This is a genomic window from Tsukamurella sp. DT100 (assembly GCF_049844855.1).
In the GTDB taxonomy this organism is placed as follows: domain Bacteria; phylum Actinomycetota; class Actinomycetes; order Mycobacteriales; family Mycobacteriaceae; genus Tsukamurella.
Genome location: NZ_JBNCLV010000008.1, coordinates 156,727 through 211,639 on the forward strand (window position 1 = coordinate 156,727; position 54,913 = coordinate 211,639).

Consider the following 54,913-nt stretch of genomic DNA (forward strand, 5'->3'; position numbering starts at 1 on the left):
CTGCCGGCGGCTGCAGCACTGGAACCCGACGCCGCGGAGGCCCTGTCGTTCGACGGGCTGCTGGTCGGCGCGGGCGGTGCGCTCGTGGAGAATCCGGACGCGCGCGGCGTGGCCGGCCAGCCGCTCCTCGCCACGAGCGACCTGCAGCCGCTCGTCCTGCACGCGGATCCCGCCGCGCGGGCGGACGGCTACGAGATCGGCGAGGAACACCCCGACATCCGCAAGTCCGACGCCGTCTTCGAGGCCCGCAAGGCGCTGGAACTCGGCGCGCTGGAGCTCGTGCTGGGGCGGCTCGGCTCGCCGCAGCTCGCGGGCTACCGGCTGCTCGCGGAGGCCACGGTGCCCTACCTCGACGGCGACCGGCTCACCGACGCCGCCGGGTACACCGAGGCCAACGCCGCCTTCCACGACTACCTGTTCACGCTCACCGGGAACGAGCACCTGCTCGCCGCCTACCAGCGGCTCGGCGTCCGCAGCCACATGGACACAACCCTGCGCAGCGCCACCTGGATCCACCCGCGCTGCGCGCAGGACCATCTCGACATCGTCGAGGCGATCGCCGCCGGGGACCGGGAGGCGGCGCGCACCCTGGTCGCCGACCACGCCGAGCGGTCCATGGAGACCACGCGGCGCGCGATGCACGAGCAGGAGCTGGCGCGCACACCCGCCTTCGTCCATCCCGGGCGGTTCGCCGGCCGGGTCGTCGTGGTCACCGGCGCCGCGCAGGGCATCGGCGAGCGCGTGGCCCGCCGGATGCACGCGGAGGGCGGGCAGGTCGTGCTCGTCGACCGGTCCGACCTGGTCCGCGAGCTCGCCGACGAGCTCACCTCCCACGGGGCGCAGGCGGTGGCCGCCGTGGCCGACCTCGAATCGCTCACCGGCGCACAGGACGTCGCAGCGCAGGCGCTGGAGCGCTTCGGCCGGATCGACGTGCTCGTCAACAACGTGGGCGGCGCGATGTGGTTCAAGCCCTTCACCGAGTTCACGGAGGCGCAGATCGGCGCCGAGGTCACCCGGTCCCTGCTCACCACGCTGTTCTCCTGCCGGGCCGTGCTGCCGTCGATGCAGCGACGGGGTCACGGGGTCATCGTCAACGTCTCGTCGGTCGCCACCCGCGGCGTCCACCGCGTGCCCTACTCGGCGGCGAAGGGCGGCGTGAACGCGCTCACCGCGTCGCTCGCGATGGAGTACGCCGACAGCGGGATCCGCGTCGTCGCGGCGGCCCCCGGCGGCACCGAGGCGCCCGCCCGCCGCATCCCCCGGGGCGGGGACGTCCCCGAGACCGAGGTCGAGCGGGCGTGGTTCCAGGCGCACATCGACCAGACGCTGGAGTCGAGCCTGATGCACCGGTACGGGACGCTCGACGAGCAGGCCGCCGTGATCTGCTTCCTGGCGAGCGACGAGGCCGGCTACCTCACCGGCTCGGTCCTGCCCGTCGGCGGCGGGGATCTCGGCTGAACCGGCGTCCCGCGGACGCGCCGCCCGCCTATCGTGGGGCGATGGACCCCTGGTCGGTGCGGCGCATCCGCGGAGCCCGGGCGGCCGTGATCGGCGACCCGACGGGCCGCGGTGCGCGGGCGCTGGCGACGTACTCCCGCCCCGACGCTCCCGTCGTCCAGGCCCTCGGCGCCCTCGCGCCGGACGACGGTGCGCGCCTGCGCGAGGCCCTCGTCGCCGGCGCCGGTGTGATCGTCGCCGACGCGCAGCGGCTCGATGACCGTGAGCTCGGTGAGCTCGCGGCCGCCGCGCAGCGGGGCACCCCGGTCGTACTGGCGCGGGCGACGGCCGAGCCGCCGGTATCCGGCCTGTGGAACCACGACGCGCGCGCCCTCGGCGCCGACGTCCACCTCGCGCTGGACGCCTTCTCCGCCGACGAGATCGCCGCCCTGGCTCGCGGCCTCGGGCTCGAGCTGTCGGGCGCGGCAGCGGTGCGACTGCACCGCCGGACCGGGGGCGCGATCGAGGCGACGCTCGCCGCGCTCGACGAGGCCGCGCGCTCCGGCGGGCAGCCCTCGGACGCGGTGCCCGCGGGCGAGCGGCACCGGATCGCCGCGGCGCTTGCGGAGGTCGGGGAGCCGGCGGCCGGCGTCGCCCTCGCGGCGGCGGTCCTCGGCGGCGCGACCCCGACGGACCTCGCCGCCGTGGCCGGCACGGAGGTGACCGCGGAACTGCTCGACGCGCTCGCGGCCCAGGGGCTGGTGATCGCCCGCCGGGACCGGGACGGCCCATGGATCGCGCCGCCCGCGCCGATCGTCGCCCGCGCGGTGGAGGAGGCCTCCGCGTGGACGGACAGGGCGCGGCTGCACGCCGCAGCCGCCGAGGTGGTCGATCCGCACCGCGCGCTGCGCCACCGCGCGGCCGCGGTCCTGCGGAGCGACGCGGCGCTGGCGAGGGCGCTCGCCGACGACGGCGGTGCGCTGGCCGCCCGCGGCGAATGGTCCTCGGCCGCTGCTGCGTTCGCCGCGGCCACCGGCGTCGCCGCCGACGCCGAGGCCGCGCGCGAGCTGCGGATCGCGGCCGTCGACGCCTACGTCAGCGCCGGCGACCTCGGCGCCGCCCGCGAGCTCGTGCCCGCCATCGAGGCACTTCCGGCCAGTCCCGAGCGGGACTCGGTGCTGGGCTACGTCGCGATCCAATCGGGGCGGCCCGCCGAGGCGCTGGACCGGCTGGAGCGCGCCTGGAACGCGGTGAACCCCCGCCTGAACCCGCTCCCCGCCGCGCGGATCGCGCACCGTCGGGGCCTGGACGCCCTCGTGCGCTGGGACGGCCCGGCGCTCATAACCTGGGCCGACCGTGCCATCGCCCTCGGCGGCGACGCTCCGCCCGCCATCGAGTCCCGGGCCTTCCGTGGGCTCGGCGCCGCTGCGGCCGGCGACGTGGTCGGTGCGGCCCGCGCGGTGGAGGTGGGGCTCGCCGAGACCGGCCTTCCCGTCGCGGTGTCCCAGCGGCTCATGCTGGGCGTGGGCTGGATCCAGTACGGGCTCGGAGACCTGGACCGGGCGCGGACCGCGCTCACCGCCGCCCGGGAGGCCGTGGGCGGCGCGCACAGGGTCTCGCTGTGGGCCCTCGGTTGGCTGGCGCGGGTGCAGTTCGAGATCGGCGACTGGGACGCCGCGCTGGACAGCGCGCGCGAGGCGGTGGAGCTCGGCGACAGCACGGGGATCGTGCTCTGCTCGCCGCTCGCGCACTGGACCGCGGCCGAGATCCTCGCGCTTCGCGGTGACGCCGACGGCGCGGACCGGCACGCGGCGGCCGCGCGGGTCGCCCCGACCGGCTATCTGACGCAGCGGATCCCGGCGGCGCTGGCGCAGGCCGCGGCGGCCCGCGGCGGTCCGCGCGCCGTGCTGGCGGCCGTCCAGCCCCTCCTCGCGGACCCGGCCGCCCGGACGGTGGGGCCCGATTTCTGGCCCTGGCACCACGTCGCCGCCCGCGCGCTCGCGGACGCGGGGCGCGGCGACGAGGCCGTCGCCCTGCTCGACGGCGCGCCGGCACCGCAGAGCACGCCCGCGCGGATCCGGATGGGTGCGGCCCGCGCGGCGGCGGATCCCGATGCCGACGCGGCGGCGGACGCGCTGCGGGATTGTCTGGCGGAGGCCGAGTCCTTTCCCGTCGCGGCGGGCGGCCTGCACCTCGACCTGGGAATGCTGCTGCGGCGCACCGGGCATCGGAGGGACGCGGCCCACCACCTCGGCGAGGCCGCGGCGGCCTTCGAGTCACTCGGGGCGCACGCCCGGTTGCGGACGACCGACCGCGAGCTGGGCCGGACGAGCGGCCCGTCAGCCGCGGACGTCGCGACGTTGACCCCGCACGAGCTGAACGTCGCGCGCCTGGTGGTGGCGGGGGATACCAACCGGCGCGTCGCGGAGCAGCTGTACCTCTCGCCGAAGACGGTGCAGTTCCACCTGACCCGGATCTTCGCCAAGCTGGGCGTTCGGACCAGGGGGGAGCTCACCGCCCGGTACGGCGGCGAGCTCACGGACCGCGGCCCGGCGGGCCTCGGCAGCTAGCGGCGCACCCAGCTGATGATTGCCTCTGCGAATCATCGCGGGGTCGAGTGCTACGCTATTGCAAAGAGGAGTGAGGTTCAGTTGTGGGAAGGCGGTGAAGATGACATTCACGAAAGTCAGGGTCGCCCTGGTCGCTGCGCTGTGCGCGGCGGTGGTGCTGTGCGGCGTGGGGTTGTGGATGGTCGAATCCCGCCTGGTGTCACACCATCCGGAGTGTGTGGGCACCGGCTCGCCGCGCGTGTCCGTGACCGAGCCCGTGGGCGAGCAGCCCGTCCTGCATCGTGCGCTCGACCGGGTGTTGGGCGGGCTGGGGTGCTCCATGGGGCCCGCCGGCGACCTCTCCGCGAAGAGTATTCACTGACGGCGGACGAGAACGGCGGCCGGTGCAGGCACCGGCCGCCGTTCTCGTCGCGTCCGGGTCAGTTCTTGTGCAGCGCGGCGTTGAGCTCGACGCCCTCGCTCTTCCACGGCACGACCTCGACCGCGCCGGTCACCGAGTTGCGGCGGAACAGCAGGTTGCTCTGCCCGGCCAGCTCGCGCGCCTTGACCTGCGTCCCGTCCGGGCCGGTCACCTTGGTGCCGGCCGTGAGGTAGAGGCCGGCCTCGAGCACGCAGTCGTCGCCGAGCGGGATGCCCAGGCCGGAGTTGGCGCCCAGCAGGCACCGCTCGCCGAGCTTGATGATCTCCTTGCCGCCGCCCGACAGCGTGCCCATCGTCGAGGCGCCGCCGCCCACGTCGGAGTGATCGCCGATGACGACGCCCGCCGAGATGCGGCCCTCGACCATCGCGGTGCCGAGCGTGCCGGCGTTGAAGTTCACGAAGCCCTCGTGCATGACGGTCGTGCCCTCGGCCAGGTGCGCGCCGAGGCGGACGCGGTCGGCGTCGCCGATGCGCACGCCGCTGGGCAGCACGTAGTCGACCATGCGCGGGAACTTGTCGACCGAGTACACCGTGACGTGGCCGCGCGGGAACAGCGCCGCTCGCACCGACTCGAAGTCCACGGGGGAGCAGGGGCCGAAGTTGGTCCACACGACGTTCGCGAGCAGGCCGAACTGGCCGTCGAGGCTGAGGCCGTGCGGCTGCACGAGGCGGTGGCTCAGCAGGTGCAGGCGCAGGTAGACGTCGTGCGCGTCGGCCGGGGCGGCGTCCAGGTCGGCGATCGTGGTCTGCACGACCACGACGCGTACCTTGCGGGCCGCGTCCGCGCCGGCGGAGGCCGTGAGGACCTCCGGCGCACCGTCGGGATCCTGCACGGTGCCGGCGGTGCCGCCGCCGTCGGTCAGCTCCGGCGCGGGGTACCAGGTGTCGAGCACCGTCCCGTCGTCCGTGAGGGTGGCCAGTCCGTACGCCTTCGCTCCACGATTCGTCACGCGATCAGGGTACCGGCAGGGTTCCGGCGGGCGCGGCCCCAGCCGAGGAGGGCCGCCGACGGCAGGGCGTCCTCGACCACGTGAACCAGCCGCCGACGGCGTCCACACCGAGCGCGCTGCGCACCTCGGCGTCGCTCATCCCACGGTGATCTCGCGGGTGAACACCGGTTTGGAGTGGCGGCCCACGATCCGCTCGGGTAACTCCTCCCAGTCGAAGACGTCGCTGACCACGGCCCGCGGGTCGACGGTGCCGGACGCGGCGAGGTCGAGCGCACCGGGGATGGTCGGCCGAACGTTGTCCCGGGCGATGCGCAGGTTCACGCTGTTGAGGTACATCGCGAAGAGTGGCAGTTCGCCCGGCTTGAAGTGATTGCCTGCGCTTTCGACGATGCCCTCCGGCTTCAGGGACAGTGCCGCGATCGACAACTGGTCGACCCGGGCGGTGGCCTCCACCGCGATGTCGAAGCCCTGGTGGACGGGGTCGATCGCCTCCGCCGTCCGCGCGCCATAGGTCTCCGCGAGCGAGCGGTGTGCGGGATCCGGGTCGACGTACAGGACATCGCCCGCGCCGAGCGCCCGTGCGATGTCGCAGACGTAGAGCCCGATGCTTCCCCGAGCGAGCACCAGTACCGAGCCGCCGGGCCGCGTCCGCAGGTGCGGCGCGACCAGCCGGTACGCCAGGGAGAAGTTGTCGCTCGCAGAGGCCATCGCCACCGGGTCGAGCCCGGCGGGCAACGGCACCAGCATGGCGTCGGCGTGGGGCACGCGCACGAGATCGGAGAACAGGCCACCCCAGTTGCCGCCGATCGGGGCGCCGTACATCGCCATGTAGGGCACCGTCGAACAGTGCGCGGTGAGCCCGGCGCGGCACCGGTCGCAGTCGCCGCAACTGATGGACCAGGGCACGACGACGAGATCGCCGGGCGCGACGGTGCGGACCCCGTCTCCCACCTCGAGCACCCGGGCGACGCACTCGTGGCCGAGCGCGAACGGCCCGGGGACGGGGGAGTGCCCCGCGAGGATCTGGGTGTCGACGTCGCACGTGGTGGCCGCGACCGGCGCGACGATCGCCTGCTCGTCGCCGCTGATCCGCGGGTCCGGCGCTTCGCGCCACTCCGCGGTCCACCGCTCCACGTAGGTCAGCTCACGCATCGGCTGCCTCCGCGCGCTGGGCGGCGGCGATCTGCTTGAGCTCTGCGAACCGGACGATCCCACCGCCCGCGCCCCAGGTGCCCTCCGGCTGCTCATGGACGAGCACCCACACCTGGAGCGCGCTCTCCGGCGAGAGTCCGGCGGTGTGCAGCACCACCCGGGTCGCCTCGTCGACCAGGCCGACGAGGCGCCGCTCCGAGAGCGCGCCCTGCGGCACGGTCACGTCGACCCGGAACCGCGGCAGCGCATCCTCGGAGCTGCCGAAGTCGGCCTCGGCGACGCTGCTCCACGCCTGCGCGCGGAAGAACGGCGTGTCGGGCGCGCCCTCCCAGCGCAGCAGCGTCGACTCGAGGGTCGCGCGCAGCGCGGCGCGGTCGACCCCGGTGAGGGCGCCGGCGGACGCGGTCAGCTGGATCATCGGCATAGCAACTCCTATGACAGTCGTTATAGAACGAATCGGACGGTACGCTATGACAGTCGTTAGAACAAGAGGAGGTCGGGCGATGGCACGTGAATCGTCGGAGGTGCGCGCCCGGGTCGTGGCGGGGGCCGCGGACCTGTTGCGGCGGCGTGGATTCACCGCCGCCTCGGTCCGCGAGATCGCGAAGCACTCGGGGGCGCCCCTCGGTTCGACCTACCACTACTTCCCGGGCGGCAAGTCCGAGCTGGCCACCGAGGCGGTGCGATTCGCCGACGGCCTCACCCGGAGCGCCCTGGCCTCCCGCATCGAGGACGACCCGCGCGCCGGACTCGCCGCCTTCATCGAGACGTGGCGGACGATCCTCGAGGACAGCGATTTCGGCGCAGGCTGCCCGGTGCTCGCCGTCGCCGTCGACGAGCACCCCGACGCCGGCGCGCCGCGCGCGGCGGCCGCGGAGGCCTTCGCCGCGTGGCGGGAGCTGCTTGCAGAGTCCCTCCGCGGACACCGTGTGCCGGAAGCCCGCTCGCGGTCGCTCGCTGCGCTCGCGGTGGCGGCGGTGGAGGGTGCTGTCGCGATGTGCCGAGCGGAGCGCTCCACCGCCCCGCTCGACGAGGTGGCGACCGCGCTCGATGTCGCGCTCGCGGGTGCGCTCGAGGTGGACGGCGGGTAGCCACCGAGATCGACGCCGCGCCACCGCGCTCGCGCTGCGGAGCCGACGGATTCGGATACCGTGCATTCAGTGACCACGACACTCGACACGGCCAAGCTCGCCAACCGGATCGACGACGCGGTCGACGACGGGGACCTGAGCACCGTCGCATCGCTCATCGCGCCCCTGACCTCGCACGAGGTCGCCGACGTCCTCGAACGCCTCAGCCGGAAGGACCGCGCCGTGGTCTTCCGCCTGCTGGCGAAGGATGAGGCGCTCACCGTCTTCGAATCCCTCGACGCTCCCCTGCAGGGCGAGCTCATCCACGATCTCCAGGACGACCAGGTCACCGGCCTCTTCGCCGAGCTGGACCCCGACGACCGGGTCACCCTGCTCGACGAGCTGCCCGCGACCGTCGCCGGACGCCTGCTCCAGGGCCTCCCGGAGGGCGAGCGCGCCGCGACGGCGGCCCTGCTCGGCTACCCCCAGGGATCCGTCGGCCGCGAGATGACCCCCGAGTTCGTCTCCGTCCACCCCGGCGACACCGCCGAGCAGGCCCTGGAAGCGGTGCGGGCCCGGATCGACGACGTCGAGACCATCTACGGCATCCCGGTCGTCGGGCCCGGGCGCGTGCTCGTCGGCATCGTCGGGCTGCGCGGCCTGCTGCGCAGCGCCCCGGAGACCCCGGTGCGCGAGATCATGAACATCGCGGGCACGGCCCGGGCGCGGGAATCGGCCGAGGAGGCCGCCCGCCGCTGCGCCGAGCAGCGCCTGCTGGTGATGCCCATCGTCGACGACGAGCACCGCCTCGTGGGCATCCTCACCGTCGACGACGCGCTCCGCATCCTCGAGGAGGCGGAGAGCGAGGACGCGGCGCGACAGGGCGGCGTGGAACCCCTGAACCGGCCCTACCTGTCGACGCCCGTGCGGACGCTGGTGCGCTCGCGCGTGGTGTGGCTCCTGGTCCTGGCGATCGGCGCGACGCTGACCGTCAAGGTGCTCTCGGTCTTCGAGGACAGCCTGCAGGAGATGGTGGTGCTCTCGCTCTTCGTGCCGCTGATCATCGGCACCGGCGGCAACACGGGCAACCAGGCCGCCACCACCGTGACCCGCGCGCTCGCCCTCGGCGACATCACCACCGCGGACGTCTTCCGGGTGCTGGGCCGCGAGGTCCGCGTCGGCGCGACCCTGGGCCTGGTCCTGGGCACCCTCGGCGCGGTCATCGCCGGCGCCCTCTTCGGGGTCGACGTGGGACTGGTCATCGGCGCCACGCTGTTCGGCGTCTGCACCATGTCGGCCACCGTCGGCGGGCTCATGCCGATCGTCGCGAAATCCATCGGCGTCGACCCGGCCGTCTTCTCCAACCCGTTCATCAGCACGTTCGTCGACGCGACCGGCCTCATCCTCTACTTCCTGATCGCCAAGGCGATCCTCCCGATCTGAGCACCACCCTGGAGGGGTGACTCTGCTGTCGCGGCCTTGGTGGTGGTCGCGTCCCCGTAGCGCCACTACGCTGGGGCTGTGCCCCTCGACATCGCCTCGGACCCGATCGACCTCACCGCCGCGCTGGTGGACATCCCCAGCGTCAGCCACGACGAGGAACGGATCGCGAACGAGGTGGAGGTCGCGCTCCGTGCGCTGGAGGGCTTCGAGGTGCTCCGCGTGGGCAACAACGTGCTCGCGCGGACGAATCGCGGCCTGCCGCAGCGGGTGATGCTCGCCGGCCACCTCGACACCGTGCCGATCGCCGACAACGTGCCCAGCCGCCGCGAGGGCGGCATTCTGCACGGCTGCGGCACCGTCGACATGAAGAGCGGCGACGCCGTCTTCCTGCACCTCGCCGCCACGATGGCCGAACCGGCGTACGACCTGACGCTGATCTTCTACGAGTGCGAGGAGATCGCCTCGCAGTTCAACGGTCTCGGCCGCATCGAGCGCGAGCTCCCCGAGTGGCTGGCCGCCGACGTCGCGATCCTCGGCGAGCCCTCGGGCGGGCTCATCGAGGCCGGCTGCCAGGGCACGATCCGGGTGCGCATCACCGCGGGCGGCGTCCGCGCGCACAGCGCCCGGTCCTGGTTGGGCGACAACGCGATCCACAAGCTCGGCCCCGTGCTCACGGCCCTCCAGGCGTACACCGCGCGCACCGTCGACATCGACGGCTGCGAGTACCGCGAGGGCCTGTCCGCCGTGAAGATCGAAGGCGGCGTCGCCGGGAACGTGGTGCCCGACGAGGCTTTCGTCGACGTCAACTTCCGCTTCGCGCCGGACCGCACCGTCGACGAGGCCGTGGCGCACGTCCGCGAGGTCCTCGCCGGACCGCTCGCCGACGGTGCCCTCGCCTTCGAGGTGACCGACGCCGCGCCCGGCGCGCTGCCGGGCCTCGGCGCCCCCGCCGCGGCGAAGCTCGTGGCGGCCGCCGGCGGGCGGTTCCGCGCCAAGTACGGCTGGACCGACGTCTCGCGCTTCGCCGCGCTGGGCATCCCGGCGGTGAACTTCGGCCCGGGCGACCCCAACTACGCGCACAAGCGCGACGAGCACGTCGAGACCGCGCAGATCACCGAGGTGGCCGCTGTGCTGCGCGCCTTCCTCGCTGGGTAGGTTGTGCGTCATGGCCTCCGATAAGAAGCCCTCCCACGACCACTACCTGCGCTACCGCGGACCCGTCCGCGTGCAGGGCGCGGCGGCGACGGAATCGTCGACCACCGACCAGCGGCTCCTCGCTAACGCGGACGACGCCGACTGGCTGCACCGCGACCCCTGGCGGGTGATGCGGATCCAGGCCGAGTTCGTCGAGGGCTTCGGGGCCCTCGCGGAACTGCCGCAGGCCGTCACCGTCTTCGGTTCCGCTCGGATCAAGCCGGATTCGCCCGAGTACGCCACCGGCCGAGAGCTGGGTGCGGAGCTGGTGCGCGCGGGCTACGCGGTGATCACCGGCGGCGGGCCGGGCGCGATGGAGGCCGCGAACCGCGGCGCCAAGGACGCCGACGGCCTCTCCGTGGGGCTGGGCATCGAGCTGCCCTTCGAACAGGGGCTCAACGACTGGGTCGACCTCGGCATCAACTTCCGGTACTTCTTCGTGCGCAAGACCATGTTCGTCAAGTACGCGCAGGCCTTCGTCTGCCTGCCCGGCGGTTTCGGCACCCTCGACGAGCTCTTCGAGGCCCTCACCCTGGTGCAGACGCACAAGGTGACCCGGTTCCCGATCGTGCTGCTGGGCTCAGCCTACTGGGGCGGTCTGGTGGACTGGATCCGGGGCACGCTCACCGAGCAGGGCATGGTCTCGCCCGGCGACGCCGACCTGATCACCGTGACCGACTCCGTCGCGGAGGCCATCGACATCATCGTGCGCGCCGACGCCGCCCGCGAGCGCGAGGCCGAGGCCAGCGAGGTGGACCCCTCGTGACCGCCATCGCCGTCTTCTGCGCCTCGCGCCCCGTGCCGCAGGAGTACATCGACCTCGCGACCGAGGTGGGCCGGGGCATCGCCGCCGGCGGGGACTCGCTCGTCTGGGGCGGCGGGCACGTGTCCATGATGGGCGCGGTCGCGCAGGCCGCCCGCGACGGCGGCGCTCATACCCTGGGCGTGATCCCGACGGCGCTCGTCGATCGCGAGGTCGCCGACCACGGCGCCGACGAGTTACTGGTGGTCGCCACCATGCGCGAGCGCAAGCAGCTCATGGACGACAACGCCGGCGCCTTCCTGGTGCTGCCGGGCGGCGTGGGCACCCTCGAGGAGTTCTTCGAGGCGTGGACCGCCGGCTACCTCTCCATGCACGACAAGCCCGTGGTCGTCCTCGACCACGACGGCTTCTACGCGCCGCTGCTCGACTGGATCGACGGGCTCAAGGCCAAGGGCTTCGTGGGTGACGCCGCTCTCGGCAGGCTGCTGCGCGCGACAGACGTCACGGCCGCCCTCGAGGCGTGCCGTGGTACGGCGGTCCCACGGTAGGCTCGCCGCGTGAGCTCTACGCATAAGAACAGCACCGTCGGCATCGCGGATCTGGCGCGCGGCGTCGGCAAGCTGGTGCCCGACCTGCCCCTCCTGATCAAGGAGGGCCCGTCGATCCTGCTGCGCACGCCGAACAGCAAGGAGACCATCGGCACGGTGTTCGCCAAGCGCGCGGCGCAGCACCCGTCGCGCGACTTCCTGCGGTTCCAGGGCGAGGGCATCAGCTACGGCGAGGCGAACGCCACCGTGAACACCTATGCGCGCGTGCTGCTCCAGCGCGGCGTGAAGGTGGGCGACGTGGTCGGCGTCGTCATGCACAACCACCCGCAGATGGTGCTGGTGATGCTCGCCATCGTCAAGGTCGGCGCCACCGCGGGCCTGGTCAACTACAACCAGCGCGGCGCCGTGCTCGCGCACAGCCTCGGCATCCTCGACACCGGCACGATCATCGTGGGCGCGGAGGACCTCGAGGCCTTCGACTCGCTCGACGCCGCGGACCGGCCGACCGACGGGGTGATCCTCACCGTCGATCGGCTCGCCGAGCAGGCCCGGCAGGCGCGGTCGGAGGACCCCCGGGCCACCGAGAACCCGGCCGTCACCGCCACGCTGCCCGCGAGCACCCGCGCGTTCTACGTGTTCACCTCGGGCACCACGGGCATGCCGAAGGCGTCGATCATGACGCACTACCGCTGGCTCAAGGGCATGGCGGGATTCGGCGCGACCGCCGTCCGCATGCGCCGCGACGACGTCATGTACTGTCCGCTTCCGCTGTACCACAACAACGCCGCGCTCGTGGCCCTCGGCTCGGTGCTGGTCTCCGGCGCCACGCTCGCCATCGGCCGCAAGTTCTCGGCGACGCGGTTCTGGGACGAGGCCAACGAGAACTCGGCCACGATGTTCATCTACATCGGCGAGATCTGCCGCTACCTGCTCAACCAGCCGCCCAAGCCGAGCGATCGGTCGAACACGATCCGGGTGGCCGCGGGCAACGGCATGCGGCCCGAGATCTGGCGGGAGTTCCAGGAGCGCTTCGGGATCGAGCGGATCATGGAGTTCTACGCGGCGAGCGAGACGAACATCGCCTTCGTCAACGTCTTCAACATCGAGGCCACCGTCGGCCTGTGCCCCCTGCCGCACGCGGTCGTCGAGTACGACATCGACACCGCCGGACCGCTGCGCAACGCCAAGGGCCGGCTGCAACGGGTCAAGAAGGGCCAGAACGGTCTCCTGCTCACCAAGATCACCAAGTCCGCCCCCTTCGACGGTTACACCGACGGGAAGGCGGGCGACGCCAAGCTGATCCGCGACGGCTTCAAGGACGGCGACGTCTGGTTCAACACCGGCGACGTGGTCACCAACCAGGGCTTCGACCACATCGCCTTCGTCGATCGTCTCGGCGACACCTTCCGGTGGAAGGGCGAGAACGTCGCGACCACCGAGGTCGAGGGCGCGCTCGATGAGGCCGATCAGGTGGAGGGCGCGATCGTCTACGGCGTCGCGATCCCCGGCGCCGACGGCAAGGCCGGCATGGCCGCCGTCAAGCTCGCCGAGGGCCGCGAGTTCGACGGTGCCGCGCTCGCGGCGCAGCTGCGGAACGAGCTGCCCGCCTACGCGATCCCGCTCTACGCGCGCGTCGTGCCGAGCTTGGAGGTCACCTCCACCTTCAAGAGCCTCAAGGGCGAGCTGCGCAAGCAGGGCTTCGCGGAGACCGGCGACGACCCGCTGTACGTCTTCGTCGGCGGTGCGGACGGCTACGTGCCCGCCTACGACGGGTACGCGGCGGACGTCGCGGCCGCCAAGGTCCCGGATCTGCGCTCCTAGGATGACCGCACCGTCGGTGGGCCCGATCCCCGTGCGCCCCACCTTCTGCGGCCGCCCGGTGCCCGTGGACCGGGCGCTGGTGATGGCGATCATCAACCGCACGCCGGACTCCTTCTACGACCGCGGCAGCTACTTCGCGGTGGACGCCGCGCTCGAGCGCGTGGACGCGGCGGTCGCCGAGGGCGCCGACGTGGTGGACGTGGGCGGCGTCAAGGCCGGCCCCGGCCAGGACGTCGACGCGACCGAGGAGATCGCGCGGACGGTGCCCTTCATCGCGCAGGTGCGCGACCGGCACCCCGACCTGCTGATCAGCGTGGACACCTGGCGGGCGTCGGTCGCCGAGGCCGCCGTCGACGCCGGCGCCGACCTCATCAACGACACCTGGGCCGGCGCCGACCCCGACCTGCCCCGGATCGCCGCCGCGACCGGCGCGGGCCTGGTCTGCTCGCACACCGGCGGCGCGGTGCCCCGCACCCGCCCGTACCGCGTGCGCTATCCCGACGTAGTCGCCGACGTCCGCGACTCGCTCGCCGCCGCCGCGGAGGCCGCCTTCGCGGCGGGCGTGCGCGAGGACGGCATCGTCATCGATCCCACCCACGACTTCGGCAAGAACACCCACCACGGGCTCGCGCTGCTGCGGCACCTCGACGAGCTCGTCGGCACGGGCTGGCCGGTGCTGATGGCGCTGTCCAACAAGGACTTCATCGGCGAGACCCTGGATGCCGGGCTCGAAGAACGGGTGGCCGGGACCCTCGCCGCGACCGCGCTCGCCGCGCACGCCGGGGCCCGCATGTTCCGCGTGCACCAGGTGGCGGACACCCGCCGGGTGGTCGAGATGGTGGCCTCGATCGACGGCACCCGCCCGCCGGCCCGCGTCGTGCGAGGGCTCGCGTGAGCACCGCGCACCGGTTCTTCGAGGAGCCCCGCTGGAGCATCGACGAACTCGTCGCCGCGAAGGCCAGACGCACCGTCTCCGTGGTACTCCCGGCGCTGAACGAGGAGGCCACCGTCGGCGCCGTGGTGGCGACGATCGCGCCGCTCCTCGGCACCCTCGTCGACGAGCTGATCGTGCTCGACTCGGGTTCGACCGACGCCACGGCGGCGCGGGCCCGCGCCGCCGGCGCCACGGTGATCAGCCGCGAGGAGGCGATCCCCGGGCTGCCGCCGGTGCCGGGCAAGGGCGAGGCCCTCTGGCGCGGGGTGGTGGCGTCGTCGGGCGACCTGATCGCCTTCGTCGACTCCGACCTGATCGAACCCGACCCGCGGTACGTGCCGCGGCTGTTGGGGCCCATGCTGTTCCACCCCGAGGTGCACCTCGTCAAGGCGTACTACCGACGCCCGCTGCGCGTCTTCAAGCAGGGCGAGGACCCCACGGGCGGCGGCCGCGTGACGGAGCTCGTCGCCCGGCCGCTGCTGGCGGCGCTGCGGCCGCCGCTGCGCGCGATCCTGCAGCCGCTGGGCGGCGAGTACGCGGGGACGCGGGACTTCCTCACCTCTGTGCCCTTCGCGCCCGGCTACGGCGTGGAGATCGGGCTGCTGCTCGACGCGGAGGCTCGCTACGGCATGGCGGGAATCGCCCAGGTGAACCTCTCCGTGCGCAAGCACCGCAACCGCGACCTGCGCGACCTGGGCGTGATGAGCCGCCAGATCCTCGGGACGGCGTTGCGGCGCTGCGGGATCGAGGACTCGGGGGAGGGCATCACGCAGTACCTGGTGGATCCGGGGCCGGAGGACCGCTTCACCGAGGTCACCACGGAGCTGTCGCTGCAGGACCGGCCGCCGGTGGCCTCGCTGCCGTAGAGACAACTACTTGACGATGTGGAAAGTGCTTTCTATGGTTGGGGGACCGATCACGGAGAGGGCTTCGTCATGACCGAGCACTTCGCACACCCGACCCCCGAGGAAGCGCGCCGCGCCCTCGCCCAGGCCGAGGGAGCGTCCGTCGCGACCCCGGCCGATCGCGCCCGGCTCGAGCGCGGTCTCATCGCGATCGGGCTCGCCGTCGCCGCGTTGGTACCCGCGCTGCGGCTCACCGTGGGGAATCCCGACGCGCCGCAGTGGTTCCGCGTCGGAGGGCTGGTCGTCGTCCTCGCGCTCTACCTGGTCGCGATCGCCGTGGCGACGATCTCCATGCGGCGAGCGTCCGCCGCCCCTCGGGGCTTCACCCTGCGCTACAACCTCGGGCTCGGCGCCACGATGCTGCTCTACGCCGTGTACGTCATCGTCCAGTCCGTGCGCGGCGACGCCGCGCTGCCGTGGCCGTGGACGATCACCGCGGCGATGCTCACTCTGACGCCCGCTCTCCTGGGCGCGCGGGCCATCTCGACGCTGGCGCTGCGATGACGGCGACCGGCGGCCACGCGCGCCACCGTCTCGACGATGCGATCCATGCCCCCGTGCGGTTCTCCATCGTCGCGGCGCTGTCGAAGGTCGAGAACGCCGAGTTCGCCGCCGTGCGCGACGCGGTGGAGCTCTCGGACTCGGTGCTGTCGAAGCAGGCCGCACAGCTCGAGGCGGTGGGGTACGTCGCGATCAAGAAGGGGTACGTGGGCAAGCGGCCGCGCACCTGGTTGTCGCTGACGGCGGAGGGGCGCAAGGCCTTCGAGGCGCACCTCGCCGCGCTGCGCGCGATCGCCGAGGGGTAGACGCTCAGCCCAGCAGGGCATCGAGCGCCGCGGCGCCGGAGACGAGGGCGCGGCCCCGTCGGGCCAGGTTCGCGTGCCAGCCGTCCAGCGTCGCGCGCAGCGGCTCCACGCCGCCCGCGTCGCGCACGCGGTCCGCGAGCTCCGCGATCCGGGCGAGGCCGTAGCCGCCGCGCCGCAGCTGCTCGGCCATCCGGGCATCGCGGACGTCGGCGGGGGAGTACACGCGGTAGCCGGTCGCGCGGTCCCGCTCGGGCCGGACGATGCCGGCCCGCTCCCACGAGCGCAGCGTGGCGGGGACGACGCCCAGGCGGTGGGCCACCTCGCCGACGAACAGTGCAGGCCCGTCGTCGTCGCCGGGGTCGCCCAGGTCCGCGAGAGCGATGCGTACCCGGCGGAAGGTGTCGCGGTCGCCGGCGAGCTCCTCGTGCGCCTGGTCGAGCAGCGCGAACGCGGCGTCGGGGTCGCCGCGGTGCACCGCGCGCAGGATCGAGCCCGCCCGCGCGTGCCCGCAGCCGGGGATCAGTGCGAGGAAGGCGTCGAGCGCGAGGCGGTGCCGCTCGGTGTAGGCGCGGTAGCCCGACGGGGTGCGCCCGGCCGGGGGCAGTACGCCCTGCGCCTCGTAGTTCCGCACCGCCTGGGTGGAGAGCCCGTGCGGTCGCGCGAGGTCGACGGGACGTAGCATGTTTTGAAGGTTCTCGGGCATGCTCCAGGGGAATTCTGCGATCAAGTTTCAAGTGATGCTTCAACGATATCGTTGAGGGAATGATTCCGGACCAGGTAGACCTCGTTTCCTTCCTCGACGCCCAGCCCACCCCGACCCGCCTGTTGGCCCTCGGCGAGCCCATGCACGGATCGGAGGAGATCCTCCGCGCCCGCAACGCCGTGATCGAGGACCTGGTGCTGCGCGGCGGCTACCGCTCGATCGCCGTCGAGTCGGACCTGCACCGCGCGCCGCTGGTGAACGACTACCTCGCGGGCGCCGAGATCGACCTGCGGCGGGTCCTCGACGAGGGCTTCAGCCACCCGTACGTCCACGCACTGGAGGCGACGGGTGAGCTGCTGCGCACCCTCCGCGCGCTCAACCGGACGCTGGAGACGCCGGTGCGGTTCTACGGCTTCGACGGGCCGATGGAGATGGCGGCGGCCCCGAGCCCGCGCGCGTACCTCCTGCGGCTGAGGGCGGCGCTGGCCGAGGTCGCCCCGGGCGTCGCCGAGCGGGAGCTCGAGGCGCTGCTCGGCGACGAGGCGCGGTGGCCCGAGGAGCGCGCGATGTACGAGGCGGACCGGGGCGTCGGGCGCACCGTCGACGCCGATCGCTTGCGCCTGCTGGCCGACGACCTGTGCGCGGTCCTCGACGCGCACGCGCCGGAACTGGCCGAGCGGGAGGACGATTGGTGGTGGCTGCGCGCCGACGCCGCGACCGCCGTCGGCCTGCTGCGGTACCACGCGATCATGGCGACCGAGACCCCCGACCGGCTCGGCCGGCTCAGCGCCCAACGGGACGTGATGATGGGGCGGAACCTGCTGGCGATCGTCGACCGCGAGGCTCCCCGCGGCGGCACCCTCGCCTTCGCGCACAACCTGCACCTGCAGCGCGGGGTGAGCGAGATGCGGATGGGGCCGCACGTCGTGCGCTGGTTCAGCGGCGGCGCGCAGGCCGCGGCGCGCCTCGGCGACGGCTACCGGCACGTGGCGATGGCCATCGGCGCCGCGCCCGCGCACGGGCTCGCGGCGCCCGCACCGGGCACGGTCGAGGGCGAGCTGTCGCGGGAGCAGGCCGACCCGGCCCACCTGTACGCGGGGCCGGAGCTCGGCGCGCGGCTGCGCGGCGCGCCCGTGCGGGCCGATCGGGACGCGCTCGGGGCGTACTTCCCGCTGGACGCCGGCCGCCTGGCGGAGACCGACGGTGTCCTCTTCCTCAAGGAGGTTCGGGCATGATGGCCTCATGGTGATCGTGTTGTACGCCCTGGGACTGCTGGCCGTCGCGGCCGTGCTGTACGGCGTGGCGGCGCTGGTCTTCGGGCGGGGCGACGACACCCCGCCGCTGGAGACGGGTGCCACGCCGACCGTGCTGCCCGCGGAGGACGTCGCGGGCGTGGACGTCCGCGCGCTCCGGTTCCAGCAGGTGGTACGCGGGTACAAGCCCGCCGAGGTGGACTGGGCGCTCGAACGACTGGCGCGGGAGATCGACGTCCTGCGCGCGCGCCTGGCCGCCGAACAGGCGCCCGCCTCCACCGCGACCGGGGCCTCCGGCGAGGACGACTAGGCCCGCATTGCCAGCGGTCCGCGCCGATCGGTGCAGCGCACAGGCTAGAATGTACAGCGGACCCGCTGCGGGCTGCGCTCGGGCGGGTGAAGGATTTGAAGGGAGCAACGGATGGCGGCTATGAAGCCACGTACGGGGGACGGCCCCTTGGAAGCGACCAAGGAGGGGCGCGGGATCGTGATGCGCGTACCCCTGGAGGGTGGTGGACGACTCGTGGTGGAGCTCACGCCGGACGAGGCCGCCGCGCTCGGCGAGGAGCTGCGCGGCGTCACGTCGTAGCCGGTTGAACTGCTTTCCCTGAGATCCCGCGCGGTGCCACCGTGCGGGATCTCCTCGTTCCGGGGGTGTCCCATGGTGCAAGTCCCGCCCGGCCTGGTCGCTGCGCTGCCCGCGCTGGCCTGCCCGCACTGCGGCGGCGGATTCGACGTCGACGGCGGCACGCTGCTGTGCCCCGCGGGGCACGCCTTCGACGTGGCGCGGCAGGGCTACGTCTCCCTTCTCGCCGGCGATGCGAGCGGCCTCATCGCCGACGACGCCGCGATGATCGCCGCCCGCGAGCGCTTCTTCGCGACCGGCCACTACGAGACCTTCCACGCCGCGGTCGCGGCCGCCGCCACCGGCGCGCCCGCCGGATCCGTCCTCGACTGCGGCGCGGGCGAGGGCGAGTACCTCGCGCGGGCCTGTGCCGCGCGCGACGCGAACGGGCTCCGCGGCACCGGCATCGGGCTGGACCTGTCGAAGCCCGCGGCTCGGCGGACCGCCCGGCGGGGGCCGGCGATCGGTGCCGTGGTCGCGAACGGGTGGGCGCGACTGCCCCTCGCCGACGGTGCGGTCGCCGCAGTGCTGTCGGTCTTCGCACCCCGCAACGCCGCCGAGTTCGCGCGCGTCCTCGCGCCCGGCGGCCGCCTCGTGGTGCTCACGCCCGGGCCGCGGCACCTGCGCGAGATCGTCGAGCCGCTCGGGATGATCTCGGTCGAGGAGGGCAAGGTGGCGCGGCTCGACGGTGCGCTGCACGACTTCTCGCTCGTCTCCCGCGAGAAGCACGAGTGGGTCATGGATCTCACCGCCGAGGCCGCGGCCGACCTCGTCGCGATGGGGCCCAGCGCGCACCACGGCGCGCCCGAGGCCCGCGCCGCCGCGATCGCGGAACTCACCGCCGGCGGCACCGCGGCCGTGACGGCGTCCGGCACCGTCAGCGTCTACGAGGTGCGGTAGCGGCGGGTCCTCGCGCTATCCGCGGGCGGCGATCGCCTGCCGGTAGACGTCCAGGGTCTGCGCGGCGATGGACTCCCAGCTGAAATCGGCGACCGCCCGAGCGCGCCCGGCGGCGCCGTACGCCGCGGCCCGCGCCGGGTCCGCGCAGAGCGCGTTCACGGCGTCGGCGAGGCCGGCCTCGAAGACGTCGGTGTGCGCGTCGTCGTAGTGCACGAGGGTGCCGGTCTCGCCGTCGACGACCACCTCGGGGATGCCGCCCACGTCCGATGCGACGACGGCGGTGCCGCAGGCCATGGCCTCGAGGTTGACGATGCCCAGCGGCTCGTACACGGACGGGCAGACGAACACCGTCGCGGCGCTGAGGATCTCGCGCACCTTCGGGGTGGGCAGCATGTCCTGCACCCAGTGCACGCCGTCCCGCGACTCGGCCAGCGCGGCCACCGCGTCGGCGGTCTCCGCGGCGATCTCGGGGGTGTCCGGGGCGCCGGCGCACAGCACGAGCTGGACGTCCGGATCGAACCGGTGTGCCGCGGCCACCAGGTGTTTCACGCCCTTCTGCCGCGTGATGCGGCCGACGAAGGCGGCGATGGGACGGTCCGGGTCGACGCCGCGCTCGACCAGCGGGGAGTCCTCGCCGAAGGTGGGGGCGGGGTGCCACACCTCCGAGTCGATGCCGTTGAGCACCACGTGGACCCGGGCGGGGTCGAGGTTCGGGTAGGCGTCGAGCACGTCGCGCGCCATGCCGCGGCTCACGGCGATCACCGCGTCCGCGTACTCGACGGCGTTGCGCTCGGCCCAGCTGGAGAGGCGGTAGCCGCCGCCCAGCTGCTCGGCCTTCCACGGGCGGTGCGGCTCGAGCGAGTGCGCGGTGAGGATGTGCGGGACGCCGTAGAGCTGCGCGGCGACGTGCCCGGCGAAGCCGGTGTACCAGGTGTGGCTGTGCACCACCTCGGCCTCCGCGGCGAGGTTCGCCATCCGCAGGTCGGTGGAGAACATCTCGAGGGCGGTGTTCGCGCCGGCGAGCTCCGGGTCCGGACCGGAGACGGTGACCCCGTCCATGTCCGGGCGCGGGGCGCCCATGCAGTGCACGTCGACCTCGCAGAGGCTGCGCAGTCGCGCGACGAGTTCGGTCACGTGCACGCCCGCGCCGCCGTAGACCTCCGGCGGGTACTCCCTCGTCATCATCGCTACACGCATGGGCACCACGCTAGAGCGTGCCGGGGCCGCACGCAGGCGGTTCGACGGAGCCCGAACGGTGCGGTTCACCTGTGGTTCTCCGCCCGGACGCCTGTGCATCGCCGTGGAACAGGATGCACTGTCGCAGAACGCTGCACGGGTGCCCGGATTGGGGTTAGCGTGGACCCCGTGAGCAACCAGCCTCGAGTCCTGGGAATCGTCCTCGCCGGTGGCGAGGGCAAGCGCCTGTATCCGCTGACCGCGGACCGCGCGAAGCCCGCCGTGCCCTTCGGCGGTTCGTACCGCCTCATCGACTTCGTGCTGTCGAATCTGGTGAACGCCGGGTACCAGAGGTTGTGCGTGCTGACCCAGTACAAGTCGCACTCGCTGGACCGGCACATCAGCCAGACCTGGCGCATGTTCGGCTTCCGCGGCGAGTACATCACCCCGGTGCCGGCGCAGCAGCGCGTGGGCAAGCGCTGGTTCACGGGCAGCGCCGACGCGATCTTCCAGTCGATGAACCTCATCACCGACGACGACCCCGACTACATCGTGGTCTTCGGCGCGGACCACGTGTACCGGATGGACCCGTCGCAGATGGTGCAGGCGCACATCGAGTCCGGTGCGGGGGTCACCGTCGCGGGCATCCGCGTGCCGCGCGCCGAGGCGAAGGCCTTCGGCTGCATCGAGTCCGACGACTCCGGCCGCATCACCCAGTTCCTGGAGAAGCCGGCCGACCCGCCCGGCACGCCCGACGACCCCGAGGTCACCTTCGCGTCGATGGGCAACTACGTCTTCAGCCGGCAGGCCCTCGTCGAGGCGATCATCGCCGACGCCGAGAACCCCGACTCCGACCACGACATGGGCGGCGACATCATCCCCGCGTTCGTGGCCCGCGGGGAGGCGGCCGTCTACGACTTCAGCGACAACCAGGTACCCGGCGCCACCGAGCGCGACGCCGGCTACTGGCGCGACGTCGGCACCATCGACGCCTTCTACGAGGCCCACATGGACCTCGTCTCGGTGTACCCGATCTTCAACCTCTACAACCGGCAGTGGCCCATCCGCTGTGAGAACGACAACCTGCCCCCGGCGAAGTTCGCCCGCGGTGGGCTCGCGCAGGAGTCCATGGTGGGCGCCGGGAGCATCATCTCGGGAGCGACGGTCCGCAACTCCGTCATCGGCGCCAACGTCACCATCGGCGACGGCGCGACCGTCGAGGGCTCCGTGCTCATGCCCGGCGTGAAGATCGAGGCCGGCGCCGTCGTGCGCCGCGCGATCCTCGACAAGAACGTCGTGGTCGGGCGCGGGGAGATCCTCGGCGTGAACCTCGAGCGCGAACGCGAACGGTTCAACGTCTCCGCCGGTGGCGTGGTCACCGTCGGTAAGGGCATCCGGATCGGCTGAGTCCGGTCCTGTCCGGGGCTTGCGTTCGAGCGCGCTCGAAGGCCTAGCTTCGCAGTCATGACGACGAACAGAGAATCGACTTGGCTGATCACCGGCGCTTCGCAGGGCTTCGGCCGGTGCCTGGTGGAGGACGCTCTGCGGCGTGGCGACGCCGTAACGGCGGTGGTCCGCGACGGGGCGTCCGTGAACGACCTCGTCGCCGCCCATCCGGGGCGGCTGGACGTGATCGAGGCGGACCTGCGCGACGAGCGGGCGGTGGATCGGGTCGCCGACCGGATCGCGCGGTCGCCGATCGACGTCCTGGTCAACAACGCCGGGCGCGCGATCAGCGGCTCGGCGGAGGACCTGGGGATGGCGCAGTTGCGGGAGCAGCTGGAGCTGAACTTCTTCGCCGCTGCGGCGCTGACCCGCGCGGCGCTGCCGGGGATGCGGCACCGTCGGACGGGAACGATCGTGCAGATGAGCAGCCAGGGCGGCAGGTTGTCGTTCGCCGGCGTCGGCGCGTACTCGGCGAGCAAGTTCGCTCTCGAAGGATGGTCCGAGGCGCTGGCCGCCGAGGTGGCGGAGTTCGGCATCCGCGTGCTCCTCGTGGAGCCCTCGAGGTTCCGCACCGGCTTCAACACGACGCACTCGCTGGCCGTCGCGGCACTGTCCGCCGCGTACGGGGCGACCGTCGGGGTAGCACAGGAGCGCCTGACGTCGGGCGACGGCCGCCAGGAGGGTGATCCGGTGCGGGCGGCGCGCATCATCGGCGACGTCGTCCGGTCCGACCGCGTGCCGCTGCGGCTGCCGCTCGGTGCGGAGGCGGTCGAGCGGCTGACCCGGACCTACACGACGGCGCTCGCCGACGTCGCGGAGTGGAGTGGGATCGCGCGGTCGGCGGACCATCCCGCGGATGCGCCGTGACGCGGCGCGACGCGGTGTGACGGTTCGCCCCGGAGAGCGTTCGCGGGGCGGCGTCAGGCCGCGTCGGCGCGGGCCAGCAGGCCGCCCGAGGAGCCGTGCAGGATGATCTCGACGACGGCGTCGGCATCGTCGGACATGGGGACGTGCCCGCTGCCCGGGAGCCAGATGTGCTCGGCCTCAGGCAGCTGACGGCGGGCCCGGCGGCCCTGGTAGGGCAGGAGCACGCGGTCCTGCGTGCCCCACGCGATGGTGACGGGGACGTCGGCGGCGATGTCGGCCTCGAACGGGAAGGCGCCGCCGATGATGTCGCGGAGCGTGTGCCGGGCGCCGACCATGTTCCGGAGGTCGCCGAGCACGCGGTCGGCGGTCAGGCGCTCGCCGTGCGTCATCAGCGAGGCGAGCATCAGGCGCCGGCCGATACCGCTGCGGGTGAGAAGCGGTGCGAGGGGCGCCGCCACCCGACCCGCGGTGATCAGCGCGGCGAAGTGCGCGCGGATCAGCTGGAAATCCTTGTCGTCGCGCCAGAAGCCGGCGGGGGAGAGGCCGGTCGCGCTGCTGACGATGCCGCTGGCCGCCGCCTCGAGCGCGATGCGCCCGCCCAGCGAGTTGCCGGCGATGTGCGGCCGGACGAGGCCGAGTTCGGCGAACAGGTCCTCCAGGTGCTGCTGCAACGCCTCCTGCACGGTGCGCCCGCCGAGCTCGAGCGCGGGGGACTCGCCGTGGCCGGGCAGGTCGAACAGGATGACCTCGCGGTGCTCCGCGAGCCGCTCGGCCACGGGGTACCAGGCCTGACGGCGGTGCGCGATGCCGTGGACCAGGACCAGCGGCTCGCCCGAGCCGAATCGTTCGTACGCCAACATCTCGTGCCACCTCGTCGTGGTCGGGCGGGCGGGGCCCGCGGGGTCCGACGGTGCGCCGGACGGATTGTTCGGAGCGTACGGATTGATAGATCTAGGCGCAATACCTCTCAGAAAAGTTGCTGGTGATGGGTTCCGCGTTGCGCGGGCGCTCCCGGCGGCCGTCCTGCGGCGCTGCGATCAGTCGCGGGCGAGGGCGGCGCGCACCTGGTGGGCCACGGTGGTGTGCTCCGCGGATTCCGGCAGGGCGTCGACGGGCCACCAGCGCAGGTCGTTCGACTCGTCGCTGATCGCGAGCTCCGGCGTGCTGGCGCCCACTGCGAAGGCGCGGAAGCGCAGGTCCAGGTGGCGGGTCGGGACGCCGAGGGAGCAGCGGATCGGGTGGGTGTGCAGCGTGAGGAGATCGGCGTCGAGGACGAGATCGGCCAGGCCCGACTCCTCGTGCCCCTCGCGGAGCGCCGCGGCGGCCACCGTCGAATCGGCGTCCTCGCAGTGCCCGCCCAGCTGCAGCCATTCGCCGACCCGCGGATGGTGGGTGAGGACGACGTGGGTCCGGGCCTCGTTGAGGATCACCACCGACGCCGTGATGTGGCCCGGCACGTTGGCGCGGGCGCATGCGTTCGGCTGGGCGTCGAGGAAGGCGAGCACGGTGTGGCGCAGGGCGTCGTCGGCGTCGGTGCGGGCGTCGAACCGGGCGAGGGCGTCGATCGCGGAGGCGTGTAGAGACGCGAAAGTCACTCGGCTACCGTCCTTCCGGCCCAGCAGGGGCCTCGCCGGCCTGTGCGGCGCCGCCGGGAGCGGGTATCTCGATGAGCATGTCGCCCGGCGGGAGGGGCGGCCGGGGCGTCGAGAGCACGGACGGGTCGGCCGGGTAGCCGACGGCGATCGCGCCCGCGGGTCGGTAGTCGTCGGGGAGTCCCAGCACCTCACGGACGGTGTCGGCGGCGAAGATCGTCGATCCCACCCAGCAACTGCCGATCCCGCGCACGGCCAGCGCCACCAGGAGCGACTGCACGGCGGCGCCGACCGCAACGGTGAACATCGTCTCCTCGGCGGCGGTGCGCCGGGCGTCGGGGTAGGCGTGGGCGCCGTCGGGCACCATGAACGGCAGGATCAGCTCCGGGGCGTCGTAGAGCAGCTGCCCGCGGCGCACCCGCTTCGCCACGGAGTCGGGCGTGCGCCCGTCACCGTCGAGGTCCGTCGCCCACTGCGCCTTCATGGCGTCCAGCAGCGCCGTACGCCGCTCCGCGTCCCGCACCCACACGAACCGCACGGGATGCGTGTGGTGCGGCGCAGGGGCCGTCAGAGCCTCCGCCACGGCGTCGCGCACGTCGTCGGCCAGCACCGGCTCGTCGGCGAAGGCCCGGACGGAGCGTCGCACGAGCAGCGCCTGCCGGCGCGCGAGCTCGACGCCCGTGTGGAACAGGTCGTCCTCGCCGGGGCGCACCAGGCCGCGGGCGGTCGCGAGGGGCGAATCCGCCTCGGGCGCACGGACCGCGAAGCCGCGCACCACGGCGACGGGGACGCCGCCAAGCTTGCCCTTGACCAAGTCCGCCGCGGCGGCCAGCTCGTCGGCGACGGCGATCTCGGTGACCACCAGGTCGTTGCCGTAGGCGTCGACCGCGCCCGCGTAGCCGTGCAGCACCTCCATGCCCGCGGCGCCGATCGCAGCGTCCGTCTGGCCGTTGCGCCAGGCGCGGCCCATGGTGTCGGTGACCAGCACGGCCACGTCGACGCCGAGACGCTCGCGCAGGCCGGCGCGCACGGCGGACGCGCTGCCGTCGGGGTCCTCGGGTAGCAGGGCGACGGTGTCGGAGGCCACGTTCGAGGCGTCCACGCCCGACGCCGCCTGGACGATGCCGAGCCTGTTCTCGGTGATCCAGGTGCGGCCCTTGGTCGCCAGGACGCGCACCGACTCCTCGGCGATGAGGCGACGCCGGAAGGCGTCCCGTTCCTCGGGGTCCGACGGCGCGGCGAGCACCCGGCCCTCGGCCTTCGAGAAGACCTTCGAGGTGATCACGACGACGTCGCCGTCCGCGAGCCACGGTGCGGCGTCGGCGAGCAGCGCCGCCACGTCGTCACCGGGCGTCACCTCGGGCACGCCGAGGACGGGGAGGATCTCCAAGGACGCGGCGCCGTGGTCGCGCTCGGGGCGGGAGCTCACAGGCCCACCAGCTCGAGGCCGGCGTCGATCATGGCCGCGGTGGCCTGCGGCGAGCTCATGAGCAGCGGCACCGCCGCGACGGGCAGGCCGTCGATCGCGACGCCCGCGTCCTCCTCCGAGACGAGCCAGCCGTCGAGGATGCCGTTGCCGCTGCGGGCGCCGAAGTGCTCGCCGATCGCCTGGGCGCTGGTCTCGATGCCGAGCACGTCCAGGCAGCGATCGGCCATGCCGCGCAGCGGCGCGCCGCCGATCACGGGGGAGACGCCGACGACCCGGGCCTTCGTGGTGCGCAGCGCGGCGCGGATCCCGCCGACGGACAGGATCGCGCCGATCGACACGACCGGGTTCGACGGGGCGAGGAAGACGACGTCGGCGTCCTCGATGGCGGCGATCGCGGCCCGCGACGCCTGCGCCTTGCCGGAGCCGCTGCCGTCCGCGCCACCCACCTGGGCGAAGCCGAAGGTCTCGATGTCGGCGCGGTACCGCACCCACCACTCCTGGAAGTGGATGGCCTTCTTCGCGCCGTCGGCGGAATCGGGGTCGGCGACCACCACGTGCGTCTCGTGCCGGCCGTCGGTGGCGGGCAGCAGCCGGACGCCCGGCTGCCAGCGGTTGCACAGCGCCGCCGTGACGTCCGTGAGGGGGTATCCCGAGGAGAGCATCTGGGTGCGGATCAGGTGAGTGGCGAGGTCGCGGTCGCCGAGGCCGAACCAGTCCGGATCGGCGCCGTACTTCGCGAGCTCCTCCTTGGCGTGCCAGGTCTCGTTGCGGTGGCCCCAGCCGCGCTCGGTGTCGATACCGCCTCCCAGGGTGTACATGCAGGTGTCGAGGTCGGGACAGATCCGCACGCCGTGCATCCACGCGTCGTCGCCCACGTTCACCACTGCGGTCACGGAGTCGCCGACGGCGCCGGCGGGGGCCGGTCCGTCCTTCTCCGGGAACGGCGTCACCCCGAAGCGCTCGCGTGCGCCCTCGAGGAACCGCGCACCGCCGACACCGCCCACCAGCACCGTCACCTTCACTCCTCCGAGGGTAGTGGTCGCCCGGCGGAGGCTCTCGGGACGGGTCGAGGTGCTCGAGGAGGTCGCGCGGACGCCCTCCTTCCTGGCATGATCGAAGGCACGACGGGCCCGGGTGGTGCGTCGGCGAGCGCGTGTGAAATATGACGCGGATCACATCTCAACCACGTGTCGAGGGCTCGTATTCGGGCATCCAGGTGGTATTAGCTAATTTCCCGGTTCAGCTTGACGTGGCAGCTTTGCACGTGTGTAATCACAACCGTGTCATTCAGTGCGGCGATCTCTTCGCCGGCGCGGGGCATGCAGACAGAAAATCCATCGAACACCACGAAAGCAACGAGGGAGGCGGGCCGATGACGATCGACGCTCATCGTGAACCGTTCGGAAGCTTCTCCGGTGGGTCCAGCCGCGCGCACTTGAGTGTCGTGCCCGCGGGTTTCGAGGAACTCTACGAGGCCGTCGAGGATCAGTGGCAGGACCGCGCACTGTGCTCGCAGACGGATCCCGAGGCGTTCTTCCCCGAGAAGGGCGGCTCCACTCGCGAGGCCAAGCGCATCTGCCTGGGCTGCGAGGTCCGCAACGAGTGCCTCGAGTACGCCCTCCAGAAGGACGAGCGATTCGGCATCTGGGGCGGCCTGTCCGAGCGTGAGCGCCGGAAGCTCAAGCGCGGCATCATCTGACCGTTCGTCGAGCCCCGGCCGCTGCTGTTCAGAGCGCGTCCGGGCCGGCGAGCAGAGTCTCCTCGGTCACGCCGAGGTAATCGCTGATCTGGTGCACGAGGATCGCGAGGATCTCATCGAGTAGATCCGCCTCCGTCTTCGCGCGACGCTGCAGCGGGCGGCGGAACAGGATCAGCCGCGCCCGCGTGCGATTGCCACGGCGGTCGATGCCCGCGGGCACCATGCGCGCCAACGGGATCGGGCCGTCCGCCTCCACCTCCGCGGGCCACGACACCGCGTCCGGATCGTGCGGCAGGATGCCGGGAACGTCGTCGACCGCGATGTCCAGGTCGGACAGCTTGTCGTGCCACAGCGAGTCGATCTCCGCGAAGGCGTCGAGCACCACCTCGTCGAAACCCTGCGCCCGCGTCCGGTGCGCCGGGAGATCGCGGGGCACCAGCGGCCCGCGCAGCCCGTGGCCGCGCCGGTCCCGCGACACACGGCGCCGCATCCGCGCGCCGCCCTCGGGCGTCCTTCTCCTGCTTCTCATCGTGTTCTCAGTCTAGGTGGAACGGCCCGAGACGGCCGCCGCGCGGCCCCGTCCGGTGTGTCGGAAGCGCGCCGCCAGAGCCAGGGGTTAACCTTCTTGCTGTGAACCCCGTCCGTCAGTGCTGCCGCCCCGGCTGCAGGAACATCGCCGTGGCGACGCTGACGTTCGACTACCGCCAGTCGATCGCGGTGTTGGGCCCCCTGGGAACCACCAGCGAACCCCATTCCTGGGACCTCTGCGAGTTCCACGCCACCCGCATGACCGCGCCGCGCGGCTGGGAGATGCTCCGCAACCTGCCCGCGTACAGCGCGGCCTCCGTCGGCAACGCCGCCCTCGACGACGACCTGACCGCGCTGGCCGACACGGTCCACGAGCGCGCGACCCGGGACCAGGGGCGCCACGCCCCCGAACCCGCCGACGGACCCCTGCGCTCCCTCCCGCCGATCGGTGCCATGCGCCCCGTCCACGACGGCCTCGGTGGGCCCCAGGTCACGCCCTCGGCCCAGCCCGGGGGATCGGCGCCCAAGCACGCCGCCCGGCCCGGTCGCCGCGGCCACCTGCGGGTGCTGCCCGACCCCGTCGACTGAGAGTCGCCAGAGAAGCCGCCACGTCCCCCGCGCCGAATGCCGGTCCGCGCCCTGATTGCCGATAGGGTGGGGCGTCCGCACGGAGCCCGCCGGGTTTCCGGATGCCGTTTCACAGGAGGTCGTCGAGCGTGGTTCGAGCGCTGGAGTCGGTGCAGGCTGTCATCAAGGCGTACGACGTGCGCGGCCTGGTCGGGGAGCAGATCGACGAGGCCTTCGTCCGCGACGTGGGCGCCGCGTTCGGCGCGCTGATCCGCGGCGAGGGCGCGACCGACGCCGTCGTGGGCCACGACATGCGCGACTCGTCGCCGTCGCTGTCCGCGGCCTTCGCCGAGGGCGTGACCGCGCAGGGCGTGAACGTCACCCTCATCGGCCTCGCCTCCACCGACGAGCTGTACTTCGCCTCCGGCCTGCTCGACTGCCCGGGCGCGATGTTCACCGCCTCGCACAACCCCGCCGCCTACAACGGCATCAAGCTGTGCCGCGCCGGCGCCAAGCCCGTCGGGCAGGAGACCGGGCTGAAGCAGATCACCCAGCAGGTGGCCGACGGCGTCCCGTCGTACGACGGTGCCGCGGGCCGCGTGTCCGAGCGGGACGTGCTCGACGAGTACGGCGACTACCTCCGGAAGCTCGTCGACCTGTCCGGCTCGCGCGCGCTGCGCGTCGCCGTCGATGCCGGCAACGGCATGGGCGGCTTCACCGTGCCCTCGGTGCTCGGCCCCGTCGACGCGCTCGACGTGCGGCCCCTGTTCTTCGAGCTGGACGGCACCTTCCCGAACCACGAGGCCAACCCGCTGGACCCGAAGAACCTCGTCGACCTGCAGAAGTTCGTCGTCGAGCAGGGCGCCGACATCGGTCTCGCGTTCGACGGCGACGCCGACCGCTGCTTCGTCGTCGACGAGAAGGGCGAACCGGTCTCGCCGTCGGCCGTGACGGCCCTCGTCGCCGAGCGCGAACTCGCGAAGAACCCGGGCGCCACCGTGATCCACAACCTGATCACGTCCAAGGCGGTGCCGGAGATCATCGTCGAGAACGGCGGCACCCCCGTCCGTACCCGCGTCGGCCACTCCTTCATCAAGGCGCAGATGGCCGAGACGGGCGCCGTCTTCGGCGGCGAGCACTCCGCGCACTACTACTTCCGCGAGTTCTGGGGCGCCGACTCCGGGATGCTGGCGGCGATGCACGTGCTGGCCGCGCTCGGCGAGCAGAGCAAGCCCTTGTCGGAGCTGATGGGCGTCTACGACCGGTACGCCGCGTCGGGCGAGATCAACTCGACGGTGGCGGACCAGGGCGAGCGCACGCGTGCCGTACTCGATGCTTTCGCAGACGAAATCCAGAGCACCGATGAACTGGACGGCGTGACGGTACAGTTGGATTCGGGCGCCTGGTTCAACCTGCGCGCTTCCAACACCGAGCCGCTGCTCCGGCTGAACGTCGAGGCGGCGACCACGGACGAGGTGCGCGCGCTGACCGAGCGGATCCTGGCGATCGTACGTGCCTGATCGCGCGATGTGCCCCGGCGGTCGGAACGGTGCCGACGGGACGCGGCGCCGATGGGACGGGAGGAAGCCGTGACCGAGATTGCCGATCTCGATGATCCGGCGGGTCTGATCGCGGCCGACGTGGGCGGTCATCTGCGCGCCGCCGCACTCGCGGGCGCGCAGGCGCGGGCCGTCGCCACCGCCGTCGACGAGGGCGCGCTCGCCCAGCTCGACGGCCTCACGCCGCGCGCCGTCGTCGTGGTCTGCGGCGCGGGCCCCGCGGCCGCCGCAGCGGGTTTCGTCGAGGCCCTCACCGCCGGCCGGTTCGACGTCCCGCTCGTCCGCTCCACCGAGCTGCCACCCTGGGTGGGCGCGCTCGACGTGGTCGTCGTCTGCGGGTTCGACGCGGGCGATCTCGTGCTCGCCCGGGCCATCGCCACCGCCGCGCGCCGTGGCGCCGTCGTCGTGGTCGCAGTCCCGATGGAGGGCCCCGTCGCCGAGGCGGCCGCGGGCCGCGCCGTCGACCTCTCGCCCCGCTTGCGGGTACCGGAGCGGTTCGGCTTCGTCGGCGTCGCCGCCGCGCTGCTCGCCGTCCTCGGTCGCCTCGCGGGCACCGACCGCAGCGTCGCTCCCGGGGAGGGCTTCCTGCACACGCTCGCCGAGACCCTCGACGACGAGGCCGTGCGCGGCGCGCCGGACCGCGACGTCGAGTCCAATCCCGCGAAACGCCTCGCCGCCCGGATGACGGGCCGGCGGGTCGCGCTCACCGCCGACACCGCGCCGGGCCTCGCCGTCGCCGAACACGCGGCGTCGCAGGCGCTCACGCTCGGCGGCCAGGTCGTCGCGGCGGTCGGCCTCGCCGACGTCGAGCTGGCCACGCCCGAGTTGGCCGCCGCGCCGTCCGGCGGGGCGCTGGAGACGGGCGCGGCGGTGGATCCGCTGTTCCACGACCCGTTCCTCGACGGCCCGGCGGCGCAGACGCCGTTGCGGGTCCTGATCCTGACCACGGAGCAGCGCGCGCCCCTGGTGGAGGCGCGGCTGCGCGCCCTGCCCGACGTGGAGTCGCTGCCCGTCGACGAGGGTGCGGAGCGCGCGCCGGAGACGACGGGGCCGCGCGCCGACGCGCTGGATCTCCTGGCGCTGGCGGTACGGTTCGATCTCGCGTCGGTCTACCGGCGCCTGACGGGGGAGGCGTGATGCAGCGGATCGAGGGAGTCATCCGGCCGTACGCCTGGGGCTCGCGGACGGTCCTGGCGACGATGCAGGGACGGCACGTGCCGTCCAACCATCCCGAGGCCGAGCTGTGGTTCGGCGCGCACCCCGCGGACCCGGCCAAGCTGTACGACGCCGCCGACACCGCGTCGGACGGCGATCTGCTGTCCGCGATCGGCGCCGACCTCGACGGCCAGCTCGGATCCGCCTGCCGCGGCGAGTTCGGCGACCGCCTGCCCTACCTGGTGAAGGTGCTCGCGGCCGACGAGCCGCTCTCGCTGCAGGCCCATCCCTCGCGGGAGCAGGCCGAGGAGGGCTTCGCCCGGGAGAACGCCGCGGGGATCCCGCTCGACGCCCCCGAGCGGAACTACCGCGACGCCGCGCACAAGCCCGAGGTCGTCATCGCGCTGAGCCGGTTCGAGGCGCTCGCCGGCTTCCGCGACCCGGCGGTCACCGTCGAACTGCTGCGCGTGCTGGCGGTCCCGGAGCTGGACAGCTACCTGGGCCTGCTCGCCGGGCAGCCGGATTCGCAGGGGCTGCGCGCGCTGGTCACCACCTGGATCACGCTGCCGCAGCCCGCGCTGGCGGTGCTGGTGCCCGCGGTCCTCGCGGGCTGCGTGCGCTACCTGGAGAGCGGCGCCGAGCAGTTCAAGGGCGAGGCGCAGTTGGCGCTGACCCTGGGGGAGCGCTACCCGGACGACGCCGGGGTGCTGGCGGCGCTGCTGCTCAACCGGATCGTGCTCGATCCCGGGCAGGCGCTGTACCTCTCGGCGGGCAACCTGCACGCCTACGTGAGCGGCGCGGCCGTCGAGGTGATGGCGAACTCCGACAACGTGCTGCGCGGCGGCCTCACGCCCAAGCACGTCGACGTGCCGGAGCTGCTGCGGGTGCTGGACTTCACGCCCCGGGCACCGTCGGACCTGGCGCCCCGCACGGCGACGGTCGGCCCGGAGGTCGTTTTCTCGACGCCCGCGCCGGAGTTCCGGGTCTCGCGCGTGCGGCTGGACGGGACCGCGCTCAAGCGCGCCGCGTCGGTGGAGCTGGACGCACGCGGCCCGCAGCTGCTGGTGGTCACCGAGGGAACGGTGACGGTGCGCAGTGCGGGCCGGGCGATCGACGTGCCGGCGGGCAGCGGCCTGTGGATGGCCGCGTCCGATCCGGGCGTCGTGGTGACGGCCCACTCACCGGCGGCGGAGTTCTTCCGCACCCTGGTGGGCGGGCACTAGGTCACCGACGGATCAGACGCCGCCGAGGTTCTCGTAGAACGTCTCGGGGATGTCGAAGGTCTGCATGTCACCCACGGCGACGGCCGTCGGCTGCGCCTTGCTGAGCACGGCGAGCGGCTTGCCGTCGCGCGTGAGCAGCACGTCGTCCCCGCCCTCGACGATGTTGAGGAGCTGGGCGACCGTCTGGTCGGTGGTGTGCGCGAAAGTCTTGGTCATAGGCCCGACGGTAAGTGTTACTTGCCGGTACGCCAACAGTTTTCGCCTACCAACGAGTAACACTCGTCGGTAACTTCGGCGCTCCCATGGGACTGCCAGCCGCGCGGCAGAGTCCGCCCAGGCGGAGCCGCGAGAGTGGTCCTTGCAACGGAAAGAACGGCCGACGAGGCCACGACGCAAGGAGATGAACACATGGCAGCACCGGGACAGGGCAACGGTCAGGGACAGCGACCGGGACAGCCGAAGCCGCAGCAGCCCCAGCGCCGCCGCGTGCGTCGCTGGAACCCGCAGGCCCGCCGCTGGGACTGGGTCTGGCAGTGACCCGAGGAGTCCGATGACGTCCACGGACATGCTGCGGCTGCTGTGGGCCCACACGCCAGACCACCGACGATCCCTCGTCGGTGGTCTGGCGCTGTTGGTCGCGGCGGCCCTGGTCGAGGTGGCGTCGGTGCTGGTCATGGCCGACGTGCTCACCGCGGTCCTCGGCTCCGCCTCGCTCGCCGGCGCCGCGCGCGGGGTCGCCGCGTGGATCGGCGCGACCCTCCTGGGTGCGCTGTTGACCTACGCCGGGACCCTCGCGACCTGCCGCGCCGCCGAGGGCACCGTCCTCGCCCTGCGCGACGAGGTGCTCGCCCGCGTCCTGCGGCTGCCGATGGACCACGTGCACCGCCTCTCCACCGGCGACGTCGTGGTCCGGCTGACCGAGGACGTCGTGGTGCTCGAGACCGCGCTGTCGGTCTCGGTGGTGCAGGCCGTGGTCGCGGTACTGACGACCGGCGGGTTGGTCGCGGTGGCGTGGTGGCTGAGCTGGCAGCTCACGGTGATCGCGCTGGTCGCGGTGCCGGTCCTGACCGGGCTGGCGCGCGCCTTCCGCGGCGCGCAGGAGCGGGCGACCGCGCGGGAGCGGGCGGCCCACTCCGCGCTCGGGACGGTGACCGCGGAGGTGACCGGCACCGTCGAGCTCGCGCGCCTGCACGGCATGGAGGACGCGGAGGCGGCCGAGGTCCACCGGCGGGGTGCGGCGCTCTTCGGCGCGCGGATGCGCGAGGCGCGGGTGCACGCCGCCTTCGGTGGGGTGCTCGGCTCGGCGCAGGCGCTCACGCTGATCGCCGTCTCCGTCGCGGGCGTCGCGCTCGTGCGCACGGGGAACCTCACCTACGGCGCGCTGATCGCGCTCACCGGCTACCTCGGCTACCTCTATCCCCGGGTGCAGGACGTCGCCGAGAGCCGGCTCGCCCTCGTCGGCGCGCGCATCAGCGCCGAACGCCTCGTCGAGCTGGCGGGGCCGCTCGGTCGGCCGGTTCGGAGTCTCGGGGTCGACGGTGCCTTGTCCGGGCCTGTCGATGACGCCCGCTCCGACGGGACGCGGCTGGTGCCGACCGGCGTGCCGGTGCGGGTGACCGGGCTCCGCGCGCGGCGCGGCGACTTCGTGCTCGAGTGCCCCGAGTTCACGGCCGAGCCCGGCGTCCTCACCGCCGTGACGGGCCCGTCCGGCTCGGGCAAGTCGACGCTCGCGCACGTGCTCGCGGGACTGACGGCGGCCGAGGGCACCGTCGAACTGGGGGAGCGGGCCGGCCTGGACGGAACGGACCTGCGCGAGCTCGTGACCCTCGTGCCGCAGCGCGCCGTCATCCGGAGCGGGACCCTGGCGTCGAACATCGCCTACGGCAGCGGGGCCGATCCGTGTGTCGCGGGCGAGCTCGCGGGCGCCGACGAGTTCGTGCGCCGGCTGCCCGCCGGCTACGCGACGCCGACCTCCCTGGGCGGGGAGGAACTCTCGGGCGGGCAGCGGCAGCGGATCGCGCTCGCGCGCGGCTTCGGGCGGCTCACCCCGGTGCTGATCCTCGACGAGCCGAGCACCGGGCTGGACCGCGCGAACACCGAGCGCCTGGCCGGCGTGCTGCGGTCGATCGCGGTGCGCCGCACCGTCATCGTGATCACGCACGATCCGCTGCTCCGCGCCGCCGCGGACCGGCGGTACCGGGTCGTGGACGGTCGGGTGTCGGCGGAGGTGGGTGCAGACGCCTGAAATGCCCCGCTGCGGTGCCGCAGTGGTGTTTGATGAGTCGTCACACACCCGAGACGACTCAACACACCCGAGACGACACAGGAGCACGCATGGCCAACCCACTGCTGCGCACCAAATCGGTGGAACAATCGATCGCCGACACCGAGGTGGTCGGCACCCGGCTCAAGAAGCAGCTGACCGCATGGGACCTCACGATCTTCGGTGTCGCCGTGGTCGTCGGTGCCGGCATCTTCACCATCGGCGCCTCGACGGCAGGTGACTACTCGGGCCCGGCGGTGTCGGTGTCGTTCATCATCGCCGCGATCGCGTGCGGCCTCGCCGCGCTCTGCTACGCCGAGTTCGCGTCGACGGTGCCCGTGGCGGGTTCGGCGTACACGTTCTCCTACGCCACTTTCGGCGAGTTCGTCGCGTGGATCATCGGCTGGGACCTGGTGCTGGAGTTCTCCATCGCCGCCGCGGCGGTCGCGAGCGGCTGGTCGAGCTACCTCGGCACGGTCTTCGGCACCGGGCCGGCGGCGGTCGAGATCGCAGGGCACACGATCGACTGGGGTGCGATGCTCATCGTCGGCATCCTGACGGTGCTGCTCACCTTCGGTGCGAAGGTCTCCTCGCGCGTGTCCGCCGTCATCACCGCGATCAAGGTCGCCGTGGTGCTGCTGGTCATCGTGGTCGGCGCCTTCTACATCAAGGGCTCGAACTACTCGCCGTTCGTCCCCGAGTCCGTACCCGGCGAGAAGTCCGGCGTCACCCTGGACTCCACGCTGTTCCAGGCGATCTTCGGCAGCGGCTCGTCGTACGGCTGGTTCGGCGTGCTCGCAGGCGCGGGCATCGTGTTCTTCGCGTTCATCGGCTTCGACATCGTGGCGACCTCCGCCGAGGAGACCGTGAAGCCGCAGCGCGACGTGCCGCGCGGCATCCTGGGCTCGCTCGCGATCGTCACCGTCCTGTACATCGCGGTCACCGTGGTCGTCACGGGCATGGCGAGCTACAAGGACCTCGCCACCAGCGCCGGCGACGGCGGCGAGAAGAACCTGGCCTACGCCTTCTCGCTCAACGGCGTGGACTGGGCCGCGACGATCATCTCGATCGGCGCGCTCGCGGGTCTGACCACGGTGGTCATGGTGCTGCTCATGGGTCAGAACCGCGTGCTCTTCGCCATGGCCCGCGACGGCCTGCTGCCGCGTCAGCTGGCCAAGACCTCCGACCGCGGCGTGCCGGTGCGGATCTCGATCGGCGTCGGTGTCGTCGTCGCGTTCCTGGCCGGGATCTTCCCGCTCAAGGAACTGACCATGCTGATCAACATCGGCACCCTCTTCGCCTTCGTCCTGGTGTCCATCGGCGTCGTCGTGCTGCGCAAGCAGCGTCCGGACCTCAAGCGCGGCTTCACCGCCCCGCTGGTCCCGCTGGTCCCGATCCTCTCGGTCCTCGCCTGCGGCTGGCTGATGTTCAACCTGACCCTTGAGACCTGGGTCCGGTTCCTGATCTGGATGGCGCTCGGCGTGGTCGTCTACTTCGTGTACTCGAAGAACCACTCCATCCTCGGCAAGCGCGAGCGCGGCGAGGTCATCGAGTCGCTGGCCGACTGATCGCAGCGTCCCCACACACGGAACCGCGGCCGGAGCACCTGCTCCCGCCGCGGTTCTGCGTTTCGCTGGGGGAGTGGGCGCTGGACGCCGCTCTCGGATTCTGTCCACCGCGGACAGACCTGGGTTATATTCAGAATCGTGAACACCGACGTGGGGGTAGCACGCTGGCGGGAGCTGATCGACGCCTTCCTGGAGCAGCGGGAGCGTCTGATCCGGATCCACCCCGACCTGTACGAGATGTCGCAGCCGAATCCCGGAGCAACCGAGGAGCAATTGCTTGCTGCTGAGGCGCGCCTGGGGCACCGTATCCCCGCGCAGTACCGCGAGTTCCTCGCCGTCGCGGACGGGTGGAGCGAGTGGAACAGCGACGTCAGCCTGCTCTCGTGCGCGGAGATCGGCCATGGCACGATCAGCGAAACGGAGGGATTGGGAATCCGGCTGGCCGAGGGCGACGTCCTCGTGAACTGGTCGACCGACGTCGACTGGATTCGGATCGCCGACAGTGAGGGAACCTACTGGGAGACTTTTCTGCTGCACCGTGACAGTCAGGGCTACCGGGCCGGGCAGCTCATGATGACGCCCCACGGCGACCACTTCTACGAGTCCTTCGAGCAGTACCTCGTCGAGGAGCTGGCGGACCTGACGACGATGCTCGACGGGGAGGAGCTCGGGCCGCACGGTAAGTACTGGGGAAGGGACCTCCGGCTCGACCCGCCGACGATGCAGCAGATCGTCGAAAGGCTTGCTGCCCTCCGCGTCGAGTTCGCCGAGCTCTGTAGTGACCCCGCCCCCGGATCGCCGAACCCCGGCGCGGCACCGTCGGACATCGCCACGCTCGAAGGGCACCTGGGCCGCCCGTTGCACCGGGAGCACCGCGAGCTCCTGGAGGTCGCCGACGGATGGCCGGGCAACCCCCGCATCCTGAGCTGCGCGGAGATCATCGCCGGTGACGCATGGGCCGAGACGCTGGCGGCGCGCGACCGGCACAACGACTGGCAGGCAGCGGACTTCGCGAGATGCGGTGTCTCCACGTGGCAGAAGCCCGGTCCGGCGGCAGACGCCGCCGACACCGTTTCGGTGACGCCGTTCGCGACGCAAGTCATCGCGGTGTGGGGGATCGACACCGACGATGGCAGTGTCCTCGACGTGCTCACGTACGTGGAGGACGTCGCGCGCGGCTACAAGCGGTCGTACGGCACAGTGCGCGAACACCTGTTGTCGCAGATCGACGGGCTGTGTCAGCAGATCGAATCATGGCGGCGGACGTTCAGGTAGTCGTCGCTCGGGGAATCGGCGGATAACGGCGTGGCGCCGGGCATATCCGTTCCCACTCGGGAATCGGCCGATTTCGCGATCGCAAGAAGGGCGACGGCGACGTCCGGCACCAGGAGCGATAGCCTGTAGCGCGTGACTTCTACGCTGACCGCCGATACGGCGAACGGAATCGACTTCAAGGTCGCCGACCTCTCCCTCGCGGAGGCGGGCCGCAAGCAGCTGAGCCTCGCCGAGCACGAGATGCCGGGCCTGATGGCGCTGCGTCGCGAGTACGCCGACGTCAAGCCGCTCAACGGCGCGCGGATCTCGGGCTCGCTGCACATGACGGTGCAGACCGCGGTGCTCATCGAGACCCTCGTGGACCTCGGCGCCGAGGTGCGCTGGGCCTCCTGCAACATCTTCTCCACCCAGGACGAGGCCGCCGCGGCCGTCGTCGTGGGCCCGCACGGCACCGTCGAGGCGCCGCAGGGCGTGCCGGTCTTCGCCTGGAAGGGCGAGACCCTCGAGGAGTACTGGTGGGCCGCCGAGCAGATGCTCACCTGGCCGAACGAGCCCGCCAACATGATCCTCGACGACGGCGGCGACGCCACCATGCTCGTGCTGCGCGGCGCGCAGTTCGAGGCCGCGGGCGTCGTCCCGCCCACCGACGAGGACGCCGACAGCCACGAGTACCAGGTCTTCCTGGCCCTGCTGCGCGAGTCGCTGGCCAAGGACGCCACCAAGTGGTCGAAGATCGCCGAGTCGGTCAAGGGCGTCACCGAGGAGACCACCACCGGCGTGCTGCGCCTGTACCAGTTCGCCGCCGCCGGCGAGCTGGCCTTCCCGGCGATCAACGTCAACGACTCGGTCACCAAGAGCAAGTTCGACAACAAGTACGGCACCCGCCACTCGCTGATCGACGGCATCAACCGCGGCACCGACGTGCTGATCGGTGGCAAGAAGGTCCTCATCACCGGCTACGGCGACGTGGGCAAGGGCTGCGCCGAGTCGCTCGCGGGCCAGGGCGCGCGCGTCCAGGTCACCGAGATCGATCCCATCAACGCCCTGCAGGCGCTCATGGACGGCTTCGACGTGGTCACCGTCGAGGACGCGATCGGCGACGCCGACATCGTCATCACCTCGACGGGCAACAAGGACATCATCCTGCTCGAGCACATGAAGGCGATGAAGGATCACGCGATCCTCGGCAACATCGGCCACTTCGACAACGAGATCGACATGGCCGGCCTCGAGAAGTCGGGCGCCGTGCGCCTGAACATCAAGCCGCAGGTCGACCAGTGGACGTTCGGCGATTCCGGCAAGTCGATCGTCGTGCTCTCCGAGGGCCGACTGCTGAACCTGGGCAACGCGACCGGCCACCCGTCGTTCGTCATGTCCAACAGCTTCAGCAACCAGGTGATCGCGCAGATCGAGCTGTGGACCAAGCCCGACGAGTACGACAACGAGGTCTACCGCCTCCCCAAGCACCTCGACGAGAAGGTCGCGAAGATCCACGTCGAGGCCCTGGGCGGCACCCTCACCAAGCTCACCAAGGAGCAGGCCGAGTACATCGGCGTCGACGTCGAGGGCCCGTACAAGCCCGAGCACTACCGCTACTGAGCGCTAGCGCACGCGCGACGAACTGATACACACCTTCCACCCTCCGGATTCCTTCCGGAGGGTGGTCGTGTCTGTGAGGGACCGGGAGACGACCGTCGACGAGCCCACCGGGGTCGACGTGACCTCGGCCTCCGCCTTGCCCGCGTCACCGTCGACCCGGACCTCCCCGACGACGACCTCCCAGCGCCCGTCCGGCCCGAGCAGCGTGTCGATCTCGGCGGCGAAGGTCTGCGAGGTGAACTGCGTCTGCAGCATCGCCACGTCCGCGGCGCAGCGGACGCCGATCAGCGCCGCCAGGTCCCGGTCGTTGAGGGTCTTGGTCTCGGCGGCGATGACGTTCCGGATCTGCTGCTCGTCGTCGGCGCCGCCGCGGTTGGACAGGATGTACCAGGTGGTGCCGAGGATGATCGCGATGATCAGCACGGTCGCGCCCAGCACGATCGCCAGGGACCGGTCCTTCGCCGGCGGCGGGCCCGCGGGCGCGCCCGGGACGTAGGGCGGCGAGCCCGGCACGTACGGCGGCCCGGCGGTGCCCGGGCCGGCAGTCGCACTGCCCGACGGTGCGGGCGAGGCCTGCCCCGACGGTGCCGGGGTCCCCGTCACCGCGCGCCCCGTCAGGTAGGGCGTACCGGCCGAGGAGACGGGCCCGCCCGTGCCGTACAGCTGCGGCGGACGCGGCGGCGCGATCCCCAGCCGCTGGTAGGTCTCCGGCGTGAGGACGGGATGCAGCAGCTCGCGCGGGTCAGTCGGGCGCATCCGCGCGCTCCTCGTCGACGTTGCGCGCGTGCTGCATCGACTGCAGCAGCGCGGTGAGCGCGTCCAGCTTCTCGTGCACCTCGTCGAGCTCGCGGCGCATGTAGTCGCGGCTCGCCGCCTCGCCGACGGCCAGGCGCACCGAGGCCAGCTCGCGGGCCAGGAACTCGGTGTCGGCCTTGGTCTGCGCGGCGCGCGTCCGGTCCTCGTCGAGCGAGACGCGGTCGCGGCTCTCCTGCCGGTTCTGCGCGAGCAGGATGAGCGGCGCGGCGTACGCGGCCTGCGTGGAGAAGGCCAGGTTGAGCAGGATGAACGGGTACGGGTCGAAGTGGAACGTGAACCACAGGACGTTGAGCAGGATCCAGATGATCACGATCACGGTCTGGATCGCGAGGTAGCGGCCGGTACCCAGGAAGCGGGCGACGCGCTCGGCGCCCTGGCCGATCATGTCGTCGCCGAGGTTCAGGTGGAAGCTGCGGCCCAGCCGCGGAGTGTCGAGGCGGGAGCGTTCCTTCATCCGGTGACCTCCTCAGTGCCCTCGTCCAGATCCTCGTCGCGCCAATCCTCCGGCAGCAGGTGATCGAGCAGGTCGTCGACCGAGACCGCGCCCAACAGGTGGTTCTCCGTGTCGACGACGGGCCCGGTGACCAGGTTGTACGCCGCGAAGTACCGGGTCACCGCGCCCAGGGGATCGTCCGGCCCGAGGCGCGGCAGGTCGGTGTCGACGATTCCGCCCACCAGGTCGGCCGGGGGCTCGCGCAGCAGCTGCTGCAGGTGCACCGCGCCCAGGTAGCGCCCCGTCGGCGTCGCGGTGGGCGGGCGCACCACGAAGACCATGCTGGCCAGCGCCGGGGTGATGTCGGGGTTGCGGACCCGGGCCAGGGCCTCGGCCACCGTGGTCGACGGGGTGACCACGATCGGCTCCGGCGTCATCATGCCGCCCGCGGTGTAGGGGGAGAAGGTGAGCAGGCGGCGGACGGTGCCCGAGTCCTCGGGGTCCATCACCGCGAGCAGTTCCTCGCGCTGGGTGTCGGGCAGCTCGCCCAGGAGGTCGGCGGCGTCGTCGGGGTCCATGGCCTCGAGCACGTCGGCGGCGCGCGCCTTGGACAGGTGGGCGATCACCTCGGCCTGGTCGTCGTCGCCGAGCTCCTGGAGGACGTCGGCGAGCCGTTCGTCGTCGAAGGCGGCGGCGATGGACAGCCGGCGCTGCGTCGGCAGCTCGCGCAGGGCCTGCGCGACGTCGGTCGCGCGCATGTCCTCGAACACGGTCAGGGCTTCCGCGATGTCGTGGTCGGCGCCGGTGAGCGCGGTCGTGGTGAAGCCGGAGACGTGGGGGAGGTCCACCACCTGGACGCCGCCGCGCCGGTTCCAGCCCGTCGCGCGGATCTTCACGGCCAGGCGGTGCACCACCCAGTCGCGGGTGCGGGTCTGCTCGATCCCGACGTCGACCACGGTGGCGTCGGCACCGTCGTACGGCTCCCCCGGCTCCTCGATGCGGACCTTGGTGCCCAGGAGCTGGCCGAGTGCCAGGGCCTCGCCGGGGCGGATGTGCAGGCGGCGCAGGCTGACGGAGCCGGTGTTGAGAGTGACGGCGGCGGGTTCGATGCTGGTCACGCGCAGCATCGGCACGAAGATGCGGCGGCGGTTGGCGAGCTCCACGGCGAGTCCGAGGACACGCGGAGCCTTGCGGTCGGCGCGCAGGCCGATCACCGCATCGCGGACGCGGCCGACGGATTCGCCGTCCGGGCCGACGACGGGCAAGCCGGACAGTCGCGCGACGAATACTCTGGAGACAGCCGACATGTACTTCAGGGTAGTTTCGATCTACGCATCACATGTGAGGGAGGGCGCCGAATGTCGCAACCGATACCCGGACCCGGGTCGCCGAACCAGCCGGGAGGGCCCGCCGGACGGGGCCTGCCGACGCCGCCGAAGGGCTGGCCGATCGGCTCGTACAGCACCTACGCCGAGGCGCAGCGCGCCGTCGACTACCTCTCGGACGAGGAGTTCCCGGTCCAGAACGTGACCATCGTGGGCGTCGACCTGATGCAGGTCGAGCGGATCACCGGCCGCCTGACCTGGGGCCGCGTACTCAGCGCCGGCGCCGCCTCCGGCGCGTGGCTGGGCCTGTTCCTCGGCCTGCTCGTGGGCCTGTTCGTGGGCGGCGGCGACGCACTCGTGTCGACGGTGATCGCCGGCATCATCGGCGGCATCGTCTTCGGCCTGATCAGCGCGTCGGTGCCCTACTGGGCCTCGCGCGGCACCCGCGACTTCTCGTCGACGATGCAGCTCGTCGCCGGCCGGTACGACGTGTTGTGCGACCCGCAGGTCGCCGAGCGTGCCCGCGACATGCTGGCGCGCCTGAACATCCAGTAGCCCTGGCGCGGCCGAATCCGCCGCCCGCTGCAGCCATGACCGCTCGCCCCGCACCTGTGCGGGGCGAGCGGTTCTGCGTTGCAGCCGGCGAATCCGGCTTTGCCGGGCGTCGGGGCTGCGCGGCGGTGCACCGTCGAACCTTGTTGACCTGCGACGACGGCGCGAATCTCCGCGAACTGTTTACCGGGTCACGAAGTCCTGCTAAATTCCGAAGTGATAGCGATCACAAGGAGGACTCTCATGGCGGACATCCTGGGGCGTGTGAGCCGGCGCGAGCTGGAGCAGGGCTACCGCGACGTGCTGGAGGACTTGTCGGAGGGATCGGTGCACCGCCGGTTCGACCCGTTCCTCGACATCGACTGGGACGCGCCGGAGCTGCAGCTCGATCCGAACGACCCCCGCTGGGTGCTGCCGCCGACCCTCGACTCGCTGGGCGCGACGCAGTGGTACCGCGACCTGCCGCTGGAGCGCCGCATCGAGATCGGGAAGTGGCGGATGGCCAACACCATCAAGGTGGGCGCGGCCTTCGAATCCATCCTGATCCGCGGAATGATGCAGTACATCATGAAGCTCCCGAACCAGTCGCCGGAGTTCCGGTACTCCCTCCACGAGATGACGGAGGAGTGCAACCACATCCAGATGTTCCAGGAGCTGGTCAACCGCGTCGACGTGGACGTCCCCGGCATGCGGAAGTGGTTCCGGCGGGCCTCACCCATGATCGGCGTGCTCGGCGGCTACGCCCACGTGATCCTCTTCATGGGCATCCTGGGCGGCGAGGAGCCGATCGACCACTACCAGAAGGCGATCATGCGGCACGGCGGCCAGGTGCCGCCGCTCGTCCTGCGCACCATGGAGATCCACGTCGCCGAGGAGGCGCGGCACATCTCCTTCGCGCACGAGTTTCTGCACGCCCACCTGCGGGACATGACCAAGCGGCAGAAGCGGATCTGCGCGCTGGCCTTCCCGCTCGCGATGCGCTGGCTGGTGGGGGAGATCTTCACCCCGCCGAAGGAGTTCTTCGAGACGTTCGAGATCCCGCGCGAGGTCAAGCGCGAGGCCTTCTGGCGCGGCCCGACGGCCCGCGCGCTCCTCAACGACTACTTCGCCGAGATGCGCGCCCTCGCCGACGACTTGGGGCTCATGACGCCCGTCGGCAGGCTCATGTGGAAGCTGCTCAAGATCGACGGTCACAAGGCGCGCTACCGCGGCGAGCCCACGCGGCCCGCGCAGCTCGCCGCCTGAGGTCCACCGGGGCGGCCCACCGGTCTGCCCCGGTGGGCCCGGGACGCCGCCGGGCGGGCGTAACATCGCCCGGTATGGCGACGGCGCACGAGCCCGAGAGCGGGTACGAGTTGCGCTGGCGCGCCCACAATTCGCAGCGCCGCGACCTCATTCTGCGCGCGGCCGCCGAGCTCGTCGAGGAGTCGGAGCCCGGCGCCCCGATACCGGTGCGGCGCATCGCCGAGCGCGCGGGCCTCGTGAAGTCCGTGGTGTACCGGCAGTTCAAGAGCAAGGACGATCTGGCCCGCGGGCTCCGTGGCTTCGTCGTCGACCAGTTCGCCGCCGAGCTCGAGGCCGACCTCGACGTCTCCGCCGGATCCTTGCGGGAGATCCTGCGCCGCTCGATCGCCAGCGCCGCCACCTGGATGCAGGACAATCCGCGCCTCGTCGACCTGCTGCGCGCCGGCCCCACCGACGCGGAGGGCCCCGACGGCGTGCCCGTGGCGCCCGACGCGATCGGCGAGCTCCGGCACCGCGTGGTCGCCCGGGCGGAGCAGACGATCGACGGCCTCGCCGCCCTCACCGGCTTGGATCCCGCCGCGTTCGCCGGTGTTCCCTTCGTGGTGTTCACCATGGTCGAGGGCACGCTCACCAGCTGGGTGCGGGGCGAGGCCGCCGTCCGCGGCCGTACGCGCGCGGAGGTGGTCGAATCGCTCACGGACATCACGTGGTTCGTGCTCGACGGTGCCGCCCGCACGCTGGGGCTGGACGTGGACCCCGACGCCGAGTTCAGCCAGGTGATGAACGGCCTGGCATCCGGTCTGGCACGATAATGCCGAATGTGGTTCACCTCACCGGCCGCGTCGGATAGCTTTCGAGCGGACGCCACCCGGTCGAGGGCGGCATAGGAGGCGGCGTGACGACACGACGGAGAACGCGGCTCGGCACCCGGAGGCGCACGCGCGCCGCGGCGGTGGGCCTCACGGCGACGATGGCCGTGACCCTGCTCGCGGGGTGCGGCACCGAGGACGGCGGCATCACCCTGAACGTCTACGCCCCGGCGGACGGCGCGACCACCGTCAAGGAGGTCGCGGAGGACTGCTCGACCTCCGGGTACCGCGTGGTCGGCCACGCGCTGCCCAAGCAGGCCGACGACCAGCGGCTGCAGCTCGCGCGCCGCGCCACCGGCAACGACCGGACCATGGACATCGTCGGCCTCGACGTGAACTGGACCGCGGAGTTCGCCGAGGCCGGCTGGATCCTGCCCTTCCCGGACGATCTCGCGCAGGCCGCGAAGAAGACCGTGCTCGCCGGCCCGCTGAAGACCGCGATGTGGAAGGACACGCAGTACGCCGCGCCGGCGTGGACCAACACGCAGCTGCTCTGGTACCGCAAGGACTCGCTGGAGAAGGTGCTCGGCCGCAAGATCGGACCGGGCCCGCTCAAGCTCACCTGGGACCAGGTCGTGCAGTACGCCGGCAAGTCCGGTGAGATCGGCGGCCCCACGCAGATCGAGGCGCAGGCCGCGCAGTACGAGGGCATCGTCGTGTGGTTCAACACGCTGCTCGAGAGCGCGGGCGGCCGGATGGTCGCCGACGACGGCAAGACCGTCACCCTCACCGACACCCCGGAGCACCGCGCCGCCACCGTCAAGGCGCTGTCGATCATCAAGGCCGTCGCGACCGCGCCGGGCCGCGACCCGTCGTTCACCCAGCTCGACGAGGGCTCCTCGCGCCTGAACATGGAGACCGGCAAGGGCCTGTTCGAGGTCAACTGGCCCTTCGTCTTCGCGGGCATCAAGGAGAACGGCGCCGCGGGCAAGGTGCCCTTCCTCACGGAGCTCGAGAAGTACAAGGACCTGCTGAACCCGCCGAAGGACGCGACGGACCCGCCGTCGCCCGCCTCGGCGCAGCTCAACGAGATCAACAACCTGACGCGGCAGAAGTTCGAGTTCGCGCCATACCCGTCGGTCATCCCGGGCAAGCCCGCCAAGACCACCGTCGGCGGCATCAACTTCGGCGTCGCCAAGACCACGCGGTACGAGAAGCAGGCCTTCGAGGCGCTCGCGTGCCTCACCAACGAGGCCGCCGAGCGCAAGTACGCGGTCAAGGGCGGCACCCCGCCGATCCTCGCGAAGCTCTACGACGACCCCGAGTTCCGCAAGGCCTACCCGATGGCCTCCCTGATCCGCGACCAGCTGCAGGAGAACACCGCCGCGGTGCGACCGATCACGCCGCAGTACCAGGCCATGTCGACGCTGCTCCAGGCCAAGCTGGCGCCCGCCGGCTCCTGGGACCCGGAGACCCTCGCCGATGAATTGACCGCCGCCGCGCAGAAGGCGATGGACGGAAAGGGGCTGGTCCCGTGACCACTCCGACCAAGCCCGCCCCCGAGCGGATCGAGGCCGCGACCCCCGAGAGCGACGGGCGCCGCGCCGAGCGCAAGCTGGGCCTGCTGCTGATCGCGCCCGCGGCGCTGGTGATGTTCCTCGTCACCGCGTACCCGATCATCTACGCCTTCTGGCTCAGCCTGCACAAGTCCTCGCTGGCGTACCCGGGCCAGGACGAGTTCATCGGCCTCGGCAACTACGCCACGGTGCTGCAGGACGGCTACTGGTGGGAGGCGCTCGGCATGACGTCGCTGATCACCGTGATCTCGGTGGTCATCGAGTTCGTGCTGGGCCTCGCGATCGCGCTGGTCATGCACCGCACCCTCGTCGGTCGCGGCGTCGTGCGCACCGTCGTGCTGATCCCGTACGGCATCGTCACCGTCGTCGCCGCGTTCTCCTGGTACTACGCCTGGACGCCGGAGACCGGCTACCTCGCGAACCTGCTGCCCGACGGCAGCGCGCCGCTCACCGAGCAGTGGCCGTCCGTGGCGATCATCATCCTGGCCGAGGTCTGGAAGACCACCCCGTTCATGGCGCTGCTCCTGCTCTCGGGCCTGGCCCTGGTGCCGGACGACCTGCTCAAGGCCGCCGCCCTCGACGGTGCCGGACCGTGGACCCGCCTGCTGAAGATCACGATCCCGCTGATGAAGCCGGCCATCCTGGTTGCGCTGCTGTTCCGCACGCTGGACGCCTTCCGCATCTTCGACAACATCTACATTCTGACGAAGGGCAGCAACGGCACCGGATCCGTCTCGATCCTGGGGTACGACAACCTGTTCAAGGCGTTCAACCTCGGTGTCGGGTCGGCGATCTCGGTGCTGATCTTCATCTGCGTCGCGATCATCGCGTTCATCTTCGTCAAGGCGTTCGGCGCATCGGTGCCGGGCTCCGACTCCGGCGATCGACGGTAGGGGTACAACATGGCTCAGGGTTCCGTCGGTAAGAAGCTCGGTTGGAGCGTGCTCGACCTGCTGGTGGTCTGCTACGCGCTGATCCCGGTCCTGTGGATCGTCTCGCTCTCGCTGAAGCCGACCACGGACGTCGGCGACGGCCGCTTCATCCCGAAGACGGCGACGTTCGACAACTACACCGCGATCTTCGAGGGCAACGGCTTCGTCCGCCCGCTGATCAACTCGATCGGTATCGCGCTGATCTCCACCGCGATCGCCGTGACGATCGGCATGTTCGCCGCGTACGCGGTGGCGCGCCTGGACTTCCCGGGCAAGAAGCTGTTCGTGGGCGCGGCGCTGCTCATCGCGATGTTCCCGCAGATCTCGCTCATCACGCCGCTGTTCAACATCGAGCGCAAGGTCGGGCTGTTCGACACCTGGCCCGGTCTGATCCTGCCGTACATCACGTTCGCGCTGCCGCTCACGGTGTACACGCTCTCGGCCTTCTTCCGGGAGATCCCGTGGGAGCTGGAGAAGGCCGCCAAGATGGACGGCGCCACGCCGGCGCAGGCATTCCGCCGCGTGATCGCGCCGCTCGCCGCGCCGGGCGTGGTGACCGCGGCCATCCTGGTGTTCATCTTCTGCTGGAACGATCTGCTGTTCGCGCTGACCCTGACCGCGACCGAGTCGTCGACCACGGCCCCCGTCGCGATCGTCAACTTCACCGGCAGCTCGCAGTTCGAGACCCCCACCGGTTCCATCTCGGCGGCCGCCGTGATCGTGACCATCCCCATCATCATCTTCGTCCTGATCTTCCAACGACGGATCGTCGCCGGACTCACCTCCGGCGCGGTCAAGGGCTGACGCCGGAAAGTATTCGAGGAGCAATCACATGGCCGACATCGTCCTGGACCACGTCAAGAAGACCTACCCCGACGGCTCCACCGCCGTCAGCGACATCAACCTGCAGATCGCCGACGGCGAGTTCGTGATCCTGGTGGGCCCGTCGGGCTGCGGCAAGTCCACCACGCTCAACATGATCGCCGGCCTCGAGGACATCTCCGAGGGCGAGCTGCGCATCGGCGGCGAGCGGGTCAACGAGAAGGCACCGAAGGACCGCGACATCGCGATGGTCTTCCAGTCCTACGCGCTGTACCCGCACATGACGGTGCGCGAGAACATCGCCTTCCCGCTCAAGCTCGCGAAGCTGCCGAAGGACCAGGTGAACGCGGCCGTCGAGGACGCCGCCCGCACGCTGGATCTCACGCAGCACCTCGATCGCCGGCCGTCGCAGCTCTCGGGCGGCCAGCGGCAGCGCGTCGCGATGGGCCGCGCGATCGTCCGCAGCCCCAAGGCCTTCCTCATGGACGAGCCGCTGTCGAACCTCGACGCGAAGCTGCGCGTGCAGATGCGCACCGAGGTCAGCCGCCTGCAGAAGCGCCTCGGCACCACCATGGTGTACGTGACGCACGACCAGACCGAGGCGATGACCCTCGGCGACCGCGTCGTCGTGCTCAAGAGCGGCGACGTGCAGCAGATCGGCGCCCCGCAGGAGCTCTACGACCGCCCGAACAACCTGTTCGTCGCCGGCTTCATCGGCTCGCCCGCCATGAACTTCGTGCCCGGCCGCCTCACCTCCGTGGGCATCGACACGGCGCTCGGCGAGATCCTGCTGCTCGATGCGCCACAGCTGGCCGAGAAGGCAGCCGCCGCCGGCAACAAGACCGGTGATGTGGTGGTCGGCATCCGCCCCGAGCACTTCGAGGACGCCCGCCTGCTCGACCCCAACCAGCGCGTCGGCGGCCTCACCTTCCGCGCGCGGGTCGACGTGCTCGAGTCGATGGGCTCGGACAAGTTCGTGCACTTCGCGGTCGCGCCCGACGACGCCCGCACCGACGTCCTCGGCGACCTGAACGCGGGGCAGCAGCTGCCGCCGCCCGCCGGCGTCGACGAGATCGTCGCGCGGCTGTCCGCCGACTCGACGGCCGCCCGCGGCGCCGAGGTGGATCTGTACTACGACCCCACCAAGATCGCCGTCTTCGACGCCGCGACCGGGCGCAACCTGGCCCTGTAGGTCCGTCGTGCGGGTGCTCGCCGTCAGCGACGAGGAGGTGCCGGGCCTGGCCCTGGCCTCGTCGACGCTGCGCCCCGACCTCATCCTCGGGGCGGGCGATCTGCCCGGCGCATACCTGGAGTCGCTCATCGACCGGTACGGCGTGCCCTGCGTCTTCGTGCCGGGCAACCACGACCCGGACCACACCGGGTACCGCCGCACCCGCGGCGGCTACCTGCGCGGGGGACTGCCCTGCGAGCCTCCCGGCCCGCGCGGCGGGGTCAACGCGGACGGGCGGGTGGTCACCGTCGGCGGCCTGACGGTGGCGGGCCTCGGTGGGTCCGTCCGGTACCGGGGCGGCCCGAACCAGTGGACGCAGTCGCAGGCGGCGCGCCGGGCGTGGCGGGTGCGGCTCGCGGCCCGGCGGCGGACCGTCGACGTGGTGCTCGCGCACTCGCCCGCGGAGGGCGTGGGGGACGGGGAGGACGGCCCGCATCGCGGTCTGGCGGCGCTCGGTCGGCTGGTCGCGCGGCTCCGGCCGCAGGTCTTCGTGCACGGGCACATCCACCCGTTCGGGCGGCCCGGGCCGGACCGCGAGATCGACGGCGTGCCGGTGCTGAACACCGTCGGGTACACCTATTTCGAGATCACCCCCGGGAGCCCCGGGGCCTACCGCGTGAGGGAGCGGCGACGTGGCGCGTGACACCGGCTTCCCGGACGAGGACGCCCGGACCGACTTCGAGCGGTCGCGGCGGCGCGCGAACATCGCCCGCCTCGCGTCGTGGGTCCGCGGCCAGCCGGGAGACGTCAACGAGGTGCTGCCGTACGACGAGGTCGTGTCGGCCCTGGGCTATGTCACCGAGCGGCCGCTGGGGCTCCAGGTGGTGCCCGTCGCGCAGATCGTCGGCAGCGTCGACCGCACCCGCGACTTCGACCGCTACTTCCGGCCCCGCTCGCCCGCGCTGCGTGCCCGCTGGCAGCGGCTGGCGGCGGCGCAGCGGCGCGGCGAGGCGATGCCGCCCGTCGAGCTGAAGAAGGTCGGCGACATGTACTTCGTGGTCGACGGGCACCACCGCGTATCGATCGCCTTCGCGCGCGGCTTCACCACCATCGACGCCGACGTCACCGAGGTCGTCACGCGGATCGGCTCGGGCGGCATCGCGGTCCGCTCCGACCTGCTGCTCAAGGACCACCGTCGGCTGTTCCTCGAGCGGGTGCCGCTCGAGGGCGCGGCGCGGGAGCGGATCCGGTTCACCAACGCCTGGGACTACTCGGTGCTCGCGGAATCGGTGGAGGCCTGGGGTTTCCGGCTGATCCAGGAGGCGGGGGAGTACCTCTCGCGGGCGGTCGTCGCCGGCCGCTGGTACGAGGAGGAGTTCGCGCCGGTGATCGAGATGGCCCGCGCCGCGGGCATCATGGAGTCCTCGACCGACGCCGAGGTCTACCTCTTCGTCGCCTGCGAGCGGTACCGCCTGGTGCGCAAGCACGTCTGGACGCCGGAGATCATCTCCGAGGTGTCCGCGCAGAACCCGCCCTGGCAACCGGGCAAGTTCTTCTGACGGCCCGGTCCGTAGGATCGATTCTCGTGACTTCCGTCGTCGACGCCGTCCGGGCGCACCTCGCCGAGCACTACGCGGGCCGCGGCTTCGCGCCGCCCGCCTCGGCGTCGGTCACCTTCCTCGGGCTCGAGCCGATGACGATCCAGCGGTGGGTGGGCGATCCGCTCGTCGCCTTCGCCAGCGTCGGCTGCTCGCGGCACGCGATGACGGACCCGAACGCGCTGCTCACCGTCGAGGACGGGCCGCGCGCCGAGGTCATCCTGGAGCTGCGTCCCGCGGACGACGGTCCCGGCGCCGCACTCGACGGGGTGCACCGGTCGCTGGCGATCCTCGCCGCCACGCCGGCGGTCGACGGCCTGGTGCTCGCGCCCGATGCCCTCGTCGACCTGAGCGCGCCGCTCTGGGCGGGCGCGCCGTTCACGGCGGTCCTGATGGGGGAGTCGGCGGTGCCCGATCTCGCCCGCGAGGACGGGGAGCCGGTGCGGTTCCTGCGCGCCGACCCCATCACCGCGAACGAGGCGGCCTGGGTGCGGCTCAAGGGCGCTGCGGCGCTGCGCGAGGCGTGGGCGGAGGCGGGCATCGACCCCGCCGATCCCGGCCGCCCCGCCGCCCGCGCGGTCTAGTTCACGAATTCGACTCCTGCGGGCCTCCGCGTGCGTGAGAACACTCGTGTGGCCGCAGGACTCGACATCGTGAGCCGCTACAGCCACTTGATCTTCCGGAAGACGGCGAACAGGCCGAGACAGGCGACGAGCATGATCGCGAGCACGATGAAGTAGCCGTACTGCCAGTGCAGCTCGGGCATGTTGTCGAAGTTCATGCCGTAGACGCCGGCGATCATCGTGGGCACTGCGACCAGGCCGATGATCGCGGACATCTTGCGCATGTCCTCGTTCTGCTGCATCCCGATCTTCGCGACGGCCGCGTCGATGAGCGAGCTCAGCACGTCGTTGTAGGTCTCCACGTGGTCGGCGACCATCGCCTGATGGTCGAGCACGTCGGAGAAGTAGCGCTGGATCTCGTGCGGGATGATGTCGCTGAAGTCGCAGGTCAGGCGCTTCAGCGCGTGGGAGAGCGGGTGGATGCCGCGGCGCAGCTCCACGATGTCGCGCTTGAGCTGGTAGATCTCGTCGACCTGGGTCCGGGCGCCGGCGCGGAAGACGTCCTCCTCGACCCGGTCGATGTCGTCCTCGAGCAGGTCGGAGACGGCGACGTAGGTGTCCACCACGTGGTCGGCGACGGCGTGCATCACCGCCGACGGCCCCAGTTTCAGCAGCGCCGGGTTGGCCTCGAGGTTGCGGCGCACCCGGCGGAGGCTGCCGTGGTCGCCGTGCCGGACGGTGATCACGTGGTCGGGGCCGAGGAGCACCATCACCTCGCCCGTCTCGACGATGCGCGCCATCGGGTCCGTGCGGTCGTGGCCCACGTAGTTCACGGTCTTGAGGATGAGGAAGAGGGTGTCGTCGAACCGGTCGACCTTGGGCCGGGTGTGCGTGACCAGCGTGTCCTCGACGGTCAGCGGGTGCAGGCCGAAGACGCGGGCCACCTCGTCCATCTGGTGCTGATCCGGGTCGAGCAGGCCCACCCACACGTAGCCCTCGCCGCGGCGCCGGACCTCCTCGATCGCCTCGACGTAGCCGAACCGGCCGGGGAGGCGCACCCCGTCGACGTAGACGCCGCAGTCGACGACGGCGCGGGCCACGGGCACGGGGACGCGCGGGACGTCGGCCTCGCGGACCTCGCGGCGCCCGGCGCCGGGCCGGGGCATGGACGGGATGGAGGGCATGGACGAGATAGTAGACCCGGGCCAGGCGGCCGGGCCGCGGCGGCGCCGGGTAGAAAGTAGGCGTGAGAACTCGCACGCCCCGCCTCGCCGCCGCGGCCCTCGCCGCGCTGGTCCTGGCGGGCTGCTCGGATCCCGGCGACGCCGCCGACCTGGGGCCGCGTACCGCGCCCGGCACGGTCACGGTCGGGTCGTCGGGCTCCGCCGCCTCGAAGATCGAGGCCCTGATCTACGCGGGCGCCCTGCGCATGGCGGGCACGCCGGTGGAGACCCGGTTGGGGCTCGGTCCGGGGGAGGACGCCGCCGTCGCCGCCGTCGAGCGGGGCGACATCACCGTCGCGCCCGCGCTGACGGGCGCCCTGTGGGACCGGTACCGGCCGGGCACACCGCAGCCGACGAAGGCGAAGGAAGAGGAGTCCGAGAACCCGCGGGCACAGTGGGACGCGCAATTCGTCGCGCTGAGCGCCGTCCTCCCCGAGGGGCTCGGCCTGGGCGATCCGACGCTGGCGCTCGACCAGCCGATGCTGTTCGCGTCGAAGGACGCTCCGTCCGCGACGCTGCGGGGATGCGAGGGCCTGTCCGGCGCCGTCGCCGTGCCGGCCGGGACGCCGCAGGACGTCCGCGCCCGCTACGGCTGCCCGACGGGGCCGGTCGTCCCCGTCGCAGACGAGGCCGCCGCCGTGCGCGCCGTCCGCGAGGGTCGCGCCGCGCTGGCGCAGCTCGGCACGCTCTCGCCCACGTCGAAGGATCTCGTCCAGGTGGCCGATCCCGACGGTGCCGTGCCCTCGCGGGCCGTCGTGCCGCTGGTGCGGCGCGACGGGCTGACGGTGGCGCAGACGAAGCGACTCTCCGCGATCGCCGGCGAGCTCACGACGGCGGACTTGGCGAAGCTGGTCGCACAGGTCGAGTCGGGGGAGCGGACGCCCGAGCAGGCGGCCGGCGATTGGGCCGGCGAGCACACGCTGAACTGAGCCCCGAAGAACCGAGCCCCGAAGAACCGAGCCCCGAAGAACCGAGCCCCGTAGAACGCCGACCGCCCCGCGCTCGACGGGCGAGGCGGGGCGGTTCCGGATGAGGAGCGGCTACTTCAGCCGCTTGTTGAGCTGCTGGTCGACGAGGGCGTTGACCCGCTCGTAGGCCGAGCCGCCGAGACGCACGAGGACGTCGATGATCTTGGCGTCGGCGCCGACGAGCACGCGGCCGCGGTTCTTCTTCACGCCGTTCAGGATCGTGCGTGCGGCGTCGTCGGCCTCGGTGCGGGCGAGGTACTTGTCGAAGAGCTCCGCCGTGGCGGACTGGTCCCTGCCCTCGGCGACGGTCGCGTTGCGCGCGATCGCGGTCTTGATGCCGCCGGGGTGCACACAGGTCACGCCGACGTTGTGGTCGCTCGAGAGCATCTCGATGCGGAGCGCCTCGGTGAAGCCGCGCACGCCGAACTTGGCGGCGTTGTAGGCGCTCTGGCCGCCCACGGACAGCAGGCCGAAGAGCGAGCTGGTGTTGACGATGTGCGCGTCGCCGGAGGCGATGAGGTGCGGCAGGAAGGCCTTCGTGCCGTTCACCACGCCCCAGAAGTCGATGTCCATGACCCGGTCGTAGTCCTTGAAGGACGTGGTCTCGACGGGCTCGTGGTGCGCGATACCGGCGTTGTTGAACAGCAGGTTGACCGTGCCGTAGTGCTCGACCACGTCGTCGGCGTAGGCGAGGAGCTGCTCGCGCTCGCCCACGTTGACGACCTTGGTGTGCACCTCGGCGCCGCGGGCGCGGGCCAGCTTGGCGGTCTGCTCGAGGCCGGTGGGGTCGTAGTCGCAGAGCGAGAGCTTCGCGCCCTCGTCGGCGAGCTGGAGTGCCAGCTCACGACCCATGCCGGAGGCTGCTCCGGTGATGACGGCGACCTTGCCGCGGAAACTCTTCATGCCTGTGTTCATCCCTCACGCTGGTCCTGGCCGGGCTGCGGCGCTGCACCGCCGCCGGCGTTCTTACTCGACAGTAGGGTCGGGATACGAGGTCTGTCAACGACCTATTGAGTATGATTCAGTAGGTGACCAGAAAGTCCGTTGCCGCAGCGGTGGGGCGCAAGCGCACCCGGCTCAGCCCCCAAGCCCGGCGCCAGCAGTTCATCGACCTCGGCCTGCTCAGTCTGAAGCACCAGGCGCTCGAGCATGTGTCCATCGAGGAGATCGCGAGCCAGGCCGGTGTCTCCGCCGGCCTGCTGTTCCACTACTTCGACTCGAAGCTCGACTTCCAGGTCGCGCTCGTGGAGGAGCAGGCGCGGATCGTCGGCGAGGTCGCGACCCCGGACCGCGATCCCGCGGACATCACCGACGTCATGCCGATCCTCACGTCGACCCTGGGCACCTACGTCGACCACATCATGGAGAACCGGCAGTCCCTGCTGCCGATGCTCGCGGGCGTCAGCTGGTCCGAGCCGCGGATCCGCACCGCCGTGAAG

At 72.0% G+C, this 54,913-nt stretch carries 57 protein-coding genes and 1 pseudogene (2 of these 58 running past the window's edge); 41 read left to right on the top strand and 17 right to left on the bottom strand.

Annotated elements, in window-relative coordinates:
• From benC to ACLQ3K_RS19470, 3 genes are all read left to right on the top strand, one after another.
• On the top strand, positions 1-1,458 hold the 3' portion of the coding sequence (benC, locus tag ACLQ3K_RS19460; protein ID WP_426001168.1) for a benzoate 1,2-dioxygenase electron transfer component BenC. The gene continues 1,140 nt to the left of window position 1, outside the view; only the last 1,458 of its 2,598 coding nucleotides appear in the window; the start codon falls outside the window, past its left edge; its stop codon occupies positions 1,456-1,458.
• A gap of 41 nt (positions 1,459-1,499) precedes the next feature.
• The gene (locus ACLQ3K_RS19465) at positions 1,500-4,007 is read left to right on the top strand and encodes a LuxR C-terminal-related transcriptional regulator (protein WP_426001169.1); all 2,508 of its coding nucleotides are present in this window, start codon (positions 1,500-1,502) and stop codon (positions 4,005-4,007) included.
• A 100-nt stretch (positions 4,008-4,107) separates the two neighbouring features.
• A complete protein-coding gene (locus ACLQ3K_RS19470; protein WP_426001170.1) occupies positions 4,108-4,368 on the top strand; it encodes a hypothetical protein in 261 nt (86 codons plus the stop codon).
• 58 nt (positions 4,369-4,426) lie between these two features.
• Here ACLQ3K_RS19470 and dapD read toward each other — a convergent pair whose 3' ends face one another.
• From dapD to ACLQ3K_RS19485, 3 genes are all read right to left on the bottom strand, one after another.
• Complete coding sequence (gene dapD, locus ACLQ3K_RS19475; protein WP_224646071.1) at positions 4,427-5,377, bottom strand: 2,3,4,5-tetrahydropyridine-2,6-dicarboxylate N-succinyltransferase; 951 nt, start codon at positions 5,375-5,377, stop codon at positions 4,427-4,429.
• Between the two features lie 135 nt (positions 5,378-5,512).
• Positions 5,513-6,529 (bottom strand): zinc-dependent alcohol dehydrogenase, encoded by a 1,017-nt coding sequence (locus ACLQ3K_RS19480; RefSeq protein WP_224646070.1) that lies wholly within the window; start codon positions 6,527-6,529, stop codon positions 5,513-5,515.
• Positions 6,522-6,953, bottom strand: coding sequence for a tautomerase family protein (locus ACLQ3K_RS19485; RefSeq protein WP_224646069.1), 432 nt, complete (start codon positions 6,951-6,953; stop codon positions 6,522-6,524). The genes ACLQ3K_RS19480 and ACLQ3K_RS19485 overlap by 8 nt, the downstream gene beginning before the upstream one ends.
• Before the next feature lie 79 nt (positions 6,954-7,032).
• Between ACLQ3K_RS19485 and ACLQ3K_RS19490 the strand changes: the two genes are divergently transcribed.
• From ACLQ3K_RS19490 to ACLQ3K_RS19535, 10 genes are all read left to right on the top strand, one after another.
• Positions 7,033-7,620 carry a TetR/AcrR family transcriptional regulator gene (locus ACLQ3K_RS19490; RefSeq protein ID WP_224646068.1) on the top strand — a complete coding sequence of 196 codons (588 nt, stop codon included), beginning with the start codon at positions 7,033-7,035 and terminating at the stop codon, positions 7,618-7,620.
• Between the two features lie 69 nt (positions 7,621-7,689).
• On the top strand, positions 7,690-9,042 hold the full coding sequence (gene mgtE, locus ACLQ3K_RS19495; protein WP_224646067.1) for a magnesium transporter: 1,353 nt from the start codon (positions 7,690-7,692) through the stop codon (positions 9,040-9,042).
• Between the two features lie 78 nt (positions 9,043-9,120).
• A complete protein-coding gene (dapE, locus tag ACLQ3K_RS19500) occupies positions 9,121-10,197 on the top strand; it encodes a succinyl-diaminopimelate desuccinylase (RefSeq protein ID WP_224646066.1) in 1,077 nt (358 codons plus the stop codon).
• Between the two features lie 10 nt (positions 10,198-10,207).
• A complete protein-coding gene (locus ACLQ3K_RS19505) occupies positions 10,208-11,002 on the top strand; it encodes a TIGR00730 family Rossman fold protein (protein ID WP_224646065.1) in 795 nt (264 codons plus the stop codon).
• Positions 10,999-11,547, top strand: a complete 549-nt coding sequence (locus tag ACLQ3K_RS19510; protein WP_068524574.1) for a TIGR00730 family Rossman fold protein — start codon at positions 10,999-11,001, stop codon at positions 11,545-11,547. Before ACLQ3K_RS19505 ends, ACLQ3K_RS19510 begins: the two co-directional genes overlap by 4 nt.
• A 9-nt stretch (positions 11,548-11,556) precedes the next feature.
• Positions 11,557-13,368: a long-chain-acyl-CoA synthetase gene (locus tag ACLQ3K_RS19515; RefSeq protein ID WP_426001171.1), complete on the top strand. Its 1,812-nt coding sequence runs from the start codon at positions 11,557-11,559 to the stop codon at positions 13,366-13,368.
• A 1-nt stretch (position 13,369) separates the two neighbouring features.
• Positions 13,370-14,263, top strand: a complete 894-nt coding sequence (folP, locus tag ACLQ3K_RS19520) for a dihydropteroate synthase (protein WP_426001172.1) — start codon at positions 13,370-13,372, stop codon at positions 14,261-14,263.
• The gene (locus ACLQ3K_RS19525; RefSeq protein WP_426001173.1) at positions 14,260-15,168 is read left to right on the top strand and encodes a glucosyl-3-phosphoglycerate synthase; all 909 of its coding nucleotides are present in this window, start codon (positions 14,260-14,262) and stop codon (positions 15,166-15,168) included. Before folP ends, ACLQ3K_RS19525 begins: the two co-directional genes overlap by 4 nt.
• A 69-nt stretch (positions 15,169-15,237) precedes the next feature.
• Positions 15,238-15,711, top strand: coding sequence for a hypothetical protein (locus ACLQ3K_RS19530; protein ID WP_426001174.1), 474 nt, complete (start codon positions 15,238-15,240; stop codon positions 15,709-15,711).
• Entirely contained in the window at positions 15,708-16,013 is a 306-nt protein-coding gene (locus ACLQ3K_RS19535) for a winged helix-turn-helix domain-containing protein (RefSeq protein WP_224646060.1), read from the top strand. Before ACLQ3K_RS19530 ends, ACLQ3K_RS19535 begins: the two co-directional genes overlap by 4 nt.
• Positions 16,014-16,017: 4 nt before the next feature.
• Here the strand turns inward: ACLQ3K_RS19535 and ACLQ3K_RS19540 are convergent, their stop codons facing one another.
• Complete coding sequence (locus ACLQ3K_RS19540) at positions 16,018-16,695, bottom strand: MerR family transcriptional regulator (RefSeq protein WP_426001175.1); 678 nt, start codon at positions 16,693-16,695, stop codon at positions 16,018-16,020.
• Positions 16,696-16,775: 80 nt separating this feature from the next.
• Between ACLQ3K_RS19540 and ACLQ3K_RS19545 the strand changes: the two genes are divergently transcribed.
• The 4 genes from ACLQ3K_RS19545 to ACLQ3K_RS19560 all read left to right on the top strand — a co-directional run bounded on the left by ACLQ3K_RS19545 (position 16,776) and on the right by ACLQ3K_RS19560 (position 19,494).
• Positions 16,776-17,951 (top strand): erythromycin esterase family protein, encoded by a 1,176-nt coding sequence (locus tag ACLQ3K_RS19545; RefSeq protein WP_426001176.1) that lies wholly within the window; start codon positions 16,776-16,778, stop codon positions 17,949-17,951.
• A 7-nt stretch (positions 17,952-17,958) separates the two neighbouring features.
• Complete coding sequence (locus ACLQ3K_RS19550; protein WP_224646057.1) at positions 17,959-18,279, top strand: DivIVA domain-containing protein; 321 nt, start codon at positions 17,959-17,961, stop codon at positions 18,277-18,279.
• 111 nt (positions 18,280-18,390) lie between these two features.
• Positions 18,391-18,558 (top strand): DUF3117 domain-containing protein, encoded by a 168-nt coding sequence (locus ACLQ3K_RS19555; RefSeq protein ID WP_068532479.1) that lies wholly within the window; start codon positions 18,391-18,393, stop codon positions 18,556-18,558.
• Between the two features lie 72 nt (positions 18,559-18,630).
• Entirely contained in the window at positions 18,631-19,494 is an 864-nt protein-coding gene (locus ACLQ3K_RS19560) for a putative RNA methyltransferase (RefSeq protein ID WP_224646056.1), read from the top strand.
• 15 nt (positions 19,495-19,509) lie between these two features.
• Here the strand turns inward: ACLQ3K_RS19560 and glgA are convergent, their stop codons facing one another.
• The gene (glgA, locus tag ACLQ3K_RS19565) at positions 19,510-20,691 is read right to left on the bottom strand and encodes a glycogen synthase (RefSeq protein WP_426001177.1); all 1,182 of its coding nucleotides are present in this window, start codon (positions 20,689-20,691) and stop codon (positions 19,510-19,512) included.
• A gap of 168 nt (positions 20,692-20,859) precedes the next feature.
• On the opposite strand from glgA, the gene glgC reads away from it, so the two are divergent.
• Both glgC and ACLQ3K_RS19575 read left to right on the top strand, forming a co-directional pair.
• Positions 20,860-22,077 carry a glucose-1-phosphate adenylyltransferase gene (gene glgC / locus ACLQ3K_RS19570; RefSeq protein WP_336671909.1) on the top strand — a complete coding sequence of 406 codons (1,218 nt, stop codon included), beginning with the start codon at positions 20,860-20,862 and terminating at the stop codon, positions 22,075-22,077.
• Positions 22,078-22,134: 57 nt separating this feature from the next.
• Positions 22,135-22,983 carry an SDR family NAD(P)-dependent oxidoreductase gene (locus tag ACLQ3K_RS19575; protein WP_426001179.1) on the top strand — a complete coding sequence of 283 codons (849 nt, stop codon included), beginning with the start codon at positions 22,135-22,137 and terminating at the stop codon, positions 22,981-22,983.
• Between the two features lie 53 nt (positions 22,984-23,036).
• Here the strand turns inward: ACLQ3K_RS19575 and ACLQ3K_RS19580 are convergent, their stop codons facing one another.
• The 5 genes and pseudogenes from ACLQ3K_RS19580 to ACLQ3K_RS19600 all read right to left on the bottom strand — a co-directional run bounded on the left by ACLQ3K_RS19580 (position 23,037) and on the right by ACLQ3K_RS19600 (position 27,394).
• A complete protein-coding gene (locus ACLQ3K_RS19580) occupies positions 23,037-23,843 on the bottom strand; it encodes an alpha/beta fold hydrolase (RefSeq protein WP_426001180.1) in 807 nt (268 codons plus the stop codon).
• Between the two features lie 177 nt (positions 23,844-24,020).
• Positions 24,021-24,578, bottom strand: a complete 558-nt coding sequence (locus ACLQ3K_RS19585; RefSeq protein ID WP_426001181.1) for an NUDIX hydrolase — start codon at positions 24,576-24,578, stop codon at positions 24,021-24,023.
• Positions 24,579-24,642: 64 nt separating this feature from the next.
• Positions 24,643-26,004 (bottom strand): annotated as a pseudogene (locus tag ACLQ3K_RS19590) (coenzyme F420-0:L-glutamate ligase); the annotation flags it as partial.
• Positions 26,001-27,026, bottom strand: coding sequence for a 2-phospho-L-lactate transferase (gene cofD / locus ACLQ3K_RS19595; RefSeq protein ID WP_426001183.1), 1,026 nt, complete (start codon positions 27,024-27,026; stop codon positions 26,001-26,003). The gene cofD and the pseudogene ACLQ3K_RS19590, both read right to left, overlap by 4 nt.
• A gap of 200 nt (positions 27,027-27,226) precedes the next feature.
• Positions 27,227-27,394, bottom strand: a complete 168-nt coding sequence (locus tag ACLQ3K_RS19600; protein ID WP_224646136.1) for a hypothetical protein — start codon at positions 27,392-27,394, stop codon at positions 27,227-27,229.
• Between ACLQ3K_RS19600 and ACLQ3K_RS19605 the strand changes: the two genes are divergently transcribed.
• Positions 27,377-27,703, top strand: a complete 327-nt coding sequence (locus ACLQ3K_RS19605; RefSeq protein ID WP_068524587.1) for a WhiB family transcriptional regulator — start codon at positions 27,377-27,379, stop codon at positions 27,701-27,703. The genes ACLQ3K_RS19600 and ACLQ3K_RS19605 overlap by 18 nt on opposite strands.
• Before the next feature lie 28 nt (positions 27,704-27,731).
• On the opposite strand, the gene ACLQ3K_RS19610 is transcribed toward ACLQ3K_RS19605, so the two are convergent.
• Positions 27,732-28,232, bottom strand: a complete 501-nt coding sequence (locus ACLQ3K_RS19610; protein WP_224646048.1) for a metallopeptidase family protein — start codon at positions 28,230-28,232, stop codon at positions 27,732-27,734.
• A 101-nt stretch (positions 28,233-28,333) separates the two neighbouring features.
• Between ACLQ3K_RS19610 and ACLQ3K_RS19615 the strand changes: the two genes are divergently transcribed.
• The 4 genes from ACLQ3K_RS19615 to manA all read left to right on the top strand — a co-directional run bounded on the left by ACLQ3K_RS19615 (position 28,334) and on the right by manA (position 32,735).
• Positions 28,334-28,819 carry a DUF3499 domain-containing protein gene (locus ACLQ3K_RS19615; protein ID WP_224646047.1) on the top strand — a complete coding sequence of 162 codons (486 nt, stop codon included), beginning with the start codon at positions 28,334-28,336 and terminating at the stop codon, positions 28,817-28,819.
• 128 nt (positions 28,820-28,947) lie between these two features.
• Complete coding sequence (locus tag ACLQ3K_RS19620; protein WP_224646046.1) at positions 28,948-30,318, top strand: phosphomannomutase/phosphoglucomutase; 1,371 nt, start codon at positions 28,948-28,950, stop codon at positions 30,316-30,318.
• A 69-nt stretch (positions 30,319-30,387) separates the two neighbouring features.
• Positions 30,388-31,494: a tobH protein gene (locus ACLQ3K_RS19625; protein WP_426001184.1), complete on the top strand. Its 1,107-nt coding sequence runs from the start codon at positions 30,388-30,390 to the stop codon at positions 31,492-31,494.
• Positions 31,494-32,735: a mannose-6-phosphate isomerase, class I gene (gene manA, locus ACLQ3K_RS19630; RefSeq protein WP_224646129.1), complete on the top strand. Its 1,242-nt coding sequence runs from the start codon at positions 31,494-31,496 to the stop codon at positions 32,733-32,735. The genes ACLQ3K_RS19625 and manA overlap by 1 nt, the downstream gene beginning before the upstream one ends.
• Positions 32,736-32,747: 12 nt before the next feature.
• Here manA and ACLQ3K_RS19635 read toward each other — a convergent pair whose 3' ends face one another.
• On the bottom strand, positions 32,748-32,951 hold the full coding sequence (locus ACLQ3K_RS19635; protein WP_224646044.1) for a hypothetical protein: 204 nt from the start codon (positions 32,949-32,951) through the stop codon (positions 32,748-32,750).
• A 192-nt stretch (positions 32,952-33,143) separates the two neighbouring features.
• Here ACLQ3K_RS19635 and ACLQ3K_RS19640 point away from each other — a divergent pair, with 192 nt between their 5' ends.
• The 5 genes from ACLQ3K_RS19640 (at position 33,144) to ahcY (ending at position 39,440) form a co-directional block, all read left to right on the top strand.
• Positions 33,144-33,272, top strand: coding sequence for a hypothetical protein (locus ACLQ3K_RS19640; protein WP_255603085.1), 129 nt, complete (start codon positions 33,144-33,146; stop codon positions 33,270-33,272).
• Between the two features lie 13 nt (positions 33,273-33,285).
• The gene (locus tag ACLQ3K_RS19645) at positions 33,286-34,980 is read left to right on the top strand and encodes an ABC transporter ATP-binding protein (RefSeq protein WP_426001185.1); all 1,695 of its coding nucleotides are present in this window, start codon (positions 33,286-33,288) and stop codon (positions 34,978-34,980) included.
• Between the two features lie 89 nt (positions 34,981-35,069).
• Positions 35,070-36,566, top strand: coding sequence for an amino acid permease (locus ACLQ3K_RS19650; RefSeq protein WP_426001187.1), 1,497 nt, complete (start codon positions 35,070-35,072; stop codon positions 36,564-36,566).
• Positions 36,567-36,704: 138 nt separating this feature from the next.
• Positions 36,705-37,841, top strand: a complete 1,137-nt coding sequence (locus ACLQ3K_RS19655; protein ID WP_224651356.1) for an SMI1/KNR4 family protein — start codon at positions 36,705-36,707, stop codon at positions 37,839-37,841.
• A 132-nt stretch (positions 37,842-37,973) separates the two neighbouring features.
• Positions 37,974-39,440 carry an adenosylhomocysteinase gene (gene ahcY, locus ACLQ3K_RS19660; protein WP_426001188.1) on the top strand — a complete coding sequence of 489 codons (1,467 nt, stop codon included), beginning with the start codon at positions 37,974-37,976 and terminating at the stop codon, positions 39,438-39,440.
• Between the two features lie 3 nt (positions 39,441-39,443).
• On the opposite strand, the gene ACLQ3K_RS19665 is transcribed toward ahcY, so the two are convergent.
• The 3 genes from ACLQ3K_RS19665 to ACLQ3K_RS19675 are packed head-to-tail and all read right to left on the bottom strand — an operon-like array spanning position 39,444 to position 41,996.
• Entirely contained in the window at positions 39,444-40,196 is a 753-nt protein-coding gene (locus ACLQ3K_RS19665; protein ID WP_426001190.1) for a hypothetical protein, read from the bottom strand.
• On the bottom strand, positions 40,183-40,710 hold the full coding sequence (locus ACLQ3K_RS19670) for a DUF1003 domain-containing protein (protein ID WP_224651347.1): 528 nt from the start codon (positions 40,708-40,710) through the stop codon (positions 40,183-40,185). The genes ACLQ3K_RS19665 and ACLQ3K_RS19670 overlap by 14 nt, the downstream gene beginning before the upstream one ends.
• The gene (locus ACLQ3K_RS19675) at positions 40,707-41,996 is read right to left on the bottom strand and encodes a magnesium transporter MgtE N-terminal domain-containing protein (RefSeq protein WP_426001191.1); all 1,290 of its coding nucleotides are present in this window, start codon (positions 41,994-41,996) and stop codon (positions 40,707-40,709) included. The genes ACLQ3K_RS19670 and ACLQ3K_RS19675 overlap by 4 nt, the downstream gene beginning before the upstream one ends.
• Before the next feature lie 51 nt (positions 41,997-42,047).
• Here ACLQ3K_RS19675 and ACLQ3K_RS19680 point away from each other — a divergent pair, with 51 nt between their 5' ends.
• The 10 genes from ACLQ3K_RS19680 to ACLQ3K_RS19725 all read left to right on the top strand — a co-directional run bounded on the left by ACLQ3K_RS19680 (position 42,048) and on the right by ACLQ3K_RS19725 (position 51,304).
• Positions 42,048-42,569 (top strand): general stress protein, encoded by a 522-nt coding sequence (locus tag ACLQ3K_RS19680; RefSeq protein ID WP_224651328.1) that lies wholly within the window; start codon positions 42,048-42,050, stop codon positions 42,567-42,569.
• A 240-nt stretch (positions 42,570-42,809) separates the two neighbouring features.
• Positions 42,810-43,811 carry a diiron oxygenase gene (locus ACLQ3K_RS19685; protein ID WP_336671894.1) on the top strand — a complete coding sequence of 334 codons (1,002 nt, stop codon included), beginning with the start codon at positions 42,810-42,812 and terminating at the stop codon, positions 43,809-43,811.
• Positions 43,812-43,885: 74 nt separating this feature from the next.
• On the top strand, positions 43,886-44,623 hold the full coding sequence (locus tag ACLQ3K_RS19690; protein WP_426001192.1) for a TetR/AcrR family transcriptional regulator: 738 nt from the start codon (positions 43,886-43,888) through the stop codon (positions 44,621-44,623).
• 83 nt (positions 44,624-44,706) lie between these two features.
• A complete protein-coding gene (locus tag ACLQ3K_RS19695) occupies positions 44,707-46,158 on the top strand; it encodes an extracellular solute-binding protein (RefSeq protein ID WP_426001193.1) in 1,452 nt (483 codons plus the stop codon).
• Positions 46,155-47,090 (top strand): carbohydrate ABC transporter permease, encoded by a 936-nt coding sequence (locus ACLQ3K_RS19700; RefSeq protein WP_426001194.1) that lies wholly within the window; start codon positions 46,155-46,157, stop codon positions 47,088-47,090. Before ACLQ3K_RS19695 ends, ACLQ3K_RS19700 begins: the two co-directional genes overlap by 4 nt.
• A gap of 9 nt (positions 47,091-47,099) precedes the next feature.
• Positions 47,100-47,933 carry a carbohydrate ABC transporter permease gene (locus ACLQ3K_RS19705; RefSeq protein WP_224651319.1) on the top strand — a complete coding sequence of 278 codons (834 nt, stop codon included), beginning with the start codon at positions 47,100-47,102 and terminating at the stop codon, positions 47,931-47,933.
• A 28-nt stretch (positions 47,934-47,961) separates the two neighbouring features.
• Positions 47,962-49,143, top strand: a complete 1,182-nt coding sequence (locus ACLQ3K_RS19710; protein WP_426001196.1) for an ABC transporter ATP-binding protein — start codon at positions 47,962-47,964, stop codon at positions 49,141-49,143.
• Positions 49,144-49,150: 7 nt separating this feature from the next.
• A complete protein-coding gene (locus tag ACLQ3K_RS19715; RefSeq protein ID WP_224651317.1) occupies positions 49,151-49,825 on the top strand; it encodes a metallophosphoesterase family protein in 675 nt (224 codons plus the stop codon).
• On the top strand, positions 49,815-50,681 hold the full coding sequence (locus ACLQ3K_RS19720; protein WP_224651316.1) for a chromosome partitioning protein ParB: 867 nt from the start codon (positions 49,815-49,817) through the stop codon (positions 50,679-50,681). Before ACLQ3K_RS19715 ends, ACLQ3K_RS19720 begins: the two co-directional genes overlap by 11 nt.
• A gap of 26 nt (positions 50,682-50,707) precedes the next feature.
• A complete protein-coding gene (locus tag ACLQ3K_RS19725; RefSeq protein WP_426001198.1) occupies positions 50,708-51,304 on the top strand; it encodes a suppressor of fused domain protein in 597 nt (198 codons plus the stop codon).
• A gap of 77 nt (positions 51,305-51,381) precedes the next feature.
• Here ACLQ3K_RS19725 and corA read toward each other — a convergent pair whose 3' ends face one another.
• Positions 51,382-52,476: a magnesium/cobalt transporter CorA gene (corA, locus tag ACLQ3K_RS19730; RefSeq protein WP_374201368.1), complete on the bottom strand. Its 1,095-nt coding sequence runs from the start codon at positions 52,474-52,476 to the stop codon at positions 51,382-51,384.
• 53 nt (positions 52,477-52,529) lie between these two features.
• Here corA and ACLQ3K_RS19735 point away from each other — a divergent pair, with 53 nt between their 5' ends.
• Entirely contained in the window at positions 52,530-53,435 is a 906-nt protein-coding gene (locus ACLQ3K_RS19735) for a glycine betaine ABC transporter substrate-binding protein (RefSeq protein WP_426001199.1), read from the top strand.
• A gap of 111 nt (positions 53,436-53,546) precedes the next feature.
• Here the strand turns inward: ACLQ3K_RS19735 and ACLQ3K_RS19740 are convergent, their stop codons facing one another.
• Entirely contained in the window at positions 53,547-54,377 is an 831-nt protein-coding gene (locus ACLQ3K_RS19740; RefSeq protein WP_426001200.1) for an SDR family NAD(P)-dependent oxidoreductase, read from the bottom strand.
• Between the two features lie 125 nt (positions 54,378-54,502).
• On the opposite strand from ACLQ3K_RS19740, the gene ACLQ3K_RS19745 reads away from it, so the two are divergent.
• Positions 54,503-54,913 carry the 5' portion of a TetR/AcrR family transcriptional regulator gene (locus ACLQ3K_RS19745; protein ID WP_426001201.1) on the top strand. Its footprint extends 249 nt past the window's final position, so the window shows 411 of its 660 coding nt (coding positions 1-411); its start codon is at positions 54,503-54,505; its stop codon lies off the right edge, out of view.

Bases quoted from the DNA above. Each gene is read 5' to 3' on its own strand.
- ACLQ3K_RS19530 (WP_426001174.1), top strand. From the start codon at position 15,238: ATGACCGAGCACTTCGCACACCCGACCCCCGAGGAAGCGCGCCGCGCC.
- ACLQ3K_RS19485 (WP_224646069.1), bottom strand. From the start codon at position 6,953: ATGCCGATGATCCAGCTGACCGCGTCCGCCGGCGCCCTCACCGGGGTC.
- ACLQ3K_RS19535 (WP_224646060.1), top strand. From the start codon at position 15,708: ATGACGGCGACCGGCGGCCACGCGCGCCACCGTCTCGACGATGCGATC.
- ACLQ3K_RS19490 (WP_224646068.1), top strand. From the start codon at position 7,033: ATGGCACGTGAATCGTCGGAGGTGCGCGCCCGGGTCGTGGCGGGGGCC.
- ACLQ3K_RS19555 (WP_068532479.1), top strand. From the start codon at position 18,391: ATGGCGGCTATGAAGCCACGTACGGGGGACGGCCCCTTGGAAGCGACC.
- ACLQ3K_RS19605 (WP_068524587.1), top strand. From the start codon at position 27,377: ATGACGATCGACGCTCATCGTGAACCGTTCGGAAGCTTCTCCGGTGGG.
- ACLQ3K_RS19665 (WP_426001190.1), bottom strand. From the start codon at position 40,196: ATGCGCCCGACTGACCCGCGCGAGCTGCTGCATCCCGTCCTCACGCCG.
- ACLQ3K_RS19560 (WP_224646056.1), top strand. From the start codon at position 18,631: ATGGTGCAAGTCCCGCCCGGCCTGGTCGCTGCGCTGCCCGCGCTGGCC.
- ACLQ3K_RS19550 (WP_224646057.1), top strand. From the start codon at position 17,959: ATGGTGATCGTGTTGTACGCCCTGGGACTGCTGGCCGTCGCGGCCGTG.
- ACLQ3K_RS19680 (WP_224651328.1), top strand. From the start codon at position 42,048: ATGTCGCAACCGATACCCGGACCCGGGTCGCCGAACCAGCCGGGAGGG.
- ACLQ3K_RS19540 (WP_426001175.1), bottom strand. From the start codon at position 16,695: ATGCTACGTCCCGTCGACCTCGCGCGACCGCACGGGCTCTCCACCCAG.
- ACLQ3K_RS19545 (WP_426001176.1), top strand. From the start codon at position 16,776: ATGATTCCGGACCAGGTAGACCTCGTTTCCTTCCTCGACGCCCAGCCC.
- ACLQ3K_RS19645 (WP_426001185.1), top strand. From the start codon at position 33,286: ATGACGTCCACGGACATGCTGCGGCTGCTGTGGGCCCACACGCCAGAC.
- ACLQ3K_RS19650 (WP_426001187.1), top strand. From the start codon at position 35,070: ATGGCCAACCCACTGCTGCGCACCAAATCGGTGGAACAATCGATCGCC.
- ACLQ3K_RS19470 (WP_426001170.1), top strand. From the start codon at position 4,108: ATGACATTCACGAAAGTCAGGGTCGCCCTGGTCGCTGCGCTGTGCGCG.
- ACLQ3K_RS19685 (WP_336671894.1), top strand. From the start codon at position 42,810: ATGGCGGACATCCTGGGGCGTGTGAGCCGGCGCGAGCTGGAGCAGGGC.
- ACLQ3K_RS19600 (WP_224646136.1), bottom strand. From the start codon at position 27,394: ATGAGCGTCGATCGTCATCGGCCCGCCTCCCTCGTTGCTTTCGTGGTG.
- ACLQ3K_RS19640 (WP_255603085.1), top strand. From the start codon at position 33,144: ATGGCAGCACCGGGACAGGGCAACGGTCAGGGACAGCGACCGGGACAG.
- ACLQ3K_RS19705 (WP_224651319.1), top strand. From the start codon at position 47,100: ATGGCTCAGGGTTCCGTCGGTAAGAAGCTCGGTTGGAGCGTGCTCGAC.
- ACLQ3K_RS19505 (WP_224646065.1), top strand. From the start codon at position 10,208: ATGGCCTCCGATAAGAAGCCCTCCCACGACCACTACCTGCGCTACCGC.
- manA (WP_224646129.1), top strand. From the start codon at position 31,494: ATGCAGCGGATCGAGGGAGTCATCCGGCCGTACGCCTGGGGCTCGCGG.
- ACLQ3K_RS19740 (WP_426001200.1), bottom strand. From the start codon at position 54,377: ATGAAGAGTTTCCGCGGCAAGGTCGCCGTCATCACCGGAGCAGCCTCC.
- ACLQ3K_RS19710 (WP_426001196.1), top strand. From the start codon at position 47,962: ATGGCCGACATCGTCCTGGACCACGTCAAGAAGACCTACCCCGACGGC.
- ACLQ3K_RS19480 (WP_224646070.1), bottom strand. From the start codon at position 6,529: ATGCGTGAGCTGACCTACGTGGAGCGGTGGACCGCGGAGTGGCGCGAA.
- ACLQ3K_RS19465 (WP_426001169.1), top strand. From the start codon at position 1,500: ATGGACCCCTGGTCGGTGCGGCGCATCCGCGGAGCCCGGGCGGCCGTG.
- ACLQ3K_RS19580 (WP_426001180.1), bottom strand. From the start codon at position 23,843: ATGTTGGCGTACGAACGATTCGGCTCGGGCGAGCCGCTGGTCCTGGTC.
- ACLQ3K_RS19575 (WP_426001179.1), top strand. From the start codon at position 22,135: ATGACGACGAACAGAGAATCGACTTGGCTGATCACCGGCGCTTCGCAG.
- ACLQ3K_RS19635 (WP_224646044.1), bottom strand. From the start codon at position 32,951: ATGACCAAGACTTTCGCGCACACCACCGACCAGACGGTCGCCCAGCTC.
- ACLQ3K_RS19670 (WP_224651347.1), bottom strand. From the start codon at position 40,710: ATGAAGGAACGCTCCCGCCTCGACACTCCGCGGCTGGGCCGCAGCTTC.
- ACLQ3K_RS19675 (WP_426001191.1), bottom strand. From the start codon at position 41,996: ATGTCGGCTGTCTCCAGAGTATTCGTCGCGCGACTGTCCGGCTTGCCC.
- folP (WP_426001172.1), top strand. From the start codon at position 13,370: ATGACCGCACCGTCGGTGGGCCCGATCCCCGTGCGCCCCACCTTCTGC.
- ACLQ3K_RS19610 (WP_224646048.1), bottom strand. From the start codon at position 28,232: ATGAGAAGCAGGAGAAGGACGCCCGAGGGCGGCGCGCGGATGCGGCGC.
- glgA (WP_426001177.1), bottom strand. From the start codon at position 20,691: ATGCGTGTAGCGATGATGACGAGGGAGTACCCGCCGGAGGTCTACGGC.
- ACLQ3K_RS19690 (WP_426001192.1), top strand. From the start codon at position 43,886: ATGGCGACGGCGCACGAGCCCGAGAGCGGGTACGAGTTGCGCTGGCGC.